The organism is Rhizobium sp. NPDC092011 (assembly GCF_044756305.1).
GTDB lineage: Bacteria > Pseudomonadota > Alphaproteobacteria > Rhizobiales > Rhizobiaceae > Rhizobium.
Genome location: NZ_JBIVSO010000015.1, coordinates 57672 through 115035, shown reverse-complemented (window position 1 = coordinate 115035; position 57364 = coordinate 57672). Strand labels below are relative to the sequence as shown.

The following is a 57364-nucleotide window of genomic DNA, read 5'->3' as shown; positions in this document are numbered from 1 at the left end:
CGTGACCAACGATCTGCTTGTCGGCAACGTTGACCACTACGGTCTCTGGATTGAACGAGGAACATATGTATCCGTATTTGCCGTCCGGAGAGAAGATCTGCATGCCGGGACCCGCAGAAACCTTGATCTGCGTCTTTTCCTCGAAGGTGCTGGCGTCGATGACGGAAATATGGTCCTCGCCTCGAACGGTAACCCAGACCTCCTTGCCGTCGGGCGTATAGAAGGCCTCATGCGGCGAGCGGCCGACATAGGTCGTATGCTTGACGGCGTTCGTCGCAGTATCGATGAAGGTGACAGAGTTCGAGCCGATCGAGACGACGGCGATATTCTTTTTGTCCGGCGAGAAGCCCATGCCGTGAACCAGTACCTGTCCCTTGTAAAGCGGGCTAAGATTGGCAGGTTGGGGATCGCCGAGCTTGATGACGCCGAGGAGCTTGTTGGTCGCCGGATCCGTGACCGAGACGGTGTTGGAGAATTGCTCGGCCGCATAGACGCGGTCCTTGCTGCTGACAGGGATCTCTGGATCCGAGGAGGCAAAGGGGACCTGACCGGCAAAGGCGGAAAATGGCAACAGCATACTGCCCGCCAGCATGCTGACGGCAAAAGATGTTCGGATGTTCATAGGGATGACCTTTTCGTTACATCTTCATGTCTGGATCGATGGTCTGCATGGATCCGGTAGGGGTATTCTCCGGCCCAACCTGAGTAGGGGCCGCGCCGGATGGTGGAAGAGGATCTCCGATCGCAAGCTTCATCGCCGCGATCTCCTGCTGCTGATCCACGATAATTTCCTGCGCGATGCGCTTGAGCTGCTCGTTCTTGCCGTATCTGAGGACGGCAAGTGCCATGTCGATCGCGCCCTGATGGTGAGGGGTCATCATTGCGACGAAATCACGGTCGACGTCGCCGGTCGGCCGGATTTCCATATCCGACATCATCTTGTGCATCGCGGCGTCATTCTCGACAAGATAGGCCGCCTCCTGGTTAGGCCGGTCTGTCCCCGCGACTTCATGAGCGCTGTGCGTCGGATCATGGGCGTATGCGGCGCAGGTTCCGGCCAGAGCCAGGAGGGCGGCCACGAGGACCGCCGGTGTTGCGAAAGACGAAATTTTCATCGACATCATCTCCGATTTGAAAGGTCACATAGTGGCGAACGCCTTGCGGAGTTCGTCGGTGAAGATGACGGGCTGTTCGAATGCGGCGAAGTGACCGCCATGTGCGGCTTCGCCCCAATACGTCAGCTTGGAGTACATGCGATCGCCCCAGATTTTCAGCGGCCGGAAGAGCTCGCCGGGAAAAACGCTGACAGCCACCGGGATATCCAGCTTCTGGGGCGAGAAGGTCGTCTCGAAGCTTTCCGCGTAGAGGCGGGCGGACGAGGTTGCTGTCTCGGTTAACCAATAGAGCGTTATATCGTCCAGCATCTGGTCATATCCAAGCGCCTTCTCCGGATGGTGGTCGGAGTCGGTCCAGTTGCCGAATTTCTCGTAGATCCATGCGGCCTGCCCAACCGGAGAATCCGTCAGTGCGTAGCCGATGGTCTGGGGCCGCGTGGTCTGGATCTTGGCGTAGCCGGACTCATGCGCGCCATAGGCGACCAGTTGGGCGATCGATGCCTGTTCCTCGGCGGTGGGCGAACCTTCGAGCGGCGGCGGAAACAGGATCGGGAGATTGAGGTGGATGCCCTTAAGGCCAGCAACATGCTGTTTTGCCATCCAGGTCGTGACACCGGCGCCGTAGTCGCCGCCTTGGGCATAGTACCCGTCGTAGCCAAGTCGCTGCATCAGTACAGACCATGCCGCAGCGATGCGCGGCAGTCCCCAGCCGGTTTCCGTTGGCTTGTCTGAAAATCCGAAGCCTGGAAGCGATGGGATGACAACGTGGAAGGCATCTTTGGCGTTGCCGCCGTGTGCCGTAGGGTCCGTCAGCGGTTCGATGACCTCGAAGAATTCGATCGCCGAGCCGGGCCATCCATGGGTGAGGATCAGCGGGCGAGCGTTCTCGTGCTTCGACTTTACATGAATGAAGTGGATGCCAAGACCATCGATCTTGGTGCGGAACTGCGGGTAGGCGTTGAAACGCTTCTCCAGTCGGCGCATGTCGTAGCGATCACGCCAGTACTTCAGCAGCGCTTCTACCGATTGCAGGGGCGCGCCTTGCGACCAGTCGGAGACGGTTTCCTTTTCCGGGAGGCGCGCCGCACGAAGTCGGGCGCGTAGGTCCTCGATCGCAGCGGCCTCGATCTTCACCTTGAATGGAGTGATCGCGTCCGTCGCGGGGCTCAACGGGATGCCGCCGGTCGCCGGCGTGGCCGCGGCCACGGAACCGACGGCTGCAATGGCGGAGATTGCTGCTGCACCCCCAAGAAACAGCCGGCGGCTCGGATCGGCGTCGCGGGAGGTGCCGGAGATGTTTTTGTTCATGTTCGTTTCCAATCTTGAGATTAAGGACACGCATTGATGTATGTGGCGAACGGCTGCGGCAGAAGCGGCCACGTCTGGAGATACAATCCATGGGGATGGATGGCCGGAATACGCTGCGCGGAGCGTATTCCGGCCTAAGGTATCTCGTTGCCTCGCTGCGATCCTCAGGCCGCCTCGAATGCCGCGCTGAGATTGCCGAGCACGCCGAGCTGTCCGAGGATGACCGTGGCGGCTGTGTAGCAATGGAAAGAGGTCACCTTGCCGTCCTTCAGATGGAAAACGTCGCAGCAGGGCGCATGCATTTCCTTGCCCGTGGGCGGGATGGTTCCTGCCGGGAGTGCGAGAGGGCCGGTCTGCGTGCCGTTGAGCGTCAGTTCGACGATCACGACGTCGTCCGCTGCGTAGACGTTTCCAAGCTCGCGGTGCATGTCGTGGAAGGCAGTCGCATAGATTTCGACCGTCTTGCCGATGTCGACGCCGTAGTATTTCGCGCCCGCCGAGACGTCCCAGAAATAGCCGTTTTCAGCGAAGAGCGCGACAAACGCATTCACGTCCTTCACTTCTGCGGTCCGGTAAAGTTCGCGGATGATTTCTTCGTTCGTGCACACATGGAATCCTTTCGTTTGCTAGGTGTCTGGATCAGCGGATCGCTTTGAAAGCCTTGCGCATCTCTTGCGCGAATAGCTCGGGTTGTTCGAAGGCGGCAAAGTGACCGCCCTTGTCGACCTCGTTCCAGTAGAAGAGGTTCGGCCAGTGCGTCTGCGCCCACGCCTTCGGCGCTCGATAAATTTCCTTCGGAAAGATCGTGGCTGCCATCGGCAATTCGATACGGCCGGCGTCGAAGCCGCCGCCATTGCGCGCGTTTTCCCAATAGATGCGAGCGGAGGAGGCGGCCGTATCGGTGAACCAGTAGAGCGATATGTCGTCGAGCATCTCGTCGGTGGTCAGCGCGTCTTCCGGTTCGCCTCGATTGTCCGTCCAGGCTTGAAACTTCTCGTAGATCCACATGGCCTGGCCTACCGGCGAATCCGCGAGCGGATAACCCATCGTCTGCGGCCGCGTCGCCTGTTCCTTGAAATAGCCGAACTGGTCGCTGGCGAACTTTGTCGCGGCGTCCATGGCGGCCTTCTCCTCGGGCGTGGGGCTGTCGGGAAACTTCTCAGGGAAGACGAGCGGCCAATTCACATGAGCTGCAACCAGTCCTTCCGGACGGACATGGCCGAGCGCATGCGTGACCCCCGAACCCCAGTCGCCACCTTGAGCAACCCACTTGTCGTAGCCGAGACGCTTCATCAGAACGCCCCAGGCTCTGGCAGTTCGCTCGACCGTCCAGCCTTCCGACGACGGCTTGTCGGAGAAGCCGAAACCGGGCTGGGACGGGATGACCACGTGGAAGGCTTCGTCGGCCTTACCGCCATGCGCGGTCGGATCGGTGAGGGGACCGATGACCTTCAAGAATTCGACCACTGACCCCGGCCATCCATGTGTCAGGATGATCGGCAAGGCATTCTGATGCTTCGATTTTACATGGATGAAATGGATCCCGAGCCCGTCGATCTCGGTGCGGAATTGTGGTAACGCGTTCATTCGTCTTTCGAATTTCCGCCAATCGTATTCGCGCTCCCAATACGCGACCAAGGTCTTCGCTTTCTTCAGGGGAACGCCCTGAGACCAGTCTGAGACAGTCTCCCGGTCCGGCCACCGCGTATGTTTGAGACGGCGCTTCAGATCATCGATGGCTCCCTGCGGTACGGAGACCTTGAAAGGGGTGACGTCGTTAGTCGCCGGCGGAAGTTCGAAGTCGGTCGATGCCGCAACGGCTTGGGAGGCAAGTGTAGCTGCCGCCGCTGGCAGCGCAACGGCGAACTGGAGAATGCGCCGGCGCGTCGCGACGGTCGTTTTGTCGGTCATGTCTGAATCCTTGGTTGGATTGCTTGATAAGGAAATCGGAGGACGCTTATCCGCCCTGTACAAAATTCGGTGGCGGGTCGGTTATGTCGCAACGGGTGCGCTGAAATCTCACGTCAATTCTCCATCATCGTGTCGATCGTCTTAACGGAGACGAAACCGGCAAGAAGCGCGCAAAGGGTAGCGATCGCTGCGGCGGCGACGAAGGCGGACGAGATTCCCCAGGCGTCGGCGACAAGCCCTCCACCGAAGGAGCCCGCCGCAAGCGCGATTTGAAATATCGTCACCGTGAGTGCAGAACTCGCTTCGAAACGGTCGGGGCCGGCTGCATAGGTCCACAGTTGCACGCAAACGGGGATCGCTCCGAAGGCCGCGCCCCAGACTGCGACCGCGGCGGCCTCTAACAGCAGACTTGGCGAAAAATAGACGGACGCCAGGATCGAGGCTGCCATCGTAAACGCTACGATTGCCGTTCCTCCAGGCGGGTTGCGACTGGCGACGCGTTCGCCGAGGAATGTGCCGGCGATGCCAGCAGCGCCGAAGATCGCGAGCATACACGCCAGCGCCTTCGGGCCTGCGCCGACCTCATGCACGAGGTGTGGCTCGAGGTAGGTGTAGGCGGCGAAGTGTCCGGCGGCTGCCAACGCGATAGCGCCGAGCGCGGCGACGAGAGGTCTGTCGTAGAAGGTGCCGGCAAGTCCTTTGAAGGACTGGGACGTCGGCATCACGATCTTTGGCAGGACCGCAGCCTGGACAAGCAGGACGAAGAAGCACAGGACCGCAACCGCGATGAAGGCAAGGCGCCATCCAAGGAAGCCGCCGAGCGCGGAACCTAAGGGCACGCCGACCACGGTCCCGACCGAGATGCCGGTCATGACCAGCGACGTCGCCCGATTGCCATATTGAGCTTCGACCAGCTTGCGACCGACAACCGCCGCAAAGGTCCAGAAGCCGCCGACGCTGACGCCGAGCAGAGCCCGCCCAGCGACGGCGATCTCAAACGTGGTCGACGTTGCGACAATAAGATTCGACAGCACGAGAAGCAGAGTGAAGCCGACGAGGAGAAGCCGCCTGTCGATAGATCCGGCTGCCACCGTGCAGATGGGCGCTGCGATTGCAGCAACGATGCCTGGCGTCGTCACCAGGATGCCGGCGGCGCCCGGCGATGTTGCGAAGTCGTTGGCGATAAGGGAAAGCAGACCGATCGGGAGGAATTCTGTCGTCACCAACGCAAAAGTGCCGAAGGCGAGCGAAACAACGGGCAACCAAGAAGAGCGTAAAGAACTTCCGACGGTCATAACGAAACATTCCTGTCCAAGTTGGAGGCCCGAGCTGCACTGAGAACTAGTCGTTCATGATTTCTGGGAGAAGCGCGCCCGCATGGATATTCAATCCACACCGATGGACGCGCCTCTTGGCTTCCACTCTGTTACGCCTTGACGAACGCGAGGAGGTCGGGATTGACGACATCGGCGTTGACGGTCAGCATGCCGTGCGAATAGCCCTTGTACACCTTGAGGGTGCCGTTCTGCAGAAGCTTGACCGAGAGCTCGCCAGCGTCGGCGATGGGGACCACCTGGTCGTCGTCACCGTGAAGCACAAGCGTCGGGACGGTGATCGCCTTGAGATCTTCGGTCTGGTCAGTTTCGGAAAACGCCTTGATGCCTTCGTAGTGTGCCTTGGCACTGCCCATCATCCCCTGACGCCACCAGTTTTGGATCACGCCCTGGGAGGCCTTCGCGCTGTCACGGTTGAAGCCGTAGAACGGCCCGGTAGGCACGTCGAGGAAGAACTGGGCGCGATTGGCGGCCAGTGCGGAACGGAAGCCATCGAAAACGTCGATTGGGGTCCCTCCCGGATTGCCGGCGGTCTTGACCATCAATGGCGGCACGGCGGAAACGAGGACTGCCTTCGCGACACGACCGTGCGGCTGGCCGAACTTGGCGACGTAGCGTGCGACTTCGCCGCCGCCGGTTGAATGGCCGATGTGTACTGCGTTCTTCAGGTTCAGGTGTTCGACCACAGCGAAGGCGTCTGCCGCGTAATGATCCATGTCGTGGCCTTCGCTCACCTGCTGCGAGCGACCGTGGCCACGGCGATCATGCGCCACGACGCGGTAGCCGTGCTCAAGAAAGAACAGCATCTGTGCGTCCCAGTCGTCGGACGACAACGGCCAGCCGTGGTGGAAGACGATGGGTTGGGCGTCCTTCGGACCCCAGTCCTTGAAGAAGATGTCGACGCCGTCCTTGGTTTTGATGAAGCTTTCGGTCATGGGATGATTTCCGTTGTGAGAATGGTTCGACGGTTTCGTCGCGGCGAAGCTGGGAACTGCTGGCAGCGAAAATGTTGCGGCGAATGCGGCGCCCGTCAGCAGCGCATCGCGCCGGGTGAGGGGTAGGGTTTTGTCGGTCGACGTCACTGTCGGGGTTTCCGTTCGAAGTTTTGAGGAACGAATGGAGGCTATTCCGTAGTGATCGGGCGAACGATGCGCGTTCTTGCGAAAGCTGCACGTTCTTGCTCCAATCTTCCGTCGGATTGAATTCGCCCGTTTACCCCACCGCTCTACCGTCTAGGTTGCTTTCGGCCGGCAGCACGCAGTCTGAGGAGATCGGGAAGCATATGAGCGGTGAAAGCGCGAGCGATCTTCATGAGAACGTCGTCAAGATCGACAGAAAGGCCCAGTCCTGGAACGGGGTGACTATCGTTGACGTTCACGAATACACCAGAGGCGAGGTTCTGCACGCTCTCTTGAACGAGGACGAGACCGGGATCGCCATGGCGCTCGAAGAGGTCGGCGGCGTCACCGAGCCACGTCTGAAGCCCCAACAGGCCTGCACGCTCGATCACAGACCGAACCACATGACGCTTGTCCCTCGCGGAATGCGTTTATGGGGATACGCCACCAGCGAGCTCCATTACAGTCGGTATGCCCTGCTGCTCTTCGACCTGGAAAAGTTGGAGAAGAAGTTTCAGGAGGATTTCGACCCGCGGATGTTTGCAACGCCACGCATGCGGTTCACCGACGACCGGATCCACGCGCTCGTCCGAATGCTTGTCGATATACCGAAAGAAGACCCTTCGATGACGCTTCTCGGCGACAGCCTAACCGCGGCTGTGTTCGCGTTGCTGTCGTCCGAGGATCAGATGCCAACGACCCGGACACGACTTTCGGACCAAGCTTTTTCGCTCATTGTCAGCTACATTCAGGATCAGCTTCCGAGACAGATCGAGCTACGGGAATTGTCGGAGCTTGCCGGGATGTCTCAATGGCATTTCTGTCGTGCGTTCAAAGCGTCGACGGGCCTTTCTCCATACGAGTGGCAGCTCGACAAGAGAATAGAGGCGGTTCAGGGCTTTCTTCTCCACAGCGACGCTCCGCTCGACGCTATTGCAAAGACTGTCGGCTTCTGCGATCCCACGCAGTTGAGCCGGGCGTTCAAGAAGCGAACGGGTGAAACTCCGGGCGCATGGAGACGCAACCGTCGATGAACACGCGTGAAGCCGAGCTACTCGGTCTGCCTTTCAACATTCGCAGCATTGCAACTCGAACGCAGTCCTGGAACGGCGTTCGGGTCGACATAACGAAGGCGCACTACGCGGAGGGCGAAATCCTTCATCCTCTGGGCTACGAGAACATGACCCGCCTCTCGATCAATCTTGACGAAGTCGGCGGCGTGACGGAGCCGCGTCTGAGCAGGAATGTTCCATGCCCGGTCGAACACAAGCCGAGGTACATGGCATTCGCTCCTGCGGGAACGCCGCTGTGGGGATACGCGTCAAAGCTGGGTTACTGCTACGACGCCACGGTCATGTTCGATCTCGATGTCTTGTCCGAACGGCTTCAGCATCAGGTGGGACGAAGTGAGGGCGAAGCTCCAAGGCTGAGGTTCGCTGAACCTCGGATATGGACGCTTACTAACATGCTGGTCGCCATTCCCTCCGAGGACCCTTCGTATCGGCTATATGGGGACAGCCTGACGGCCGCGATTTTCGCGATCGCATTCGAGTCGCGCGAGACCCATGCCCGCTCCGGAACGCTCGCGTCCTGGCAGCTCAACCGGGTGACCGAGTACATGAGGCTGCGTCTTCCCGAACAGGTCGAACTGCAGGAACTTGCGAGCTTGGTTGGGCTGTCGCAGTGGCACTTCGCGCGCGCGTTCCGTGCTTCTACGGGGATGTCGCCCTACCAGTGGCAGTTGGACATCCGCTTGAAACAGGCACGACACCTTCTTCTTTCGACCGATCACACGATCGACGAGATCGCCGTCGCGACGGGTTTCTCCGACTATACGCATCTAATCCGGCAGTTCAAGAAGAAGGTCGGCGTGCCGCCGGCGGCGTGGCGTCGGATGCATCGGGAGTAGTGCTGGCTGTCATTGCCAGACATGGACGTTCTTGCTGAATTCGGCGTTGCGCATTGGAACCGGTATTGTCGAACGTCCCGCCTCGGCTAGGATGCTCGCGATATCATTCTCGCTGCTAGCGTCGCATCACACCTTCGGACGAAGCCACCATGCCCATCATCTTCGAGAATGACCTCCCGGAAAACGTCGTCAGCATCGAACGTCGGACACAGACTTGGAATGGCGTGACGGTCGAAGACGTGCACGAGCATGCCAAGGGCGGCGTCCTTCACTCCTTGATGTACGAGAACGACACGCGGCTGACCATTAATCTGGAAGAGGTCGGAGGGTTGACCGAGCCGCGATTGAAGCGGAACCAGGCCTGTGCCCGTGAACACACCGCCAACCATATGGCACTCATTCCTCGCGGCATGCACCTCTGGGGGTTCGCACAGGACCTTCGATACTGCCGATACGGTATTCTCATCTTCGATATCTCCAAGTTGAGAGACCGGCTCGAGGACGATTTCACGGTGCAGCCTTTCGAGGAACCGAGACTTCGCTTCATGGATCCCCGGATTCTGACGCTCGTGCGCATGCTGATCGACATTCCGTTGGGAGATGGCGCATCGACCCTTCTCGGCGACAGCCTGACCGCCGGCGTGTTCGCGTTGCTGTCGTCGCCGCAAAAGGACGTTCAGGCGGGAAAACGACTTGCGCCATGGCAGGTTCGCAGGGTCACGGAGTATATGCGCGAACAGCTCCCGCGCCAGATCGAGCTGCGTGAACTCGCCAACCTCGTCGGACAGTCTCAATGGCATTTTGCGAGGGCCTTCAAGGCGTCGACGGGACTTTCGCCCTACCAGTATCAACTCGACGCCCGTGTCCAGGAAGCCAAGCAGCTACTGGCGACGACGGACGGGACGGTGCAACTTGTAGCCGAAGCGACAGGCTTCGTGGACGCCATGCATTTCATCAGAGTGTTCAAGAAGAGGGTGGGCACGACGCCGGCCGCCTGGCGTCGCGAGCACTATAAGGGCAGCCGAGCTTTCCTGTCTTCGTAAGATTTCTCTCCCTCGCGGCCCTTGCATCGTATGGAGAGCTCTTCAACGCGATGAAAGGAGCACGGTGCCTGTCTTGCCGGGCTTCTCGACGAGTGCTGCCGCCTGCGCTACCTCCGCGAGATCAAAAGTCTTCTCGATCGGGAACAGTTCCTGTTTCTCTGCAGCAAGCTTCAGCGCTAGCTTGAGGTCGGCCCTCCGGATTTCGACAGGAAGGCTGGCCCATCGCCCCACGGTTACGCCTGAAATACGGAGGTCTCGCGTCGAAAAGTAAAGTGCCGGAACCGAGATCGGCTGCCCGGAAAGATCGCCATACGAGACGAGGCTGCCGCCTTGGGAAAGCAAACCGGCCGCAGCGCTTGCCGTCCCGCCGCCGACCGGATCGAGGACAACGCCGATTGGGTGACCGTCCGCTGCGGAAACGACCTTGTCCTCCCATCCGGGCTTGTCAGTAGAGACGACAGGTAGATCTGGGAACAGGATGTTGAGTTCGTTGACACCCCCCTCCCGCCTGACGACGCCGACGACATCGAAGCCACGGTCGAGAAGAAGCCCTATCGTCAGCCTGGCTACGGCGGATCCAGCGGCGGTAACGACGACGGCGTCGCGACCGGGTTTTGCGCCGGATGACTCGACGGCCCGCAGGAGCAGTGCCGTAGTTAGCGGGTTGACGTGAAGCTGGGCGGCAGCTTCGTCCGATACGTCGTCGGGAATCTCGGTGACGTATTCGGTCGAGACGATGGCCTTCTCACTCCACGCACCCTTGCCTGGAAAGAAGGCGACACGAGCACCTGGCTCTAGGGCGACCCCGTCGCCTGCTTGCTCAACGACGCCATAGCCCTCGAAGCCGACGTGAACTCCGCCTTCTGGTATCACCGATCCCGAGTGGTAGCGTCCGGCAACGCCGAGAAGGTCGCCGTGATGAACTGGCCGGAGCAGTACCCGGATCAGAACTTCGTCGCGTCCCGGAATTTTCGGGTCGTCGACGTAGACTGCCTGAAGGACGTCCTCCGGCTTTCCGTGCTTGAAATAGACTGCAGCGCGCATCGCTGGCTCTCCTTGAGGGACGGAGCGACGTTCGGCCGCTCCGGTTGAAGGATTAGACCTGTGCCTTGCCACCGTCGGCGAAGATTTCGGCGCCATTAACGAAGCTCGATTCGTCCGTCGCGAGGAACAGGGCAACTTTTGCGATCTCTTCGGGCTCGCCGACGCGACCAAGCGGAACGGTCGAGGCAAGGTAGTCAAGAAGGCCCTGCTGCTGCGTCTTGTCGTCGCCGGCAAGCTCGACCAGTCCGGCAGTGTGGATCGGTCCCGGCGATACGACGTTGACACGGATGCCTTTACCCTTGAGGTCGAGGATCCAGGAGCGGGCGAGATTGCGTACTGCAGCCTTGGACGCTGAATAGATGCTGAAATTGGCGTTGCCCTCTATACCGACGATCGAACCCGTGAGGATAACGGACGAGCCTTCTTTCAAAAGTGGAAGGGCCTTCTGGACAGTGAATACGACCCCCTTCACATTCCTACCGAAGGTGTCGTCATAGTGCTCTTCAGTGATCTGGCCGAGCGGAAGCATGCTGCCGCCGCCTGCATTGGCGAAGAGCACGTCGATGCGCCCGTGCGTCGCCTTGATCTGGTCGTACAGACGATCCAGATCCTCCATATTTCCAGAGTCTGCTTGGACGCCCGTCGCGTTGCCGCCGATTTCGGCGACTGCGGCGTCGAGAACGTCCTTGCGGCGCCCGGTGATATAGACCTGCGCGCCCTCCGAAGCAAAAAGCTTTGCCGTGGCAAGGCCGATGCCGCTCGTGCCGCCGGTCACGACGGCTATTTTGTTTGCGAGTCTGTTGGTCATCTTACTCTCCTGATGCTGAGCGCACGAAAGGGCTCAGCCCGAATGTGCGGTCTGTTGAAGCGTTGGATCTTTCGGGGATGGGCGTTGGCTCCCTGCCTGTCGTCGCCGTCCGATGTGAAGAAGTTAGTGGGTTACTCCATCAGCGGGAAGGCGCTCGTCATGGAGACATTATCCATGGGAGTGGATGGTCCGCCCGCCCTAACCCTGGCGTCGAAGCGTTCGAAGACCTTCCCTGCCCAATCGGCGAAGGCTCGCAGCCGAGGGTTCGGAAACCGATCGGCGGGATACAAGAGATGCAGGGTGTGGTTTTCTGGCTTCCAGTCGGGCAGCAGCTCGACCAGGGAACCATTCTCGATATGCGGTCTTGCAAGGAACCCGAAGCTTTGTCCGATTCCTAATCCGGCGAGCAGCGCATTGAGATGCGCCGTACTTTCGTTGACGGATATCCCGCTGGATGCCGGGACATGTTCGGCTCGTTCATCTCTGTGCTTGAAGCGAAGCGAAAATCGCTTGCCGGATGACGCCGAGAAATAACTGACGACTCGATGCCCCTGGAGGTCGTCTGGATGTAGCGGCCGATCTCTTCCTTCCATGTAGGCTGGCGCCGCACAAAGCACGTAGTCCAGTTCGCAAAGCTTTCGCGCCTTCATCGTGGAATCTGCGAGGGAACCGCCGCGTATCACGCAATCGATGCCTTCGCCGATCAGGTCGACGGATCGGTCGCTGACTCCCAGCATGAGATTGATGTCGGGATATTGACGTTGAAAATCCGAAAGGGAGGGAATGAGAATCTCGTTTGCCAGTACGGAGCCTATATCTACCCGCAGCCTTCCTTTTGGCATGCTGCGGGAGCCGCCGACGGTGCCGTCCATGTCATCGAGATCGGCAAGAAGCCGGAGGGCGCGCTCGTGATAGGCAAGGCCCTCCGTGGTCATCGTCACCGATCTTGTCGTGCGCTCAACGAGCTTGGTTCCAAGATGAGCCTCCAGGTCCTGCACCAGTTTGCTTACGGACGACCGCGGTAGGTTCATTCCGTCTGCTGCCTTCGCGAAGGATCCGGCTTCGGCGACGCGCACGAAAGTTCGTATGGCGAGTATCTGATCCATTTAGGCCCTGCAATCCGGTCTTTGGGTCAATTATAGCCGATCCCCTTCGACAAACCATGCGCGTTCTTGCGCGGACCTGCATATTCTTGCGGAAATCGACCTCGGCCGACACAGGCGCATAGCGCCGGGCACCTTGTATTCCACGGCGATCTCACCATCTCAAATGAGACCTCGAACCTGGAGCACTCGAGATGGAAGACGACGCCCTCAAACAGATCGCCGCCGCCGAAATCGAAATCCTGCCGCCGGAGCGGGACGACCTATTCGACGAGAGTTCGCGGACCTGCCTTTGTTGTGGTCGCTCGCGGTCCTTTATCGACGAAGATGGCTGCGGCATCTGCGAGGAATGCCTCGCGCCATAGTTCGCAGAACGTCGTTAATCGGAGTCCGTTTTCCGATGATCGAAATCACCAAGAGACATGCAGATTGCAGCTGCTTCCCGAGGCGGAGCGAAGGACGGGGCAAAAGTCGCTGGTGGCCGGGATCACGAAGTTCGATGTAGTTCAATACTAAACGGTCGCCTTGATACCGGCTCAGGCGGAATTCTTGTGATTTATGTGCTTGCCGATGAGTAAGGAAGTTAGGCCGTTCACACTTATACTTAGGTGTTGCATCGATGATATCGGAGCGGCGCCTCTTTTTCTCCCCCGCTGGAAATAGATTTCTTTGATAGCATTGTCGCCTCCTTCTGTGGCTACAGCGCTGATTCATCTCTGCAATTTTGAATCCCCTAAAACTAAGGGAATAAATTCCTGTTTTGACCCATCTTGACTTGGTCCTGGATTAAGAACAGAACGGGAACATAGTCATTTGTGACGACATCAGGTCGCGCTTTTTCACCCCACGAACCGAAAGGATTGCGTGAATAATGGCGGCTGCCCGCGAGCACGTCATATCGGATCTTCGTACCAGCATCGCCGCGCTCGAGCGGCCTGTCGGACGTAAAGCAGATTATTTGCCCTTCGGAGTTCCTGAGATCGACGCCGTTCTTCCCGGCGGCGGCCTTGCCTATGGCGCTCTGCACGAGTTCGCCGGCGGCGGGGCCGGCGTCGTCGATGGTGCCGCTGCAGCGCTGTTTGTTGCCGGAATTGCAGCACGGACGAAGGGAAAGATCGTCTGGTGCCTTACCCGGCCGGACCTGTTCTTTCCGGCGCTGGCCCAAGCAGGCCTCCATCCGGACCGGGTCGTCTTCGTCGAGGCCGACAAGGAGGAGGATGTCCTGGCCTCGATGGAAGAAGCCTTGGCCTTTGGCGGGCTTGGAGCCGTCGTCGGCGAGATCGTCCGGCTGCCGATGGTGGCGTCGCGCCGCCTGCAATTGGCAGCCGAGAAGACGGGAACGATAGGCTTGGCCGTCAGGCGCTGGCGCAGGCAGACGGAAGCTAGTGATTTCGGGCAGCCGACGGCATCGACGACACGCTGGCGGGTCAGCCTGCTGCCGTCGGAAGAATTGCCAGTTCCAGGTGTCGGCCGCGCCAGGTGGTTCCTGGAATTGATGAGAGTGAAAGCAGGCGAATGCGCCGAGTTTATCGTTGGAGCGTGTGATGCCTCGGGTCGTATCCATCTATCTATCGGACCTTCCGACCGACAGGATCAGGCGGGCGGATCCCGCCATATCGCCTGAACAGCCTGTTGTCGTCATTTCAAGGAGCGGCTCCAAACGCTGGGTGTCGGCGGCTGACGCCATGGCACGGAAGGTGGGCGTTCGCGTCGGCATGAAAGCGGCCGAGGCACAGGCCCTGTTCGGCGGCCTTCTCATGATCGACGCTGATCCCGCAGCCGATGCCACCGCACTCGAGCGGATCACGCTGTGGGCGCTTACGCAATATTCTCCGATTGTCGCCATGGACGGTATCGACGGGATCGTCATGGATACGGAAGGTGCGGATCATCTGCAGGGTGGCGAGTTGCCGATGCTGACCGGGATTGCCAACCGGTTCCGGGCGAGGGGGCTTGCGACCCATGTGGCGATCGCCGACACTTGGGGTGCGGCTCACGCTTGCGCCCGTGCCATCAACCGCGAGATCGTCATCATCCCGCCTGGAGAGACCTTTCGCGCGGTCGAACATCTACCGATTTCCCGGCTGCGGTTGGCGGACAAGATCGTCGGGGATCTGCGAACGCTGGGTTTCAAGACGATCGGCGAGCTGTCGGCAACGCCGCGCGCACCATTGGCTCTTCGCTTCGGTCCTGAGATCGGCAGGCGGCTCGACCAGATGTTCGGTCGGCTATCGGAACCGATTGATCCGATCCGAACGCCGGACCTGATCGAGGTCAGTCGCTCCTTTGCCGAACCGATCGGCGCAGCGGAGACCATCAACAAATATGTCGGACGTCTGATCGTGCAGCTTGTCGCCGAGCTGCAGCGCAAGGGGCTCGGGGTACGACGGACCGACCTCATCGTCGAGAAGGTCGATGGTATCAGGCAGGCCATTCGGGCGGGGACAGCGAAGCCAGCCCGTGATGTTGCCTGGCTGACGAAGCTGTTTCGGGATCGCACCGAAAAGATCGAACCGGGTTTCGGCATCGAGAAGCTGACGCTCGTTGCCGTCATGACGGAACCGCTTGCCGACGAGCAGCGGTCGTCCTCATTGGTCGATGACAGCGCCGGAGACATCACGCCGCTGATCGACATCTTCGGCAATCGTGGGCAGCGCGTCTACCGGATGGCGCCGGTCGCATCCGATGTTCCCGAACGCAGCATCCGGCGTATCCCGGCCGCGGTTGAACACGTCGTGGAGTCTTGGGTGCATCATTGGCCTCGGCCCGTGCGGCTTCTGGCACAACCGGATCGGATCGAAGCCATCGCACTTTTGCCGGACCATCCACCCGCCAGCATCACCTGGCGCGGCAAGCGGCGTCGTGTGAAGCGTGCCGATGGCCCGGAGCGCATATTTGGGGAATGGTGGAAGCGTGACAGCGAACTCTCGGCAGTGCGCGATTACTTCGTGATCGAGGACGAAGGCGGTGAGCGCTTCTGGATCTATCGCAACGGTGACGGCATCGATCCGGAGACGGGATCGCATCGCTGGTTTCTGCACGGGATCTTCGCATGAGATATGCCGAGCTGCAGGTCACCACCCATTTCTCTTTCCTGCGCGGAGCATCCTCTGCCGACGAACTGTTTGCGACGGCGAAGATGCTGGGGATCGAGGCACTCGGGGTCGTCGATCGCAACAGCCTTGCCGGGATCGTCCGGGCGCTGGAAGCATCGCGGACGACAGGGCTGCGTCTGGTCGTCGGTTGCCGCCTCGATCTGCAGGATGGCATGTCGATCCTCGTCTACCCCACCGACCGCGCCGCATACTCCCGTCTGACCCGGCTGCTGACACTGGGGAAATCCAGAGGTGGCAAGGACAACTGCATTCTCCACATCGAGGATGTGGCTCTCTATGCCGAAGGTCTGATCGGAATCCTTGTGCCCGATCTTGCCGACGAGACCTGTGCCGTCCAGCTTAGGAAGCTCGCCGACATCTTTGGCGATCGTGCCTATCTGTCGCTCTGTCTTCGCAGACGGCCGAACGACCAGATGCGGCTATACGAACTGTCCAATCTGGCGGCGCATTTCCAGGTGAAGACGGTCGTCACCAACGACGTGCTGTTCCATGAGCCCGGCCGCCGGCAGCTTCAGGATGTCGTTACCTGCATCCGCAACAACACGACGATCGATGAGGTCGGTTTCGAGCGTGAGAGGCATGCAGACCGTTTCCTAAAAACCCCGGACGAGATGGAGCGTCTCTTTCCGCGATATCCGGAGGCGCTGCGGCGAACGATGGAGATCGTCGAGCGCTGCAGGTTCTCGCTGGAGGAGCTGACCTATCAGTATCCGGAGGAAGCGATCGTGCCGGGCAAGTCTGCCCAGGAATCCCTGGAGCACTATGTCCGGGAATGCATCCCGAACCGCTATCCGGAGGGATTGCCGCCATCGGTGCTGAAGGTGATCCGGCACGAGCTTGATCTCATCCGCACCATGAAATATGCACCGTATTTCCTGACGGTGTTTTCCATTGTCCGCTATGCCCGCAGCCAGGGCATCCTCTGTCAGGGACGGGGCTCGGCCGCCAACAGTGCCGTCTGCTATATCCTTGGCATCACCTCGATTGACCCCGAAACCAATAACCTTCTGTTCGAGCGTTTCGTGTCCCAGGAGCGAGACGAGCCGCCCGATATCGACGTCGACTTCGAGCACGAACGGCGGGAAGAGGTCATCCAGTGGATCTACAGGACCTACGGGCATGACAAGGCAGCGCTCTGCGCCACCGTCACCCGGTATCGGGCGAAAGGGGCGATCCGCGATGTCGGCAAGGCGCTGGGACTGCCGGAGGATGTCATCAAGGCCTTGTCGTCGGGCATGTGGTCCTGGTCGGACGAGATCAGTGACAAGAATGTCCGGGAGTTGAACCTCAATCCGGACGATCGCCGTCTGGTCCTGACGCTGAAACTTGCTCAGCAGCTCATGGGTGCTCCGAGACACCTTGGCCAGCATCCGGGCGGCTTCGTGCTCACCCATGACAGATTGGATGATCTGGTTCCCATCGAGCCTGCGACCATGAAGGACCGGCAGGTCATCGAATGGGACAAGGACGATGTCGAAGCGCTGAAGATGATGAAGGTCGACGTCCTGGCGCTCGGCATGCTCACCTGCATGTCGAAGGCCTTCGCTCTCATCCGGGAGCACAAGAACATCGACCTGGACCTCGCAAACATCGAGCAGGAGGATCCGGCGACCTATGCGATGATCCGCAAGGCCGACACGCTTGGCACCTTCCAGATCGAAAGCCGGGCTCAGATGTCGATGTTGCCGCGGATGAAACCCCGGACCTTCTACGATCTCGTTATCCAGGTCGCCATCGTCCGGCCCGGTCCGATCCAGGGCGACATGGTCCATCCTTATCTTCGCAGGCGCGAGGGTAAGGAAACAGTCGAGTATCCGAGGCCCGAACTTGAAGCCGTGCTTGGCAAGACGCTCGGGGTGCCGCTGTTCCAGGAAAGCGCAATGAAGGTCGCGATGGTCTGTGCGGGATTTACCGGTGGCGAGGCCGACCAACTCCGCAAATCGATGGCGACTTTCAAGTTCACGGGCGGTGTCTCCAAGTTCAAGGACAAGCTCGTCTCCGGCATGGTCGGAAATGGCTATACGCCGGAATTCGCCGAGAAGACCTTCAGTCAGCTCGAAGGGTTTGGCAGCTACGGCTTCCCGGAAAGCCATGCTGCGTCCTTCGCCCTGATTGCCTATGCATCAAGCTATGTGAAGTGGCATCACCCGGACGCATTCTGTGCAGCCTTGTTGAATTCGCAGCCGATGGGGTTCTATGCGCCGGCACAGATTGTTCAGGATGCCCAGCGGCATGGGGTGGAGGTCCGGCCTGTCTGCATCAACCGGTCCCGGTGGGACTGCACACTCGAATCCGTCGAAGGCAGCGAGCGCCATGCCGTTCGTTTGGGTATGCGCATGGTACGCGGATTGGCAGAAGCCGATGTCGCGCGGATCACCGCCTCTCGCATGGATCTCCCCTTCGAGAGTGTCGACGACATGTGGCGGCGATCCGGTGTGCCTGCCGCATCTTTGGTAGAACTTGCCGATGCCGATGCCTTCCTGCCGTCCCTTAAGCTCCAGCGTCGGGATGCGCTCTGGGCGATCAAGGCGCTCCGGGACGAGCCGCTACCGCTCTTTGCTGCCGCATCTGAACGGGAGGCTCGAGCCATCGCCGAGCAGCAAGAGCCGGAAGTCGCCCTTCGGCAGATGACCGAAGGGCACAACGTTGTGGAGGATTACGGCCATACCGGGCTGACACTGCGCGAGCATCCGATCGCCTTTCTGCGTCACGATCTGACTGAACGGAGTATCGTCACCTGTGCCGAGGCCATGGGTGCCCGCGACGGGCGTTGGCTGATGGCGGCTGGTCTCGTTCTTGTGCGACAGCGACCCGGCAGTGCCAAAGGCGTGATGTTCCTCACCATCGAAGACGAGACAGGTCCGGCAAATGTCGTCGTCTGGCCGACATTGTTCGAACGCCGCCGGCGGGTTCTTCTCGGGGCTTCGTTGATGGCAATCAATGGCCGCATTCAGCGGGAAGGGGAGGTCGTCCATCTCGTCGCGCAGCAGCTCTTCGACCTGTCTTCCGATCTGTCAGGGCTTGCCGATCGCGATCAGTCATTCACGCTGCCCCTGACCAGGGCGGATTACTTTACCCATGGAGGTGGGCCAGATCCGCGGGAAAGTCCGAAGCGTGCCGTCAGGCCGAGGGATATCTATGTTCTCGACCTGCATATCGATAGGCTGAAGGTGAAGAGCCGGAATTTTCATTAAACTCGTCCGCTGTCGAACCCAGCCGATGGTTCGGGACAAGCAGAACCTCGTCAGTCAAGGCAATCCAAGCCACGACAGCGCCGGGTGCCGATCCACATAGTAAGCCATAGAAGGTGCATTTGCGCGTGGGGTCACATCGCGATGCGGGTCAACGGCTCCAGCAATTGTCGGTGCGGTAGCGGGGACCCCATCCTCTCACTCCAAGCCCTTGGTTAGACTATCCAGCCGATTTTGCGTCCGCTGCAGTCGGTTGAGGTCTTTGGCTCTTTCAATATCGAGCTGCGGCTGAACCTTGCGGGCAGGCGACGAAGGCATGATTAGCTGACCCTCTGGAAGGACCTTGTTGAAATCCTCAAGTGAGTGCTTGCCGTCTTTGCCGACAGGCGACACCAAGAGATACGGTCGCTTCGGGAAATTGGTGACATAGACATCCGCAGGAACTTTGTCCGGAATCTCTGCGAAATTGAACTCCACCGTTTGGGTGGTTTGTCGCGTACCGTCTACCCCTGGTGAGCCAGAGAAATGACCGTCGGCAATATCTGCGCCAAAGGAGGCGCTTTTTGTGACGACAACATCAATGGTATAGCTAAACGTGTCGGGCCGAGCGCTTGAGGCCAGCAGCTGGTTTGTCCATTCACGGAGTTTGAAGTCGGCTGGTGCAACAGTGATGCGAGACTTTGCTTTCTCATCACAAGCCGTTGAATCTTTCTTATTAAGGCGAAGATTATACTCAACGCTCCCGGTTCTGGTTGCATCCCGTTTGATCGACGCCCGTCCGTTTAAGACGAGTTTGTCGATATGTGCAGGAACAATCCACCCGAGTGGATCAGCGCCAACATTGGCCGTTTCTTCAGCTTTTGACGTGATCGTGTAGGTCAAGAGCCAGCGATCACGACTGATGACGGCTTTCTTGTCGAGATTCCTGAAAATATTGAGAGACTCACACTCAACTATATTTGAGAGCTGGGAAATTACCTTAACGTTGTCTACATCCAAATTCGGAACTGACGTACATCCTGAAGTCAGGGTCAAGCCAGTAATGAAAATCATCTGTCGCTTCAATGGATTTCCCTCCCCCTGGAAATAGTTAACAAATAATTATGGAATTGCTCGCTCGTTAATACTGTAAAAATGCAACAGTACTAAAATAAAGTGCTGTGGTTCACTTGGCCTTGTGGTGAGTTTGAATACTCGCCGATGTAGACGAGATACATGTGCCGCTGCGCTATACCGACGGCAATAAGATCGGGGGTGCGGTCGGGCCGACACTGTCGCGGACGCCAACTGAGACAGGTGTTCCCAGCGTGCAAGCCTTTACGTCTCGTGATTGGCAAGTTTAGTCTAGGCGCTCAGACTTTTTCGATAGCGACGGGTGGAGACGACAAACTTCTGGCTGACTGCCGCTGGTGCCCAGAGAGCATCGTCGAACGTATCAAGAAGGCTCCAACCTTGTCGTAGGTAAAAACGTTCAGCTCGAGCGTTACCCGTAGTGCAGAGAAGTTCTGCCTCCAGAATCCCACCCTGCCGCAATGTCTGCTCCGCGAAATTCAACAGGGTAGACGCCACACCTGTGCCTCGGGCGCCCACGTCGACGTAGAGCTTAACGACCTCTGGCCCCTTCAAGGAAACAAAACCTACTAGGTTCTCGCCTGATTGCGCAACATAAAACGTATCCTGCGCTTCCCTGTACCAGATGATGAAATGGCTCTTCGTTCGGTAAGACAGGACTTCCGGAGGAACCAAATCGGCATGGGCGTCGTGCCAGCCGCGATGCCAAAGGTGAACTATCGCCTCTTCATCTCGGGAGATTGTCGGTCGAATGTACATATAGTCTCGCTGCTATTTCTGGGACGGAGGACAGGATTGTCGATTTCGATGGTGGGGTGACGCGATCGTCAAAATACCCATTCTCAAATAAGCGACCGAGTATTGGCCTGAAGTCGTCGAGTCGGGAATCTCAGAATTAAATGGAAGTGCAGGGATCTATGGTTCTGACGACTTCGTCAATCAAACAGCGTTGTTTAGTCGCCGCCAGGCGCGGGAGCATCTGAGAGGGCAGAGGTTAGGTGAACGGTGTGCGGACATCAACCTGATCGAATCGTGCTTGCCAAACTCGAGGGGCGGCGAAAGTGAACATTAGCCACGCGATGGCTTTCTCCCGCTCTTGAGCGGCTTCATTGTGACGAGATCGTCCGCCAGCGGAACGAAGAACTCCGAAATATCGCAAGACAGCGCTTCTGCAATCTTTTCAAGCGTTGTGACCGTCGGGTTTTTACTGCCGCGTTCGAGATAGCCGACATAGGCGCGTTCGACATTGGCTTCAAGCGCGAGATTGTCCTGCGAGATTCCCCGCAAGACCCGCAATCGTCTCAGATTCAGTGCCACTCGCTGCCGCGCATCCATTTCGGAAACACAACATTTGACAGTTCATAAAACCACGTATTATAAGACCATGAAAGGCGACGATGAAGGAACCGCAGGTAGTAGCCTTAGTTTTGCGGACCTGGGGCGGCACTCGTCTCGCGTTCCAGGGGCCTCGGATCAGCATTGAATCGGAATTTCTTTACTTCGGGAGATTGGCGGGCAGGTGAGGTCGCAGGAGGTGAATGACGATGTCCCCAGTGAAACGGCAGAGTTTCTGATGGCCTTGCTCGTTGCCGTCAGAAGAATCGTGGGGAGCGGAGCGCAAGCTAAGCTGAGGATAGCGAATGCCTGCGTCGGAGCTTGTTCACCCATAGCGACGATAGATCATGACTGCGGTTCGGCTCGCCCGCGTATCGAGGCATGCCGGATGCAATTCGACGTCCGTAAGAACGCAGAAGATCCCGTCGCAGCCGGCCGGCTGCGGGTTGCGATCCAGAAGCGGGTGAGCGAGCGTGAACTCGATGGTTGGCGGGTCTCCGCCAAAGACCTGAAAACGGCCGGAGATATGGCCACTGCGCTGATCCTTGCCGTCGTGCTGATCTGTCTGGCTCTCGCGTCACAGGTCGCGAGTTTCCCTCCGCCGATGGCCATTACTGTGTCCGCACCTAACCACAATCAAGCTGTTCGGAGCTCGAATCATGGGTGATTCTGGGAATAGCAGAACTTTATCAAAAATCATGCAACGCCACATACTTGCAACCGGCGCAGAACCGCACGGGGATGCCGCACTGACGCTATGGAGCGAGTGGTTTATGCTGCATGAGAGGCGCGAAGCTCTGTCTGTCAAACAGCAGGCGATGGAAACGCGTCTCCTTGCGATGGTCGGCAGCGCCCCAATCATAGATCTAGCCACTACCGGCGATGAGGCTTCCGCGTTCGCGTCAACCGACGATGAAATCGACGCTCTTCTTCCTGGGGAGCATATGATGGACGCGAGAAAGCGCGCCAAAGCCCGGCTCGACAAGTTGCGTGTGGAATGGCAGGCGGCAGATGACCAGCTCGGCTACAGTCGGGCGCATCAGGAGGAACTGGATGTCATGCATGCGGAGCTCGAGGCCGCACAGCGCCTATGGGAGGTCCCGGCTCGCACCATCGCCGGTGTCGCGGCAAAACTGCACTCCCTCGTGGAATGGGAAGACCCCGGCACCACCCCAGGCGAAAGCCCCTGGCCGGAACTGCGCTCCATCCTTGGCGATCTGGTCGATATCGGCGAGCTCGATGGGATCTCGGAAGCAGCTGACGGGGTTAGTGCTCGCATCGCAGCTTCTGCCTCTCAAGAGCAGCCAGTCTACTATGGACCCCAAACCGGTCAATCAATACGAGCGATACAAAAGTCTGCCGCTGAGGGAGCCTAGGATAGCCTTCACCACGCGGGGCGAGCAGCCGTCGTCGTCAAGGAGCGTTTCATCACCATTAGCAAATGCGTTATGGGCACGATGCGGGTTAGCGTTCGGCAGCAAGGTTAGCCGGGTCGTAAAAACGAAGACAAAGGAGATTGCGCCGGGGTGCAACCGCTAGCCGAAGTCTGTGGGCAGCAGCGGCCGATCGTTCGACTGTGGGAAAAGATAGCGGTCACGCTGCCCTCGTTCGGCCTATCGCCATGCGGATCAATTCGTAGCATCCATTGACCCCGACGCTTTCTCGGACGTGGAGAGCTGTGCGAGACCGCCAAGGGTGAAGCGAAACAGCCGCTCCGCCAGCTCTTCATCCGTCGTCATTTCCCTGCCGAGTGCTGGAATGATTTCGGATACGCGTTTTTCGGCCACCAGCATCATGAAGCAAGGCGCCATTGTGGAAAGTGCGGCTTGTGCGACTAACGGGTGATCCGGGGTGACGCCGATGATCTCGGCGATGACACCGAACAGCAATGCTTTCTTCGGCTCTATCTCTTCACGACGAAGCTTGTCGATATGGGGTGTTGGCGCGATGAGCTCGCGGACGATTACCTTCGCCGGCCAGGAATTCTCGCTGTTGGCCCGCACGACCTTGACCAGCAGGCCAATGAGCCGGCGCAATTTTTCCTCGGCGGCAATATCCGCTGCCACTGCGTGCGCAAGCACTTCGTAGCTCATGAGTCGACGATGGCCTTCGGCGAGAACATCTTCATATAGGGCCTCGATGCCACCGAAGTGGTAGTTGACCGCTGCGGCATTCGTGCCCGCCCTGAGAGCAATTTCCTTTGCCGTCGCACGGTCGAATCCGAGCTCGGCGAAGACCGCGCCTCCTGCCTCGAGCAGGCTCATCCGCGTTGCCGCGCCGTCCTGCCGATCTTTGGAGCGCGATGATCGTCTGTTGCTCTCGACCATTCTCTCTGCCTTTCCATTCATTCAAAGATTAAATTGAAATTTTAATTTCACAAGTGCTATAATCGGGCACGCATCGATTTTAGATCGTCGTTCGCCTCACTAGAGCCGGCATCTCGTTTGGAGTTCAAATAAACCATGCAGCGCGTCTCAGTCATCTTGATCCTCGTGATCGCCGCAGCCGGCGGTACCTGGTGGTATCTCCATCGGGACGACGGTTCCAACGCACTCGTTCTCTATGGAAACGTCGACTTCCGGCAGCTTACCCTAGCCTTCAACGGCAGCGAACGCGTTGCCGAAGTCCTTGTCGAAGAAGGCGCACAAGTCAAGAAAGGCCAGATAGTTGCCAGGCTGGATACCAGCCGTCTCCAGCCGCAGGTTGCTCAGGCCGAGGCGCAGGCAGCAAGCCAGCGCGCCAATCTGGCGCGTCTGAAGAACGGCAGCCGTCCCGAAGAGATCGCCCAGGGGCGCGCCAATCTCGAATCCGCCAAGGCTGAGGCGGTCAATGCCCGTGCCCAGTTCGAACGCCAGAACGCGCTCGCACCGAAGGCCGTTGTCAGCCAGCAGGCTCTGGACGAGGCCCGCTCGGCGGCGGCCGTCGCCGACGCGAAGGTCGTCTCGAACCAGAAGGCGCTGGACCTGCTCGTCGTCGGCTCGCGCATGGAAGATATCGACGAGGCGGAAGCGCAGCTTCATGCGGCCGAAGCCAATGTCTCGCTGCTGCATCAGCAACTCGCCGATGCCGAGCTCAAGGCGCCTGTCGATGCGATCGTGCAATCAAGGCTGATCGAACCCGGCGAGATGGCCTCGCCGACCCGCGCTGCCTTCTCGCTTGCAACCCTCAGCCCGAAATGGGTGCGCACCTATGCCTCCGAAACCCAGCTCGGCATGCTCCGCCCCGGCATGAAAGCCTCTGTGACTGTCGATTCGCTTCCGGGGCAAACGATCCCCGGATGGGTCGGTTTCATTTCCTCGGTTGCCGAGTTCACGCCGAAATCGGTGCAGACGGAGGAGCTGCGCACCAGCCTTGTGTATGAGGTGAGGGTCTTCGTCGACGATCCCAACAATATGTTGCGCCTGGGAATGCCGGCAACCGTGACACCGCTTCCGGGCGAGCAGGCGAAACTTGCAACCGCGCAGCAATAGACGAGGATGCCATGAGTGACATCGATCTGTCGCTGATAGCACGCAATCTCCGCAAGACGTTTCGCCGGAACACTGGAGAAACGGTGGAAGCGCTCGCCGATGTCTCGCTCGACGTTCGCAGGGGAGCGCTGACGGCGCTCGTCGGTCCGGATGGCGCCGGCAAGACGACATTGCTGCGTCTGGCATGCGGCCTTATCGCTCCGGATGAGGGCAATCTGCAGGTGATCGGCGTCGATGTCGCGAGGGAGCCGCAGCAGGTCCAGGATCGCATAGGCTACATGCCGCAGAGGTTCGGCCTCTATGAAGATCTGAGTGTTCAGGAGAACCTCGATCTCTACGCCGATCTGCATGGCGTGACGCAATCCCAGCGCGACGAAACCTATCCACGCCTATTCGAGATGACGCAGCTTGGGCGGTTCAAGCAAAGGCCGGCGGGAAAATTGTCCGGCGGCATGAAGCAGAAGCTTGGTCTTGCCTGCACTCTGGTGCGCGCGCCTGAACTGCTGCTTCTCGACGAACCGACAGTCGGTGTCGATCCGCTGTCGCGGCGTGAGCTCTGGGACATCGCCTTCAGGCTCATAAAGGAGGACGGGCTGTCGGTGATCGTGGCAACCTCCTATCTCGACGAAGCCGAGCGCTGCGAGCATGCCGTGCTCATGCATGCGGGAAAAATCCTCGATCAGGGGCCACCGGCCGAGATCACGGCGAAGGCAGAGGGATGCTGCTTTATGGTCGATACCCCCGAGGGCATGACCGCAAGATCGCTGCAGGCCCGCCTCTTCGCACTGCCTGGCATTGTCGATGCCGTTCCCGAAGCCGGGCGCGTTCGGATCGTGCGTAAGCCGGACCAGAAGGACGAGCCGCTGCAGCTGGATGAGACGAAGCACGACACCGAAAGCGTCGCGCCGCGGTTCGAAGATGCCTTCATGATGCTGTTTGCCGCTGTTGCCGGCGATGGAGAGCGCCAGACGCACGTCGTTCAGCCCGCAGAGAAGCGCAACGGCGACGAAACGATCGTGCAGGTTCGCGACCTCGTCCGCAAATTCGGAGATTTCACCGCCGTTGACCGTGTCAGCTTCAGTGTCCGCAAGGGCGAGGTCTATGGTCTCCTCGGTCCGAACGGTGCCGGCAAAAGCACCACATTCCGGATGCTCTGCGGCCTGCTGCCGGCCAGCGACGGAACCTTGATGGTCGCCGGCGCCGATCTGCTGACGGCGGGCGCGAAGGCGCGGGAGCGGCTGGGCTATGTCGCGCAGAAATTTTCGCTCTATGGGCAGCTCAGCGTCGACGAAAACCTGGAGTTCTTCGCAAGCGCCTATGGGCTGCGCGGCAAGCACAGGAAGGAGAGGATCGACTCCCTGAAGAACCAGTTCGAACTGGGCCAGTTTTCAAAACTGCCGAGCGGGCAATTGCCAGGCGGGTTCAAGCAGCGGCTGGCGCTTGCCGCCGCCCTGCTGCACGAGCCGGATATTCTCTTTCTCGACGAGGCGACAAGCGGCGCCGATCCACTCGCCAGGCGGCAATTCTGGGGGCGGATCACCGCTCTGTCGGAGCAGGGGGTCACCATCATCGTCACGACGCACTTCATGGAAGAAGCCGAGTATTGCGACCGGATTATCATCCTCGACGCCGGCCGCAATCTGGCGGAGGGAACTCCAGTCGAAATCCGCTCCCATGCGGGTGCGCAAGGCGAGACGGCAGCGACCATGGAGGAGGCGTTCATCGCGATCGTCGAGAAGGAACGCCACAGACAAGCGGAGAAGGCTGCATGAGCGAACCCGTCAAACATCCCGGCCAAGGATTGCGCGCGGCCTTGCGCCGCATCCGCGCGCTCATCCGCAAGGAGACCTGGCAGCTCTTACGCGACCCGAGCAGCATCGCGATCGGCATTGTTATGCCGGTGGCGCTGCTGATCCTGTTCGGATATGGCATCAATCTCGACGTCAAGAATGTTCCCGTTGCCATCGTCATGGAGGAGAACTCGGCCGAGGCACGTGGGCTCGCGTCCACCTTCGAGCTCTCCAGCTATTTTTCTCCGAAGCCCGTCAAGACGATGGCCGAGGCCGAAGCGATGCTTCTATCATCGCAGGCAAGAGCGATCGTGCGGATCCCTTCCGGCTTTGCCCGCAAGGCCGCCGTGGGCAATGGTGAGGTCCAGGTCGTCGTCAACGGCAGTGATGCCAACACCGCCCGTATCTCGCTCAGCTATGCGGAAGCAGCGGTCGGCGTCTGGGCTGCGAAGGAAGCATCGCGCCAGGGCGCATCCACCGGCAGCGGCGTGGCGATCCAATCCCGGCTCTGGTTCAACGAAGCCAATGACAGCAGCTATTTTCTCGTGCCGGGTCTCGTCGTTCTCGTCATGACGCTGATCGGCGCGCTTCTCACCGCCCTCGTCATGGCGCGGGAGTGGGAGCGCGGCACCTTCGAGGCGCTGTTCGTGACGCCCGTCCGCTCGACCGAAATCCTGCTTGGCAAGACGGTTCCTTATTTTGTGCTCGGGCTGGCGGGCCTGGCACTCTGCGTCGTCGGAAGCCGGCTGCTTTTCGGCGTGCCGCTTCGCGGATCGCTGCTGGTGCTCACCATCGTATCCATGCTCTATCTTCTAGTAGCGCTGGGACTTGGGCTTGCGATATCCTCGATCACCAAGAGCCAGTTCATCGCCAGCCAGATCACGGTTCTCGCCACCTTCCTGCCGGCCATGATGCTCTCTGGCTTCATGTTCGATCCGAGGAGCATGCCCTTGGCGGTGCAGATCATCACCTACATCTTTCCCGGTCGGTACTTCGTCACCCTGCTGCAGACCCTGTTTCTCGCCGGCAATATCTGGAGCGTCATCCTGCCCAATGCGGCGGTGCTCGCCGGCATGGCGACGGGGCTCCTGGCGCTCGCCGTCCGCATGACCCGCAAGAGGATCGCATAAAGATGTTCATCGCGTCGCTTCTGCGCCTCCTCACCCTCATCCGAAAGGAACTTCTCGTGATCCTGAAGGATCCGAGAAGCCGGGCGAGCCTTGTGGTGCCGCCGATCCTGCAATGCCTGATCTTCGGCTATGCCGCCACCTACGATCTCAACAACGTCCCCTATGCGCTCGTGGACCAGGACAGGACGGCGACGTCGAGAAACCTCGTCGCGAAGCTCGAAGGGTCCGGCATCTTCGAAAGAGTGGCGACGCTGACGCAGACGGGCCAAGCCGTGAGGCTGCTCGACACCAAGCAGGCCGTCCTGATTATCGTCATCGAGCATGATTTCGAGCGGCAGCTGGAAGCGGGCGTCCCCGGTACTGTGCAGGTCGTCGCGGATGGCAGGAATTCCAACACCAGCGGCATTGCGCAAGGCTACGTCAATACCATCGTCGGCGACTTCACATCCGATTGGCTTGCACAGAAGGGAGGTTCTGGGAGTGCCGTCAGGGTCACGACCCGCGCTTGGTATAATCCGCAGCTGGAAACGCGATGGAGCATGGTCCCCTCGCTCATCGGAACGATCACCATGCTGATGACGATGATGCTGACTGCCATGTCCGTCGCGCGCGAACGCGAGGAAGGAACCTTCGACCAGCTGCTTGTGGCGCCCTTCACCCCGACCGAGATCATGGTCGGCAAGGCTGTGCCCTCGATGGTCGTCGGCATCACCCAGGCATCCACTATCCTGCTGGTGGCCCTGTTCTGGTTTCGGATCCCCTTTGCCGGCTCGTTCCTGACGCTTTATCTCGGGCTCAGCCTCTTCCTTGCCGCCGCCATCGGCTTCGGATTGTTCCTGTCATCCATTGCATCGAACATGCAGCAGGCGATGATCCTCTGCTTCGTCTTCCTGATGCCGTTCATGCTGCTGTCCGGGTTGATGTCATCGACCGACAACATGCCGGAGGTTTTGCAATACGCCACGATGATCAATCCGTTGAAATATGCGATTCACATTACCCGTGGAGTCTATCTTGAAGGGGCGGGCCTAAATGCGCTGCTTCCGGACATGCTGGCGCTGGTTGCCATTGCGGCGGTGACGATGCCTATCGCCGCATGGATGTTCCGGCACCGCTTGAACTAGGTGTTGGTGGCAAGCGCCGAGCCGCGTCGTAGGAAATGAGACCCCGATCGACACGTGATCCGACCGGGGCGAGGATCGCATTCTGCAACTTCGCGCAGCAGCTCGATTTTGATCGGCTTGCTCTCGTCGCCGACGAACGGGATCGGCGGGGCAGCAGCATCGCTGTGCTGGCCTGCGACTCTGGTACCAAGTACCTACTCATAACTTGTGAGGATGAGTGGATTTCAATAAGGGGGCCCGAGCCTGTTGTATTTGGACCGAAAGATCGAGGGGATGCTCGCGCCTCGGAACGCTCCCCGAGCTGCTGTAGCGGAGGTCTCCCTATGTGCGACGAACTGAGCGGATGGTTGAGATTGGAACTGAAATAGCGCCAGATCGCGCGCTAATCCCGATTGGCATGAGGCCCGACCGTGCGGCGTTGAAATCGAGATTTCCGTCATGAAGGCTTTTGAATGAAGCCACACACAGATGTCTCATCCTTCGAGGCCTGACTAGCCTCAGCGGATCGAGACGGGCAACCGAGATCCAGCGGGCTTTGACGCCGCATCAAGGACAGGTCTCGCCTTTCCAGCCTCTGCCGCGCTGCTGCGGTGGCAGAGCCACCAGTCTCATGCGGCTGGCAACACGCTGATCGGGATGCCGTCGCTCTCGTCGTCGTTCTCGAAGGCCATTTGTTCGGCGAGTTGGCGGAGTTGGTTGAAGTCGGCCGGGCCGTCGAAGGAGATGCCGCCGAGACGGATTGCGACGGAAAGCGGCGCGCAGTTGGCGCTGAAGGTGGCCTCAGAGAGGCGCGTGCGGATGCGGGTGCCAATGTCACGGGCGTCCTCGATCGTCGCGCTAGCCAGGAATATGCCAAGTTCGTTGGTCGCCAGCCGCGCCACGAGATCGTCACGACGAACCGAGGACTGGACGATCGAGGCAAGCGACTGCATCACGATATCGGCCCATTGCGGTCCGTAGCGGCGGCCGATGTCGTCGAGCGTATCGACGATGACGGCGATGACGATGCCGCCAGCATCGGCGGCGACACGCTTGCGCCGGTCGATAAAGTGATCGACGGCCGCGGCAAAGGCGGTGCCGTTCAGGGTCTTCGTCACGCTGTCGTAGCGCGTCGCCTCTATGACGTCTTCCTGCATCTTGCGGACGACGTCGTTGTTCAGCTGCAAGGTAAAAAACAGCGGAAAGGCCACAAATGCGGAAAAAAGTACTGCACCGACAAATCCGACCAAAAATGGGCGATCCGGCATCAATAGGTTCAATAGAAATAAAAGACCAACAGAACCGACTACGGCGCACAGCGTGCCGAGCGTGGCCCTCCGCAGGGCTTTGAAAGTAGTGGCGGAGGGATGTCTCTGGTGTAGAATCATATCCGAGATATGCCCCTTTTTGATGCTGCGTGAGCTAAACATCGGCCAGAAAAAAACAGCTTAAGAAATCCGGTGAAATCTGTTGCTTTGCGCAGTTGTCTTTACGAGTTAGCTGTCTGCGAACGAATATTCGGAACCGTTGTTTGCGCTTTGTGCCCGGTTTGCGAGAGAACCTCAGCGCCTCATCGGGCCTAAGTCTTCATCTGATCGGACTTTGGTCCGTGTTCAGAAGCAGCGCTCATGACGTATTAATATCCGCAGGACGCTACTTTGCAAAGGTGTGCGTGCAAATCGGAATGGAAAAAGACATGAGAAAAATCGCAATCGCTTCGTTGGCGCTCGCAGCTATGTTGGCCGCATCGCCGGCATTCTCCCAGGTCTACTTTGAGTACGGGGTTGGACCTCGCTACGAGTATGATCGGCCGTTGCCACGATATCGCTATCCGCCAGCTTACGCATACGATGGCTATGACGGCCCGAGATATCGTTATGGCCAGCGGTGCTGGACAGAGAGGCACTACGGGTACCGTCATCACCACCGCGTTGTGGTACGTCAGACCGTTTGCGACTAGTCGCTCCCAAAGCTCAGCCCGGTTGTGAGATCGGGCCATCTTTGCATCTTCCTCGCCGCTCTTGGTCCGACTTTCGCCAAGCCGAAGCCGAACGCATCACCCGAACCTGTAAGCCACTCATAAGGTGACTCGCCCTCGGGACCTACAATTCGCATCGATTTTCATGCCAGCGGAGGGTGCCAATCCAAGGTACTTCTACCGCGCATCAGGCTCTTCTGGTCTTCGGCTGCAAATCGGGTTCTGCTTTGTGCATGGCGACCCATGCCGGGAGGTCTTGCTCAGAGCCAACCAGCGTCGCTTTTTCTACACATGAACCTCTCCAGGCTCGGGCCATCGAGCACGGGTGATGTCACGTTGTTTGACTGAAGCCGGGCGAAGGGCTTGCCGTTGAACTCAGGCAACTGTGTCAGTCACGGCCTTCCACTGTGCCATCGCGCGGATCCGATGAATGTGGGTGGCGAGGGCGGTGTGCTTCTGGTGCGGCGGGACGAAAAGATTTCGGATCGCTGAGAAGACCGAGATAAATCGTTGCAAGCCGCCGGCGGATCGAAAACCCTGCATCGCCCGCTCCCGTTTTCGTAGTGGCAAATGTGAATTTTCCGCGCGATTGTTCAGACCTTTATGCGACCGATGTTCAACGGTCGGCATCACATCCTGCTTTGCAGCTGCATAAGAGCGCAGCTTGTCGGTGATGATCCGCTTCGGTGTCTTGCCTTGCCTCTTCAGCAACCTGACTAGCAAACGCTTGGCGGCCTTCGTGTCGCGACGAGACTGGACGATTTCATCGAGAACATAGCCGTCCTGGTCGACGGCTCGCCAGAGCCGGTATTTCCGACCACCAATGGAAATCGCAACCTCGTCCAGATGCCAGATGTCCTTTCGGGACGGCTTCTTTCTGCGCAGTTGCCTGGCATATGCCGCACCGAATTTGCAAGCCCATCGGCGGATGGTTTCGTAAGATACGACAATGCCACGTTCCAGAAGCATTTCCTCCACCAAGCGCAGGCTCAGCGGGAAACGGAAATACAGCCACACCGCATGGGCAATGACCTGTGGTGGAAAACGGTGGTTCTTGTAGCTGACGATGGATGGGCTCATCGACACGGCTTAGCCATCAAGCGTTAAGCCACAAACAATGTGACATCACCGCGCAGCTTGGCGCCACTGATCGCAGTGCAACATTCACCGAGCGCAGAAAGCTGGCGGCACGCTTCCAATCGTTATCGCGCCATTATCCCTTCGCCGTAGTCGACGACCTGACTTTCGCAAACTCTTCTTATCATGCCTGCCGCGGCCATTGACGCAACGTTGTTGTCGATTGGCTTATATGCCTCTGGGAGCCCCTCGATGACGACCTATGACCATTCCGGAAGGTGTGGGGCCGACCTATTCAGAAGCTTGGCCTACCACGGTCGCTCTCAAATTCGCATGCCATCAGCGGTTCTGGTGACGAAGGCATTGTACTGCTGGCGCTCCTTCACCATAAACTGACCACGCAATCATGACGAGATTCGGTCGGGAGGATACAATTCGATCATGACGACGTGCAATATCGAAAAGCCTGACGAGGCCAGCTCAAACATATGACAGTGCGTCGCCCTTCTTCGACCAAAGTCGAGCGTGCCAAATGGATTGCATTGCGCCTAAATCAGGCGATCCCGGACGGCGTGCTCGGCAACGACAAGGAGTTGTCGGCCTGGATCAAGGTCCATGAACCTGCTTCGGATAACCAGATCAAGCAAATGAAGCGCTGGATTACGTCGGGCAAGATTGAGATGCCACCGCGTTACCCGCACGCCATGACCGCGGCGGAGGCCAGGCGCATTATCGCGGCGAATAGGCCGGTGAGAACACGTGGCGAGCAGCGTTCGTCACGACGGCAGCTTCCTTGGCTCGCGCGCAAATTGCTTTGGCTGTGGCTATTGGTCGGTGTCGCGGTGCCAATGGTCGTCGGCGTGTTCCTTCCATTATTTCTGCCGTCGACGGAGTGGGCGGCACTGATGAGTACACCGAGTCTTGCTATCGGCCTTGTATCGGCTGCGGTCTATGTTCTGGCACTGCGCACATATCAGGAGCTTCGGGGCGATTACCCAATTATCATTTGCGGCGCGGCATTGCTTGCTTTTGCGGCCGGTAGGAATATCGCCATTCTCATCGTTCCAATGATTTTCCCACTGTTCGCCGGCGGCCATGTCGAGCTGCCTTACACGGTGGTGCAAATCGACGGCTTTGAGAGCAAGGGCTGCCGCCGACCGATCAAGCTTGAGGGATTGCCCTTGATGTTCAGAGAACTGTGCGGCTTCCCCGATAGCTTTAGACAGGGCCTTGCACCCGGTATGCGCTTGAGCGTTGCAGGCTACGGAACGAGCTATGGTCTCTATGTCGAGAGTGCCCGTCCCGCAGATCCCGCATCGACTGGCGGTGCAAGCCAGCCGCGTGGAGCTCGGGATACGGATGGGCACGGCTCGAGCCTCAGATAGCCATTTTTCCTCTCCGGCAACGTGCGGGGTCAGCGAAGATTTTCTTCGATCGTCTTGTAACAGGTGTCGTTATTTCCGATGTCGGCCTTCGTCAGCGGCTTCCATTCGTCTCGATCAAAATCGAAATACTCAAGGAAGCAGCGACCGGAATCGTAGCTGAACCATTGAGCCGCAAGCAGGCGGCTTTCGAGACGATAATCCAACGCAAGATACATGTTCGCTTCGCCGCCGCGTGGAAAACTCGCGGGGCGGCCAGTCTTGTTATCGGCGACGATCACGAAGGAACATCCCGTTCCGCAACCGATCTGAATAAGGGTGTAGTGCCCTGCAAAGTTGGGTCCTTGGCGTATGCCATCACGGATGCGAGTTCTGAAGGAATTGAACTGGCGGTCTCGACCCTTGAAGTCTGGCAGCATCGTCTTCCCGGCAAATCGACCTGAGATCGGAAAGTCGGCTGGGTTTTTCCGCGCCGCACCACTCGATACGGCCGATGCGTTGGCGCCTGCAGCTATTTGCTGAGACGATGGAACGTCGCAATCATGCCAGTCCATCTGATAACCATACTCGCCTTCCCGACTGAAGCACCAGCCGACAGTCTGAAGCTTCGCTGTGATGCGCTCGCGCCTGCCACAGGCTGCCAGGGTTTCAGCCGAATCTCCGCTACCTCCGCGGCATGCTCCGTTTTGTTCTTGCCACTGCGATATCAGCCGAACCGGCGCCGAGGCTCCCTTATCCGTCTCGCTAACCTTGCCGCTCTCCGATACGATCGTACCCGTCTTCTGGTCCCAGACGAAGAAGAACTCCGCAGTTCCCGATGATATGCGATCGCCGGCGCGCTTTGCGTACCAATCGACATTTCCTTCGATACTACAAGTATTCGAACAGTTGATCCTCAGAGACTGTGGTCTTTCGCTGTAGGCCCTGATGGGCCATCGTGTCGCAAAGTCGCGCTTTGCTGTGACCACCTCAGCTTTGGGTGTCGCTTTCCCGTAGAAATCCACAGTATCGCCATACGCTTTTTCCATGAACGCGACCGCGTCGGCATTGCCATGAGACCAGGCGTCATAGTAGGCAGATATGAAGGTCCGGGCCTTCTGCTCGTCTGTCTGTGCCGGAGGTGCCTGCGTTGCGGAAGAGGGAACCGCCGGCACAACCGCTCCTGCTGTGGCAAACCGACCAGCTATATCATTGAGGTTGCCGAATGTTACCCCATAGCTTTGCATCTCACTGGCGGTGAGATACCGCATATCGTCGCTGGGTACGGAGAGACTGAGCTGAAGCAGCTTGGGATCTACGCCCATCTCCGTAAAATATGACATGATCTGTGCGGTCATCGTCTGTACCGCAGCCACGGCGGTCGGGCCATCGAGCCCGGTCCCCGCAGCAAACGAAGACTGATGAACACCGATAGCGCCCGGCTCTGCTTGGCGGATCACCCCGCCGACGAATGCCAGCGTGCAGGCGGATGCGCATTGGCTGGCACGCAGCTGGAACGTCGCTAGGCCAAGCGACCGGATCATCCTGCCGTAGGCCATGGCTGCAAGGATGTTGCCGCCGTTGCTGTCAAAGGTGACGGCTTTGGCGCCGCTTGCTGTGACCTCCCGGGAGAGCTGCTGCGGATCGTCGGATTGGCTGAATTCACCCTTCAGTAGAAGAACGGGAGCAGCGTTTTCGATTGGTATCCTCTGTATCGTCATGTCTGCATGCGCCGCTCCGAACAAGGTTGCGGATGCCACGATGGCCAGAACGGATTGACGCAGGAACACCGGTACTCACCCCAAAAAATAGCCAGATGCATGTTATCGCATCAACTGCAACGCGCAATACTGAATGCGATATCTCGACTCTTAGACAGTATTTTGAACGTCAAACGTCCAATTGGAGCATAGTGCGTCGCCCTCCATGTTGCAGCCCGTCCGCAGATGTCTGCATGACCATCTTGTTAAGGCTTGTTTTAACGGCTTTCTTGGTGGCGTTTACACGGAGATGCAGGCTGGTACGGCGACCGATCCGATACAGCAACATTGCTTGCTCGGCATGGAATTGCTGCAGTTTCGCTGACCTATCCGGGAGACAATCACCAGGATACCAGCGACCGCATGAAGCGTTGGTTGACAAGCCGTCCCGCGGTCACGTGCTCAATTATGTTCTAAGTGTATGGAGCGTCCACGATCATCTCGATAAGTCCGAAGTCGGCTTCTATGGCATTTCAGCAGGCACCTACGAGCGCACCCACGCCAGCAGAGACGATGAAATGACATCCTTGCGGGATTCTGCCGGAATTTTTGTATTTCAATCGTTTAGCTCTCACGCTTGATGATGCGCAAGTTCGATTCTTTTCAAGAGCTACGCGACGAATGTGCCGTTGGGATTGTCCTCAGTCTTGGCTATTGGCTGCAGACTGGGCGACGATAGTCGCATCGTTGATCCATTTTCCAAGACAGCTCAAGCCTTATTATTTCAGCACTAGATAGCCGGGTACGAATTAATTCGCCGGAGGGAAGGCTGGAATCGTAGTCACACGACATGCCGGCTGGTCAGGCTTCTGGCAGCACGATCTGATCTGATCCACAGAGGACTTATAGATCGCATTCCAACTGGTCTGCGTGATGCCGATATCCGGTGGCATTGCATGTGAGCCCGGAAAGCGGCGCGCCCAATCATCGGCGCCTTCGGGAAATCGTCCGGTCATTTCATCCGTCAACTGTCGGCACGTTTGCGCAATGCCGATCCGGTGACAGCCAAGGCATGAGTTGTCAGTCGGATTGAGGGCCTGGGTTGGCCAACTCCCGAAACCGATGCGATGCGGTGGATGGAGATCGACATGATAGTATGGGCCGAATGGAATGGCCGGCATTTGGCTCCAGACCTGGCCAACAAACGGCGAGAACATGAAGGGATCATTGTCGTGACAGGTTCCACAGCCGTCTTTGAACGTGACCTCCGGTGCGTTCCAAAATTCACTCGAGGCCTGGGACGTCGGCGATGGCACTTTCTCGCCGCTGACGGGTTGATTGGGTTTGCCCTCCGCCTGAAACCAGCAGGTAGCCCCGGTTCCGGGGTTATGGGCCACAATATCGATTTCATCGAACTCCATCTTGTCCGCCGGCCGGATGATCTTTTGCCGACACATAACAGCGATCTGCATGGAGCTCGTCGACAGCGAGAGGATGCGGGAGTGCGGCACGCATTGCCCGTCCGAATCCGCTCCATTCGGGAGCAAAGCAGGTCGGTCGCATGTCATGTTCTTTGTCGCTGGCACGCTTTTCCCATCGACGGTAACCGGCACGGGGACTCCAGCGCTGCAGGAGAATTCGGGGATGTCGCCCACCTGTTTGCGGCATTCAGCGCCATATAATTCCCTTGTCGCACCTATGTCGACCTGCTCTGCTTGCGATTGACCTGCAATTATATGTTGTGCTGAATACAGCAACAAGAGGAACAGACATTTGCGTGTGGAGAGACACCTAGCCATTCTGCGATCCTCCCTTCGCAAACATCGCTTCGGCCGTCTTGCGGATGGCATCGTAGTACCGAACATAGCCAGTACAGCGACAGATGTGGGAGCCAACCGCTTGTTCGATTGCCGCGTCAAGATCGCTTGGCAGGCTCCCCAATTGTCGCAGCCCGTCCAGGAATATCTGCGATGCCATTACGAAACCGGGAACGCAGTAACCGCATTGAAACGAGAACTCCTGCAGAAATGCCTCCTGAATGGGAAGCAATCCTTCCTTTGGCGTGACGCCTTCGATCGTCATGATCTCCGTGCCATCGACCATCGCCAGTGCCGTTGAACAGCTGACGACAGGCGTGGCCGTTTCGTTGGGCGTGCGAACGGAGGCGACGGTACAAGCGCGACAGATGCCTATCCCGCAGCAGAACTTTGTTCCAGATAGACCGAGATCGTCATGCAGAAAGTCGATCAATCGATCGTTTGCGCGGTCAGAATCCACCTCATGGTTGATGCCGTTGACTTTGAAGGAAATCGTCATGTCCGCAACCCCTCCAGAATTTTTGCCGGTGTTATCGGCAGCGACGTATAGCGGCGTCCCAATGCGTCATGCAGTGCGTTCGAGATCGCTGGCGCAACGGAGCACATTACTGCCTCGGCAATACCGCGGCCCGCCCCACGGTCGCCTGCGCTTTCCGGCAGTGTCACCAGTTCCTGCGCGCGCTTGCCTGGTGCGTAGGCCGTGTTCAGCGGCACATCACTCCAGCGGGGTACATGATAGCGGTTCAGGTTCCAGGTTCCGTCGGCAGGGCCGGCCATGCCATCCGGCATGTCTTCCATCAACGCGTAGCCGATTGCCATTGCGATCCCGCCCTGACTTTGTCCGGAAACAAGCTGCGGCACGAGCAGCCTGCCGGCATTCAGGATGGAAAGGACGTTCTCGATCTTTACCGAGCCGCTGCTTTTATCGACAGTTAGGCCAATGACGTTTGCGCAGGGTGCCCAGACATAACGAGAGTAACGCTGTGCGATCGCGGGCGGCGGCTTGGTGTTGGTTCGACCGACAAATGTCGGATCCTTTACATTCGGCAGATAGAAGGACAAACCGTCGAGCTGCAGATGCATGCTTCCGCCTGGCCCTGCAAAATCTGCCTCGACCCAGCTTCCTTGAATGAAAGCATGACCGAGCGCCCCTTTGGGCAATCGTTTGTCGTAGATAAGCTTTGCGAGATCCGCCCACACGATCGGGCCGGCCCCGCCTTTGACCAAAGTCAGCCGCCCATCATCCCATTTGACGTCGCCAAGACCAAGATCCTCTCTTCCCCAGATTGCCGCGGCGGCAGGTAGGACACTAGCCTGCATCAGGGCAAGCGCTGTCTGCTGTACAGTATGGACTTGATGGAGACCCGTCAGACAGGCGGAAGAAGAACCAACGCCTTTGGCTGTCCAGTGTGGATTGTTCCAATCGCTTCCATTGCCTTTGGTGGTCAGTCCGGTTTGACCGAACAGAAGATATCCGCCCATGTCGACAGCGGATGCGTTGGCACCGAGAATTGGGCCGATAACCACGCCCAAAGTCGTTGCCGATCCATTTCCCATGTCCACGGCGTCGGACTGTACCGTCAAATTGCCGTCAGGATTGATCAGGATCGCGGCGACCATTCCGTCGCCGGAGGTCCCATAGGCCTGCATCGACAACGCTATGCCCGTGCCGTAAGTCAAGCCGCGAGCGGCATAATCGGACTTGATCTTCTCCCGATCAGCCCAGAGTGGATGGGCCTCTGCTCGATCAAGTATCTCGCCGAGGCGCAGTTCCTGATCGATCGGACCACCGACGATGGTTCGACCTCCTGTGCTCGCAATATTGGCGCGTCGCAGTGCAATCGGGTCCCAGCCCTTGGATGCGGCGATATCGTCGAGCGCTGTTTCGATTGCAAGAAAGGCTTCCGGGCCACCGAACCCGCGCTGAGAGCCGCCGGTGATATCCTGAGTGTGTTTTGACTGTGCAAACACATTCGCCATCGGCAATTCATAAGACCCGCCTACGCAGAGTGCTGCCAGATTGGCAACATAGGGAGACAGGTTGCGCAGCCCGCCTCCGTTGAAATTCATCGTCGCCTCGACCAGGCGCAATTTCATGTCGGATCCGGCAACCAACTCACCTTTGATCGCGGCACCGGGACGCTTCAGACCATAACGAAATTGCTCGAATCTATCATGGGCAAGCTTGACGGGAACTCCATCGGAAAATGCGGCGGTCAAAGCCAGCAATTGGGAGAAAGGCGAGCTGTCGCGGCCACCAAAGCCGCCGCCCGGGTAGCAGCTGTGAAGGATCACTTCCTTGACGATGATGGGCGAATCTGCACCGCTGAACATGGATGCGGCGCTTGAGACATCGCCATCCGGCGACTGCGTGCCGAGCACGAGGGACAGGCTTTGAGCCTTGCTGTCATAATAGGCAAGCCCGCTCTCCGGCTCCATGAACATCGGATCCATGGCTTGCGTATCCACGGTGAACGGCTGACGAATCAGGTCCGGTGTCTGTGCCAAATACTGATCGATCTTGGCGCGGTAGGATGGGACGTTCTGCTGATATGTCGCTGGATCGGCTGTAGCATAGCTGAAGGTTTCGCCTTGTTCGAAATACTTCACATAGGTCGTTTGAGGCGACCAAGGTGCGCCCATGCCCTGCGAAGAAGCATCATCCAACGCATAAACCTGAAAACTGGCATCGTTGAATTGCATCAAGCGCTTTGCCGCCCGATAAGCCTCACGCCTGTCGAAGAGGAGCAAAGCAACCGCTTGCCCCAGGAAGTTCGGAACATTGCCGGGCTTAACGATGATATCGAATTCTACGGACGAGGACCCCTTTGCAGCGAAGGCTGTGGCCGACGCTGCGAGTGGCGTCCTGAATAGCTCGGCTACCCCCTTCTCGTGTTGGTCAATAGCCTCAGATTCAACCTGCAGATCGCGGTATCGGGCCAGTGGCGCAGCCCTGACAGCGGATTTTAGCTGATTGCCGAGGATAACACGCTTTGGCTTTGAGCCGTCCGGCAAGTAACTCAAGTCTACATTCAGGAACTTGTGGTCTGTTGTCAAAGCCGGCAGATAAAGCGCGTACCATTGATCGCGGCCCCAACCCATATCGGCGGAATTGAAGTCTCGAGCAAAGACCTTTTGACCGGTCACCTTTGCGCGGCCGTCGATCCGCTCATTCGCCACGCCGGGAGGCGAGGCTTGCATCTCTGTCGAATTACCCCGCGACTGGTTCGCATTTGTCCTTTCTGGAGGCCCCAGGACGGTGACTGCGATAAGTCCTACAGTGCCTTGCAGGAAGCTGCGCCGCTTGATGGGTAAATCCGCGAGCTTGTTGTGGAAGGTCATATCGTTCATTGCGCATCCCTCGCCAATAAAGTGAAGAGACTTTAAGCAACTCGACCGATTGGGATGCACGAAGACGAGGCGTCAAACAGGGCATATGCTGACGGAATTCACTCGCATATGCTCTTGTGAAAGCACTTTAAACTATAGGAATTATCACCCGGAAAGCGTGCAGTCGCAATCGTCTGCACATAGTATTTGCACCCATAGGTAAGTCAAGACGAATTGCGACATCGGGTGCCCAAGGCGATCTTTAACTTTTGAGAAGGTTACGCAAATCGCGCCGGCCATCGACAACACGCACAATATATATGGTGTGAACGGGCTCCTGATCAGTGTCAGGAATCGTCTCATAGAGAATCACATACGGCGCTTGCACCAACATCCGTGCCGTGGGTGCGATTTCGGGATGACGCTGCCCTAACCGCGGTTGAGCGGCCAAAAGGCCGACTTTCTGTCTAAACTGCTTATAATAGCGTTCAGCCGCTTGTGGTTGGTGAAGACCGATCTCGACATAGATACTGATAACGTCGTCCTCGGCCTGAGGCGACCAAACGAGCTTAACCCCCATGATTACGAGCGGCGTTCAGTTTCTGGCGAGCCTTTTCGTGGGCTGCGTCGAAATCAACCGCTTTCGGTGCGCCGCTGGCTAGACCTTGCGCCCACAATTCGCGCAAATGCTGAATATCGTTCTTCCGGCTAGCCCATTTCGCGGACCAGTCACGCATGGCTTCGCGCACAATTTCGCTGCTGCTGGCATAAGCACCGCTTTCGACCGCGTCGCGCAGAAGCTCAGCTTGCTGTGCTGTAACTGCAATGCTGACCTTTGAGACATTAGACATGATTGCCCTCTTCAGCCATTTGGTAGGAAAGCTTACCACCAAATCGATGGTCGGGCCAAGAAAATTGCGAGAAGAACGCTTGATCCCTCGCGGCTCATTTGAAACGGCAACGGTCTTCCGTTCCTTTCCCAGCCAGGAAAACGCACCGGAAGACTCTAACCAAAGCTGGTCCAGTTTGAAGAGTCCAGATCATTTGCGAGGTCCTTTGCGCCCATAACGCGGGCCTGCCGGCGTTTTCGACGTTACCAACGATTGTAGGGGAGAAATTTCCCGCTCATTCTGATTTCGATTCGGTCTCCTTTGGGATTGGGAACTTTCTCAACGCTCATTTCGAAGTCGATGGCACTCATGATGCCGTCGCCACCCTTTTCCTGAATCAGCGCCTTGAGCGTCTCGCCGTAAACACCGATGATTTCATAAAACCGATAAATGCAGGGATCGGTGGGTATTGGCTGACTGAATATCTTTGTCGGAAATTCGGAAAGCACAATGGCTGCTTCCTGGGGCAGCCCCAGTGTTTCCACCAGTCGATCTGCCTTGTCGCGCGGCAATGAATTCATACCAAGGCACGCCGATGTGGTGAAAACATCCGACAGATCGATGGCTTCAGCGATCTGCGCCCAAGTCAGGCCGCTGGATCGCTTTCGTTCAATAATCATTTCAGCTACGTCGACTTTGTTCATGACTTGCCTCGTTATTCTACGCTTGGGTGTGCGGTTCGAAATGATACGTGACTTCCGGCCGCCGGGTTACTCGGCTGCGGCTAGGGTCGCCGTCTCGTCCTGTGGCTTACGCTTTGCGGCCGTGCGGGCATGTGTTGCGTAAAGCGTCAGGCCAACAAACGTTATGCCGCCAACCAGATTTCCGACCACTGTGGGAATCTCGTTCCAAACGAAGTAATCCCGAATGGAGAAGTTTCCGCCCAGCATGAGACCAGAGGGAAAGAGGAACATGTTCACGACGGAATGCTCAAATCCCATATAGAAGAAGAGCATGATCGGCATCCACATCCCGATCACCTTGCCGGACACCGAGGTCGACATCATCGCGGCCACGACGCCAGTCGAGACCATCCAGTTGCAGAGTACGCCACGAATGAACAGCGTCAGCATACCGCCGGCGCCATGTGCTGCGTAGCCCACTGTACGGCCTTCTCCGATATGACCGATCGCCTGTCCGACCGCATTTGGCTCTGTGGTGAAGCCAAAGGTAAACACGATAGCCATCATCACCGCCACTGTCAGTGCACCAGCAAAATTGCCCAGGAAAACAAGTCCCCAGTTACGCAGTACCCCGCCAACCGTGACGCCAGGCCGCTTGTCAATTAGTGCAAGCGGCGCAAGCGTGAATACCCCCGTCAGGAGGTCAAATCCCATCAGATAAAGTAGGCAAAAGCCGACCGGGAAAAGAACTGCACCGGCCAACGGCTGTCCTGTCTGGACATTGATGGTGACCGCGAAGACGGCAGCCAATGCAAGGATTGCCCCGGCCATATAGCCACGGATCAAGGTGTCTCGCGTTGACATAAATACCTTGGATTCGCCGGCGTCGATCATTTTTGCGACGAAGTCAGTTGGTGCAACATAGGCCATTTGGGTTCCCCTTGCTGTTGTTGCTCGTGACCCGAGGGAGCGTTGCCGTCGGCAATTTGAGCACAAAAAAACGCCGCATGGAGCTTGCATCCGAGGAAAGAGATTTCCGGACTGCAACAACCTTGCGACGTCGGTGTCTTTGTAGGCGCCTATCACGCGCCTATTCGTCCAGATCTCCATTGATCCGGACATTCTTAAACAAGCAAACTGCGTGCCAGTTTAAAGGATAGGCTCTAGAGGATTGTTTTTAAGCATGAATGACGTGCTTTTGATTTCGGCCGATTTTGATCTGTGCGGATAACAGCTCAAAAAATAAGCTCCCATTGTCGTCATGACACGCGGCCCCGGTGATGTCAGATTACACATATCTGAAAAAGCTCGAACGATTAACGCTGTCATTTGCCGGATGCGGGGTCACGACGATTACGATAAATTCCGGCGGTGGGAAACGAGCGCGGCAAATGGCAGATAAGATAGGCGCCAAGCGTCTCCGCATCGGCTACGGACCGCCTTTGAGTGCGGCGAAGCTACAGTCTCTCTTGTTTCGAGACCGCGTGGGATCACGCTGTTAAGAATGGCCTGTTCAACTCTCACCCAACGGGCCAATTCGATGTGATTGCAGTCGACAACTCAAAAAAGATGCCCCGCATCAAGACGGGGCAAAACTAGGAGCGGAACCCTTCGAAAAACGGGGGAAGAGCCTAAGTTCATTACACCACAGAGTGTCTATTTCCACAAGAGTCGGTGAGTTCCGCCTGTCCTGCGGCTTCGTGCCGGACCCCACAATCGCACCATCGCGGATCTTCGCGCATGCAGGCAGAGCGACACAGTTGCCGGGACCGAGCGAACATCTGCATGATCAGGCCTGGCTGAACACTACCGTAGATGAGAATTCCAGGTTTCGATGGAAGCATTTTGCAATCGACAGGCGGGGTTGGCCGTTGTGCCAATCCTACGTCGTTTCGAGCCTTCTACGACTTTGCTCCGTGACCATGACGGTCGGGTCCAGCATACCCCTTGGACGATGCTCTTGATGCGATCTGAGAAATGCCAAAGCGAGATCAGAAGGCGGGGCAAGCCATGGCTGGCTTGCTTTGCGGGTAACCGAGCAGTGACGGTGGGTGTTACAACGGCCCGTTCGATTTTTTCGCATGCGCCCTTGCCGTTTGCGCGCTTGCAAGCGAAAAACCTGAGTCAAAGATGTTCGTGACTTTCGCAAGATTATTATACCAGGGCGGTAACAAAATCGTGTGCCCATCCGTAGAGGACTATGTTGGGTGAAACATTCGGCGCGTGAGGAAGAATGGGCAGGCTGGATGCGCAGCGCCGTGGAAGGCGACAAGCGGGCCTATCATCGCTTTCTTTCCACCGTGACGCCCCATCTGCGCGCCATCGCACGGCGGCGTTGCGATCAGTTCGGCGCACCGGTGAGTGAGGTGGAAGATGTGGTTCAGGAAGTTCTGCTCGCCGTCCACTTGAAGCGCAGTACGTGGGATCCGGTGCGTCCAATCGGACCATGGCTGTCAATGATCGTCCGCAATAAGCTGATCGACAGCCTGCGCCGCCGGGGCCGTCATGTCGATGTGCCGATCGACGACGTGATGACAACGTTGGAGGCCAGCGAGCAGGCCGGCAGTTTGGATCGGCTTGAGGCTGAGCATATGCTGCAGCGTCTGAGGGATCCGCAACGCGATATCGTCCGTTCCATTTCTATCGAAGGGGCGGAGATACGTGAAACAGCCGTGCGGCTGAAGATGACCGAAGGTGCGGTTCGCGTCGCATTGCATCGCGCGCTGAAGTCGCTGGCAGCCTCATACCGGAGTGAGATGAGTGAAGACCAATGACCTGATCAGTTTGCTTGCGGAAGACGCGCCTGTCCGGTCCCTTCTTGGGCCGATGCTCCTGCGCGCGCTTCTTGCCGGGATCGTCATCTCCGCCCTTTTGCTGCTTGTGACCGTCGGCGTCCGCCGCGACATGGCAAGCGCCATCGAAACAGCGCGGGTCCTCTTCAAGATATTCACGACGCTGACGCTCGCTGTCACGAGCTGTGGCTTGGTCTTTCGTATTGGCCGGCCCGGCGTACCACTCAAACTCTCGGCGCTCTGCCTGCTCATCCCGCTCCTACTGCTGATTGGGGGCGTCGCAACCGAATTGACCGTCATCCCGGAAGGTGCCTGGCGCGCAGCGCTGCTTGGTCGCAATGCGGGCTTCTGCCTGTTCTTCGTCCCAGTGTTGTCGCTGGCTCCACTTTCAGGTTTTCTCTGGGCGCTCAAAAACGGCGCGCCAGCGCATCCCGCGCTCGGCGGTGCCATTGCCGGCCTTGCCTCCGCGGGGCTGGCAACCGCGCTTTACGCCTGGCATTGCCCGGACGACAGCCCGCTCTTCTTGGCGACCTGGTATACGATGGCAACAGCCGCAGTCACCGCTCTTGGCGCAATCCTGGGATCGCGATATCTGAGGTGGTAGAGGAACGTAACGCGTGTCGAGTTGCCGCTTTTATCGGCTCGGACGCCGCCATCCATGCACGATATCGACGTTTGATTTCCTGCTCATCGAGTTTGCTCACGAAGAGGTAGCAAAGATCGCTTCATTGCTTATAGTGCGCGCTTAAACGGTCGTGTGCTGCGTGCGACAGGGTTCAATCAGCCATCAACGGAGACTAAGGAAACCTCTTTCGAGAAATGAACAGCCATGTCCAAAATCCTGCCTGTCGGACGTATAAACTCTACGCTCAGGCAGTTTCTCGATAGCGAGGCATCCGGCGGACTTGTCTTGATGTTCGTGGCAGCATTGGCAATCGTGACGGCGAATTCATCGCTGGCCTCCAGCTACTTCTCCACCCTTCATGCCCATATCGGCCCGCTCAGCATCCTGCACTGGATCAACGATGCTCTGATGGCGATCTTCTTTCTGCTGGTTGGCCTTGAGATTAAGCGAGAAATGCTCGACGGGCAGCTCTCCTCGTGGAGCAGGCGTATCCTCCCTGGCGTCGCTGCGGCCGGCGGAATGCTGGTGCCGGCCGGGATATATGTCGCGGTCAACAGCGGCACCCCTGATACTCTTCGAGGCTGGGCAATACCGACGGCGACCGATATTGCTTTTGCCCTCGGCGTCTTATCACTTCTGGGGTCTCGCGTCCCTGCATCGCTTAAGGTCTTCCTGGCCGCACTCGCCATCATCGACGATCTTGGCGCGGTCATTGTTATCGCCTTGTTCTATAATACCGGCATCTCAATACCCGATTTAATCGGCGCTATGCTCGTCCTTCTCATCCTGTTCGTGCTCAACCGCCGGCAGACCAATTCGCTCGTGCCCTATCTGCTGTTGGGGGCTGTGCTTTGGGTCTTTGTCCTGCGGTCCGGGATCCACGCAACATTGGCCGGCGTATTGCTCGCGCTTTTCATCCCCATCACCCTCACGCGCGGGAAACCAGAAGCAACTGATGACGCATCGCCCTTGCATCGCCTCGAGCACCTTCTCGCGAAGCCAGTGGCATTCGTGATCGTGCCAATATTCGGTTTTGCGAATGCCGGCGTATCGTTTCAGGGAATTTCGCCCACAGTGATGGTTGAGCCGGTCACGCTTGGCGTTGGACTGGGCCTGATTTTGGGAAAGGTGACGGGTGTGTTTGGCGCTGTGCTTTTGATGGTCAAGCTCAAGCTTGCCGATCGTCCGGCTGGTGCCAGTTGGGGACAGGTCCTCGGTGTTTCCTTGCTTTGCGGGATCGGCTTCACGATGAGCCTGTTCATCGGCCTGCTTGCTTTTAATGATCCCCTGTTCCAGGATCGCGTCAAGATTGGCATTCTTGCGGGTTCACTTACCGCCGGCGTGCTTGGTTACATAGGACTTCGCTGGGCGGCGCGCCGCGAATAACACTTCGGCTCGGAAGACCGAGGAGGAGAGGCGCAGCCAGGTCGAGCAATGAGCACCTTTCTCTCAGGGGACCAAGCTTGATGGCGATTTTCTCCAGTTGCCACATGGCCGCAACCCTCCATCACTTGGCAACTGAAATAATGGCGCAGATATTGCCCTTCATCAACAATCACGCCTATAAGGGCGCACTCGACTGGACCCGGTGAGAATCCGGGTGGCTATTCCGGCCGCCGATCCGCCGGACCACGCAAAACCTGTATGCCGACTTGAGGCCTCGCCCCCGAGGTCAGGCTTCCTTTGCGAGAATTCACCAGATGTCACTATCTTCCATCCGCCGGGAGTGGCTTGCCAATCCTACCCGTGAGATGCTCGCCGGAGCTGTCGCGACCTTCGCCCTCATTCCCGAAGTCATCGCCTTCTCGTTCGCGGCCGGCGTCGATCCACAGGTTGGATTGTTTGCGTCTTTCGTGATCGGGATTGTCATCGCCTTCAGCGGCGGGCGTCCCGCTATGATCTCGGCCGCGGCCGGATCCGTCGCTCTTGTCGCGGCACCTTTGGTTCATGCCCACGGCTTGCCCTATCTGCTCGCCGCCGGGCTTCTGGCAGGTATCATGCAGATCGTCTTTGGCCTGCTGCGTCTCGGCGTGCTGATGCGCTTCGTGTCGAAGTCGGTCCGGACCGGGTTTGTCAACGCGCTTGCGATCCTCATCTTCGGGGCTCAGGTGCCCCATATCATCGGCGGGGGCGTCGTCGGCTATGCCTTTCTGGCCGCAGGGCTGATGTTGATCTATCTGGTGCCGCGGATCACGACGGCACTGCCATCGCCTCTGATCTGTGTTGTCGTCCTGACGGTTGCCTCAATGATGCTGAAGCTTCCGGTGGTTACCGTCGCCGATCTTGGGCGTCTTCCCGATTCTCTCCCTTTCTTAACATGGCCGGATGTTCCGCTAAACGTCGAGACTCTCCGCATCATCGCCGGTCCGGCCTTGGCAATCGCCATGGTCGGCCTGCTTGAATCGATGATGACGGCCAGCGTCGTTGATGACTTGACCGACACCCCAAGCTCCAAGAACCGAGAATGCGCGGGTCTTGGCTTAGCCAATGCCGCGTCGAGCCTGTTCGGTGGCATTGCCGGGTGCGGCATGATTGGCCAGACGATCAGCAACGTGAAGTACGGCGGTCGGGGTCGTCTGTCGACGCTGTTTGCGGGTGCTTTCCTGTTAGTCCTGATGGTTCTGCTCAAGCCCTGGGTGTCGCAGGTTCCGGTAGCCGCGCTGGTGGCCATCATGATCATGGTCTCGATAGACACCTTCGATTGGTCGTCGGTGCGCAAGCTGGTTGTCCATCCGAAGATATCGAGTGCCGTAATGCTTGCAACCGTCGTCGTTACGGTCGCGACCTCCAATTTGGCGCTCGGCGTCACGGTCGGGGTACTCTTGAGCGGCGTGTTCTTCACCTTCAAGGTTGCCGGTCTGTTGCATGTCGAGAGGGAGCTGGATGCCCAAGCCAGGCAAATTCTCTACCGCGTCTCAGGCCAGGTATTTTTCGCGTCAGCCGACCTATTCGTCGAGGCATTCGACATGCGTGACGCTGCCGACATGGGCGTTACCATCGATGTCTCCCGGGCACATTTCTGGGACATCACTGCGGTGACTGCCCTGGAGAAGGTCGTCCAGCGCTTTAAAGCGCACGGCACCAAAGTTGACGTGATCGGGGTAAACGAAGCCAGTTCGACGTTGATAGAACGGCTCGACTCATCGGTTGCCATCGGCGAGGCATAACACTAGTGGCTATGGCCGAGGGAACCAGCCAACTGTGGAGAGATGCGTGAATGCGAAGGCTCGCCTTTGCGAAGTGCTACACACGAACTGAAACGACGGCCCGGGAATGTGGATGTGGCGACCGGATACTACCGGCCGCCACGGATCATTGCTACATCTTGCCCATGCTCTTCATGGCCTTGTCCATGTGCATCTTGCAGTCGTCCATCTTCTTCGCTTTCATCGCCTCCTTGGCCATCATCATTTCCTTGGAGGCCATTTCCTTCTTGCCCTTCATCATCGGATCCTTCATGGCATCCACTTCGCTCTGCGCCTTCATCATGGAAGCATCGTCGCACTTCATCATTGTGTTCGCCGCGTAAACTGGCAGTGTGAACGCCGAGATCAACAAGGCGGCTGCAATCGTAACTCTGAACATTTTCTTCTCCTTTTGATGGGCATCATTGCCCGCAGTGAGGCGTTTTCCAGACGGCTATATTCCCGCGTACCATTCGTAGCCGCGGTCCTCCCAGAAACCGCCCTTGCCACCCCAAAGGCTGGCGAAGCTGTCCTTGATTTCGATGCGCATGAGGTATTTTGCGTGCTTGTAGCCAAGATGGCGTTCCACTCGCAGTCTGAGCGGTGCGCCATGAGACACTTCGAGGTCTTTGCCGTTGAGCTGATAGGCAAGAATTGTCTGAGGATGAAAGGCATCAATCAGATCGATGCTTTCGTAGTACGTGCCGCTGCCGTCGATGGTCTGCTCGAGCTGGTCCGCGCAATAGAACACGGCATAGCGGGCTCCCGGCTTCAGGCCCGTATTCTGCAGGATGGGTCCAAGCGGTACGCCCGTCCATTTCCCGATGGCGCTCCAACCCTCCACGCAATCATGTCGGGTAATTTGCGTGCGCGATGGCAATTTTTTCAAATCCGCCAGTGAGAGCTCGACCGGATGCTCGACCAAACCGTCGATCTTCAATCGCCAGTCCGCAAAGCCCGTCTCCATCATCCGGGCATAGTCCTCGCTGTCGGGCTGGCTTGTGCCGTTCGGCCTGAAGGTCGGTGAAATGTCCGCCTCGGAGAATTCACGAGCCAGCTTGTCCTTGGGGACGAGAAGCCGCTGGCTTTTCATCGTCAGTTTTTCAGCCATCGCCAGTACGTTTTGAACCTTGGCGTTCTGGGCGACGTCGTCGCAGCCAGTCAGGCCGATTGCACCCAGCCCAGCGGCTGATCCGATCAACAGGCGGCGGCGTGTGATGAAGAACGTCATTTCCGGACCCCTTCGCTTTCGATCCTGTAGCGGCCGGTGATCATCGAACGCATGTTGTTCCAAAGGCCGGAGAGGATGACCATGGTGACATGCACCAGAACGAAGAGCACGATCGACCAGGCGCAAATGAAGTGGATGGAGCGTGCCGACTGTCGTCCGCCGAAGACATCGAGCAGGAAGGGGAAACCGGCATCGATGCCCGGCGACATGGTCAGCCCCGTCGCGAGCATCAGCGGCAGCAGAATAAAGATGACGATCAGATAGGTGAGTTTCTGGAGAGCATTGTAATGCCGCGCCTTTTCCCCTTTAGGGAAGCGCAGCCGCGCGTGATCGGCAATCTCCTGCTTCAGGTGGCCCGGTGAGAGCTCTTCAGCGGTCGGCGCGAGATCGCGCCGGAAATGGCCGCCGATAAAACCATACAGCGCATAGATCAATCCATTGATCACGAAGAGCCACGCAAAGAATAGATGCCACCGGCGGCCAGTCGCGAGATCCTGATAGCTCGGAATGGTCGCCCAGGTTGGAAAACCGCGCTCCGTCAGCTCGCCGCCTTCCCGCGAGACGCCGAGAATGCCTGTTGTCACGATGGACAGGCGGCCGATGCGGAGGATGCCACGGCTGCTGTCTCCATCCTGGACGGACCCGATCGAGAGCCAGGATGGATCGGCATCGGCACCATACTGTCCCCAATAGAGCGAGGGATGGGCATTGAATATCTGCAAGCCACTCATCAGAAGCAGGCTGAGACAGACAACGTTGAGCCAATGGGTAATCCGGGTGACGAGGGAATGCCGTCGAATGAATACTCTCGCCGGTCCGGTCGGCGGTGATGTGTCCAGGTGGTCCACGGTGGCCATGGTCGCTCCTCGCGCGCCAGCCAAACGACTGTGCTGCTAGGGAATACGAGCGGCGAAGCGTGGTTGTTACAGGCGTGGCGAAATAATTTTAGGGGGGTGAACCCCGCCACTCCGCTTGAACGCTCGGGTGCTATCCGGCCAGAGACTCCCGATGCAGACGATCACAAAACTGTGAACCTGTAACAAACGGCGATTTCTTCGCGAAGCCGATGATGAAGCCATTGGGAGAGAAGCGATGAAGCAACTGACGAGACTATTGATCACCGTAGCAGCCGTGTGCGTCACGGCGAGTGTTTCGTATGGCGCATCGAGCGATAACCGCTCCCCTACGGTTGTCGAACTCTTTACGAGCCAGGGATGCTCGTCCTGTCCTCCGGCGAACGCCAACCTCATAAAGCTCAGCAAGCGTAATGACGTCCTCGTCTTGAGCTTCGCCGTTACATACTGGGACTATCTCGGCTGGAAGGACATTTTCGACAAGCCGGAATTTACAGACAGGCAGGTTGCTTATGAGGCCCCGCTCCGTCAGTCAGGGCCCTATACTCCTCAGATGGTCATCAACGGTACGAGGACCGTGGTTGGAAACAACCTCGCCGAATTGACTCAGCTTCTGGCAACCGTCTCTGCCTTGAAGGGACCGTCCATTGCTTTTCGCCAGGACGGCGCTCGGATAGGGGGCGGTGAAGCCCCGAGATCGGCAGCGGACGTCTGGTTGATCCGATATGATCCGAACGTCGTCAATGTGCCGATCGATCGTGGCGAAAACGCCGGCAATACTTTGCCCCACACTCACGTCGTCCACGCGCTGAAGCATCTCGGGCAATGGGATGGAAGGCCTGTCACCTTCGATTTCCCTAAAGCACCGGATCAGCTTCGCACCGCAATTCTGGTTCAGGAGCAACATGGTGGCCCCATACTTGCGGCAGTGACGGACTGAACAACATCGTGCTAAAAAATGTGCCTTCTGACACGTTCGCTGTCGTTGGCGTGGAGGCGTCCACATCATCACCCCGTAGGGTCAGTTCTTGGTGGAGATCAGCAGATCGGCGCCAGGCTCTCGAAATCCGTCCGCTACAAAGCGATGATGAAAGCATTGAGATAGCCTAAAACGTCAAAGACTGAAAACCCAATTTTACCCCGATCTGTGCACCAGCGTTCCGGAACGGTTTTCACACCGTTCCGGAGTCCCTGAGCCAGCAGATCACAGAGGGTTATTGTGCCTCTGCTATCACAGTCTCGGGTTTGTAGGTCGCCGTCATGTAGACGACAATCAGAGCTATCCCGAGCAGGAAGCTGATGCTTGTATTGATCGTGCCGAAACCCATGCCGCCATACTCCTTTGGTTGAGAAAGAAGGTCGCCAAACGACGCACCAAGCGGACGGGTGAGGATGTAGACAAGCCAGAAGCTCAGAATCGCATCAAGTTTCAGGAAGAAATAGCCGAAACTCAGCGAAACGATCACCATGCCAAATAGAATGCCTGCGCTGCCGTAACCGAGTGCGAAGCGTTCGGAGACTAGGTCGCCGGCTGCGGTACCAAGCGCAAAGGTAAAGAGAATGGCAAGCCAGTAAAACGCTTCACGCCTGTTGGTGTAGATGGAGTGGATCGAAAGCGTCCTTTCCGAACTGTACCAAAGCGCGAATGTGGCGATAAGCGCGACGCTGAACACAGCGGTCGTGACTTCGAGGGGAACCCCGAAATTGTCGACGAGGTTATCAGTGACCAGGGTTCCGACCACGCTGATCAGGATGACGGAAAGCCAATAGACCCATGGGACGTATCGCTTTTGCCGGAACTGTGCGATCAATGCGACGATCAGCACGCCGGTCATGATAAATGAGGTCGCAGTCAGTCCGAGGCCGAGATTGACGTTGAGATAGTCTGCTGCGGTTTCGCCCATGGTCACGGCGAGCAACTTGATGATCCAAAATTCCGCCGTCACTTGCGGCACACGGTTGTTGAGAATTGCGGGTTCCATCTTCATCGATCCTTATTCGTTGGTGGCGCGGCGCGCTTATTGGGTCAGTAGGGCAATGCCCTGAGCGGAAAAGGCGTCGGCGCGTTGATCATCGTCAGCGTTGCAGCGTTCGAGCGCTTTTGACAGCAAGTCGCCAGCTTTTGTCTGCTTTTCGGCAGCGACTGCGGGCTTGGCCGACGCGGCTTTGAGTTGATTGATCAACTCTTCGCAAGGGACGGGATGACCCGTCGCATCGGTAACGGCAATTCCTGCGACAAAGGACTGCTTGCCGACATTGCCATCGACGGCTCCTGATTTGTCGAGGGCCATTTGAAGACCCGCAAGAGCGGTGTTTACCTTGTCTGCGGTCGGGGTCGCGCTGCGAAGCGACTTGAAGACCGCATCCGCTGCGGTATCGATGTTGCCCCAGGCCTCCGGATCGAGCGGTCGCAGGCTCGCCTGCTTGTCGTCCCATTCGGTCTCGAAGTCCGTCGCCCGCTTTTCGGCCGCTTTGAAGTCGCCTGTCGCAGCGATCTTCTGGACGTCTTTTGTGATAGTCTTGAAATCGGCTAGATCGCCGAGGTGCCTGGTTTGGCTTTGAGCCTGGCTCGCCTCTGCGAGCGGAGCCAGATAGAGTTCATAGGCGGAAAAAAGCGCGACCGGCACGGCAATAAGCGCTGTCGCAAGAAGGAATTGTTTCATATTGGTTGCTCCGGCTTGGCGCCCGTGGCTGATCCTAGCCACGAACGCTCCGTCATCAGGAAACGAACGATGTCGTGGTATTGCTGCGGCCAATTCCGCAGGATGACGCCGTTCTAAGATGACTGGGATACGGGCACCTTTCTCGAAACATACGATTTTGTAAGAAAGCGAGCGCGTTGATGAGTTCGATCAGATGAAGGGTGGAACACGCCTGGCGCAGATGCGGCAATATCCGGCCAACAGGGCAGATGCCTCCAGTGAGTCAGATACAAGCAAATTAGACATATCGCTATCGCACTCAATTGCAGCTGCTCTGCCGCTAGACGATCCGCTTTAGCCTTGATGCCGTAGCCCTGTTGGCATGAGCCGAACGCACAGGGCAATCGGTGGGCGTACGATGATAGTATTATTGAGATACCAAAAATGGGAATAAAGTCGCCAATGAATTCGACGGCCCAGGCGACAGTCAGAACTGCAACGACTTTGGGCAACATCGGAACGTGTTCATCAAGAGGCGCCAAATGAAGTGCACTGCACTCTGCGTCTGAACATGTTCGCCGATGTTGTGAGCCTATTGGACATTCATCACACTGCTTCAAAGTGAGTAGAGAACTGGGCCACCACGTTGAATGCAATCAAAAAGCTAGCGCTTTCGTACCGGAAGCCTAGTTTTGGAAAGAATTGAGAAATTCGTCTACCTTAAATGGAACTTTAAACTTGCGGAAAATACGAGAGAAGGTCAGGCCCAATGCCAGAGCTGTGGGCTGCAATTTCACGCCTCAGTCGAGGATTCGAATTCTTTACAAAAAAGTATATTTCCGGGAAGGTTCAGGAAATGGAGATACGGCACCCTAAAGCCCAAGGATAATCAAAAGACAGAGAGAAATGCGTATATTGGTCATCGAAGACGACGAGAAAGTGTCCGCCTTCATCGCAAAGGGAGTTGCTGAGGCAGGTCATGTCTGCGATGTTTGTCATGACGGCCGGGACGGCTTGTATCAGGCGACGCAGGATCCCGATAAATATGACGTCATAGTCGTCGACAGGATGCTACCCGGTCTCGATGGGCTTTCCGTAGTCAGGGCGGCGAGAGCGGCGCAGACGCGCACGCCTGTCCTGTTTCTGACGGCAATGGGTGGGGTTGATGATCGGGTTGAAGGCCTTGAGGCCGGCGCTGACGACTATCTGGTCAAGCCATTCGCGTTTTCTGAACTGCTCGCCCGGCTTAATGCCTTGGCGCGTCGTCCTCCGGTACAAGAGCAGCGAACGGTTTTGACGATCGCTGATCTGGAACTTGATCTCGTGAGGCGCCAGGTTCACCGCGCCGGCCAGGCTATCGAGCTTCAGCCCCGCGAGTTTCTACTTCTCGAAACCTTAATGCGCGCGGAAGGCCGAGTCCTGACACGCACGATGCTTCTCGAAAAAGTATGGGATCTGCATTTCGATCCACAAACCAGCGTCGTCGAGACGCATATCAGTCGGCTACGGGCAAAGGTCGATAAGCCTTTCGAAGTGCCGCTTCTGCATACAATCCGCAGCACGGGATATAGCATTCATGCGCCTCGCTAGACTTTGGCGCAGCACACCATTTCGACTGGCGATTGCTTATGGGCTTCTGTTTGCAACTTCATCGCTGCTCGTCAATCTTGCGACATATCTGCTTTTGCGGGCCGAGATTTATTCGACGCTCGACAGTTCTGTCACGGAGACCTATGCCGTCATCCAATCCAGCTACACGCCGGGCGATATTGAAGACGTGGTCCAAAGCATGAATTCGTTCAGCCGCCTTCAGAACGGAGATCGGCGAATCTTTTATCTGGGCTCAGCCGACGGTAAGAGACTGGCGGGGGATATCATGAAGTACCGTCCATCAGGCGATCTTCAAACGGTTTCCGCGGAAGCGCTTGGTTTGCCGGGAACCGAGCGCTTCAGGATCAAAACGGGCAATATCGACGGAAACAATCTGCTGGTCGGTGAAAGCCTGGAAGCAACCGATGATCTCGCTCAGATCATCTTCGCCAATTTCGCATGGATGTCAGCTTTCACAACGCTATTGGCCGTTTTCGCCGGTCTTTATCTTGCCCGACGCGCGCAGGCCCGAATCGACGCCATCGCCGACACTATGAAAGAGATCTCGGAAGGTAATCTTTCCCGGCGTGTCCCGCTGACGGGTTCCGGCGATGACATCGATCTTATCTCCGCACAAGTCAACACAACATTGGACAGGTTATCGGATCTCATGGAGAGCATGCGTCAGGTAAGCGCCGATATTGCGCATGACCTGAAAACACCGTTGAACCGGCTGAAACTCATACTGGAAGATGCCTCGCTCCGTGAGGAGAACAACGAGGCTGTCGGCGAGCAACTGAGGGAAGCGTTGGACGAGAGTGACCAAATCAACGCGACGTTTCAAGCGTTGTTGCGGATTTCCCAGATAGAAGCTGGTGCCCGCAAAACGCGATTTGCGAGCGTTGATCTCAAACAGGTTTTCCGAAACATCGCAGAAATCTTTGCAGAAGTCGCTGAGGACAACGGCCAAACGCTTTCCTTTGACGAGGAGAGCGCACCTGAATGTCTGATCGACGGGGACAAGGAATTGCTGACGCAATTGTTCGTCAACCTCGTTGAAAACGGCATCAACCATTGCGCCCCCGGGACGGCGATCGCTTTATCGCTGGAGCGAAAGGGTGATGAGTATGCGGCAGTGGTTTTCGATAACGGCCCCGGGATTCCGGAGGAAGAAAAAGACAAGGTCTTCCGCCGCCTCTACCGCCTCGACAAAAGCAGAAATTCCCCCGGCCACGGTCTTGGTCTCAGCATGGTCAAGGCGATCGCTGATCTGCACGGTATGTCGACCGAAATACGGGACAATCATCCTGGTGCGCGGTTTGTTCTTTCATGGAAACGCCACGTCGAACAAAATTGAACTTGGATTCTAGATGTTTGGGAAATTGAAGAGGCGCACGTTGTTATTCGGTCTGCGGATGGGTATCTCGCCAAAGACATCGAACCTCATGCCTTGGGCATATGCGCAGCGGATCAGCGCGTCACAATGAACTGATCCGGGACTCCCGGTCATGCTCACGCTTCGTCCGAAGACACCATGTCACTGCGCTGTAACTGACAAATCAATGGGGTGGAGACGCCGCAAACCAATACGCTGCAAGATTCCATAATCGAAATCATTAAGGCGTAACGCTTAATTCAAGTATACAAATTTGTATATTCGCAAACACCTATTTGCCTCCGTTTGCATTGAATATTTCTTCACCCAGAATGGTCTGGGGTTTAGGGAGAAAAAAATGAAACGGTATCTCACGGCTTTGGCCGTCATCGCAATGAGTTTGGCGGCGTTTGGTGCGAATGCCGCGACAATCAACGGCGTTGTCCGAAGCGTCGATCCCAAACATGATGCTATCACGTTGCAGGATGGCAGCGTGTTTGCGCTGGCAGAAGGCAGCGAGGCTGAAAACTTCAAGCCCGGCACAAAGGTCACCATCACCTACGCCAAGCAGGGCGGGAAAAACGTCGCCTCGACCGTCAATATCACGAAATAGCCATTACAGGTTTCCCCCGGGCCTGACGCTGCGGGGGAGTCCATCGCAGACCAAGATCTTTACAAATTTGTAAAGTCGCGGAAAGCGGTATGTAATCATTTGCGCTTAGCAATAGCAGCCGAGTGGCTGCGGCGTTTCGCTCATAAGACTTTGCCCGAAATGATTACTCGTTTTGTCCGACGTGATGTCTGTCGCCAATGCACGTCCGGGCGGCACGTCCACATTGACTCAAGATCGCACATGACAAAAGGAAGTGTCCGCCCTAACCTCCGGATAAAGCGGTTAAATAAATGGAAATGGATAGTGCATGCTCGTTGAAGATGCCGCCGCCGAAAAAGCAACTGGTCCATGACTACATTGCGCGACAATTCGCGATGCCAGTGGGCAAGGGCGGTATCGCCGTCGCCGCGGCCATGCGGGTTATCAATTGGCTTCCCTATAAAGGTGCGATCGACCTTCTTGATCCGAGACCGGCCAGTGACCTCTTGGAAGTCGGACATGGTCCCGGAGTCGGTCTTCGTCAGCTCGCCAAGATGGCCACGCTTGGTTCGGTGACTGGGATCGACCCGTCTTCAACCATGCGGAGACTGGCTCGAGCCAATAACGCCTCCGCCATAACTGAAGGCAGAATGTCATTAAAGCAGGGGACTTTCGAGCACTTGCCTCTCCCGGATATGTCTGTGGACGGAATCCTCGCTGTCAACGTCTTTTATTTTGTCGACCCATTATCCTTTGCGCTCACCGAGGCTCGACGCGTTCTACGGCCCGGTGGGTCGCTGGCC

52 protein-coding genes and 1 other annotated feature (2 of these 53 only partly in view) are annotated in these 57364 nt (G+C 57.8%); of the genes, 23 read left to right on the top strand and 29 right to left on the bottom strand.

The window, feature by feature from the left end:
- From ACIQJ2_RS32810 to ACIQJ2_RS32780, 7 genes are all read right to left on the bottom strand, one after another.
- Positions 1 to 622: the 5' portion of a YncE family protein gene (locus tag ACIQJ2_RS32810; protein ID WP_400675211.1), read on the bottom strand. The gene continues 839 nt to the left of window position 1, outside the view; only the first 622 of its 1461 coding nucleotides appear in the window; its start codon is at positions 620 to 622; the stop codon falls past the left edge of the window.
- A gap of 16 nt (positions 623 to 638) precedes the next feature.
- Entirely contained in the window at positions 639 to 1115 is a 477-nt protein-coding gene (locus ACIQJ2_RS32805) for a DUF305 domain-containing protein (RefSeq protein WP_400675214.1), read from the bottom strand.
- Between the two features lie 24 nt (positions 1116 to 1139).
- The gene (locus ACIQJ2_RS32800) at positions 1140 to 2423 is read right to left on the bottom strand and encodes an epoxide hydrolase family protein (protein WP_400675216.1); all 1284 of its coding nucleotides are present in this window, start codon (positions 2421 to 2423) and stop codon (positions 1140 to 1142) included.
- 164 nt (positions 2424 to 2587) lie between these two features.
- On the bottom strand, positions 2588 to 3031 hold the full coding sequence (locus tag ACIQJ2_RS32795; RefSeq protein WP_400675218.1) for a nuclear transport factor 2 family protein: 444 nt from the start codon (positions 3029 to 3031) through the stop codon (positions 2588 to 2590).
- Positions 3032 to 3062: 31 nt separating this feature from the next.
- Complete coding sequence (locus ACIQJ2_RS32790; protein WP_400675221.1) at positions 3063 to 4334, bottom strand: epoxide hydrolase family protein; 1272 nt, start codon at positions 4332 to 4334, stop codon at positions 3063 to 3065.
- A gap of 113 nt (positions 4335 to 4447) precedes the next feature.
- Positions 4448 to 5629: an MFS transporter gene (locus ACIQJ2_RS32785; protein WP_400675224.1), complete on the bottom strand. Its 1182-nt coding sequence runs from the start codon at positions 5627 to 5629 to the stop codon at positions 4448 to 4450.
- 131 nt (positions 5630 to 5760) lie between these two features.
- Positions 5761 to 6750 carry an alpha/beta fold hydrolase gene (locus ACIQJ2_RS32780; protein WP_400675227.1) on the bottom strand — a complete coding sequence of 330 codons (990 nt, stop codon included), beginning with the start codon at positions 6748 to 6750 and terminating at the stop codon, positions 5761 to 5763.
- A 200-nt stretch (positions 6751 to 6950) separates the two neighbouring features.
- On the opposite strand from ACIQJ2_RS32780, the gene ACIQJ2_RS32775 reads away from it, so the two are divergent.
- The 3 genes from ACIQJ2_RS32775 to ACIQJ2_RS32765 all read left to right on the top strand — a co-directional run bounded on the left by ACIQJ2_RS32775 (position 6951) and on the right by ACIQJ2_RS32765 (position 9738).
- Positions 6951 to 7820 (top strand): helix-turn-helix domain-containing protein, encoded by an 870-nt coding sequence (locus ACIQJ2_RS32775; RefSeq protein WP_400675229.1) that lies wholly within the window; start codon positions 6951 to 6953, stop codon positions 7818 to 7820.
- Positions 7817 to 8695 carry a helix-turn-helix domain-containing protein gene (locus tag ACIQJ2_RS32770; protein WP_400675232.1) on the top strand — a complete coding sequence of 293 codons (879 nt, stop codon included), beginning with the start codon at positions 7817 to 7819 and terminating at the stop codon, positions 8693 to 8695. Before ACIQJ2_RS32775 ends, ACIQJ2_RS32770 begins: the two co-directional genes overlap by 4 nt.
- Positions 8696 to 8844: 149 nt before the next feature.
- Positions 8845 to 9738, top strand: coding sequence for a helix-turn-helix domain-containing protein (locus ACIQJ2_RS32765; RefSeq protein WP_400675234.1), 894 nt, complete (start codon positions 8845 to 8847; stop codon positions 9736 to 9738).
- Positions 9739 to 9780: 42 nt separating this feature from the next.
- On the opposite strand, the gene ACIQJ2_RS32760 is transcribed toward ACIQJ2_RS32765, so the two are convergent.
- The 3 genes from ACIQJ2_RS32760 to ACIQJ2_RS32750 all read right to left on the bottom strand — a co-directional run bounded on the left by ACIQJ2_RS32760 (position 9781) and on the right by ACIQJ2_RS32750 (position 12696).
- Positions 9781 to 10782 (bottom strand): zinc-binding dehydrogenase, encoded by a 1002-nt coding sequence (locus ACIQJ2_RS32760; RefSeq protein WP_400675236.1) that lies wholly within the window; start codon positions 10780 to 10782, stop codon positions 9781 to 9783.
- A 52-nt stretch (positions 10783 to 10834) separates the two neighbouring features.
- A complete protein-coding gene (locus ACIQJ2_RS32755; RefSeq protein ID WP_400675239.1) occupies positions 10835 to 11590 on the bottom strand; it encodes an SDR family NAD(P)-dependent oxidoreductase in 756 nt (251 codons plus the stop codon).
- Positions 11591 to 11721: 131 nt separating this feature from the next.
- Complete coding sequence (locus ACIQJ2_RS32750) at positions 11722 to 12696, bottom strand: LysR family transcriptional regulator (protein ID WP_400675241.1); 975 nt, start codon at positions 12694 to 12696, stop codon at positions 11722 to 11724.
- 191 nt (positions 12697 to 12887) lie between these two features.
- On the opposite strand from ACIQJ2_RS32750, the gene ACIQJ2_RS32745 reads away from it, so the two are divergent.
- From ACIQJ2_RS32745 to ACIQJ2_RS32730, 4 genes are all read left to right on the top strand, one after another.
- Complete coding sequence (locus tag ACIQJ2_RS32745; RefSeq protein WP_400675244.1) at positions 12888 to 13058, top strand: hypothetical protein; 171 nt, start codon at positions 12888 to 12890, stop codon at positions 13056 to 13058.
- Between the two features lie 506 nt (positions 13059 to 13564).
- Positions 13565 to 14317 (top strand): ImuA family protein, encoded by a 753-nt coding sequence (locus tag ACIQJ2_RS32740; RefSeq protein WP_400675246.1) that lies wholly within the window; start codon positions 13565 to 13567, stop codon positions 14315 to 14317.
- The gene (locus ACIQJ2_RS32735) at positions 14238 to 15749 is read left to right on the top strand and encodes a Y-family DNA polymerase (protein WP_400675248.1); all 1512 of its coding nucleotides are present in this window, start codon (positions 14238 to 14240) and stop codon (positions 15747 to 15749) included. Before ACIQJ2_RS32740 ends, ACIQJ2_RS32735 begins: the two co-directional genes overlap by 80 nt.
- Positions 15746 to 19003, top strand: coding sequence for an error-prone DNA polymerase (locus ACIQJ2_RS32730; RefSeq protein ID WP_400675250.1), 3258 nt, complete (start codon positions 15746 to 15748; stop codon positions 19001 to 19003). The genes ACIQJ2_RS32735 and ACIQJ2_RS32730 overlap by 4 nt, the downstream gene beginning before the upstream one ends.
- 195 nt (positions 19004 to 19198) lie before the next feature.
- Here the strand turns inward: ACIQJ2_RS32730 and ACIQJ2_RS32725 are convergent, their stop codons facing one another.
- The 3 genes from ACIQJ2_RS32725 to ACIQJ2_RS32715 all read right to left on the bottom strand — a co-directional run bounded on the left by ACIQJ2_RS32725 (position 19199) and on the right by ACIQJ2_RS32715 (position 21388).
- The gene (locus tag ACIQJ2_RS32725) at positions 19199 to 20053 is read right to left on the bottom strand and encodes a hypothetical protein (protein WP_400675252.1); all 855 of its coding nucleotides are present in this window, start codon (positions 20051 to 20053) and stop codon (positions 19199 to 19201) included.
- A gap of 291 nt (positions 20054 to 20344) precedes the next feature.
- Positions 20345 to 20830 carry a GNAT family N-acetyltransferase gene (locus ACIQJ2_RS32720; protein WP_400675254.1) on the bottom strand — a complete coding sequence of 162 codons (486 nt, stop codon included), beginning with the start codon at positions 20828 to 20830 and terminating at the stop codon, positions 20345 to 20347.
- Positions 20831 to 21139: 309 nt separating this feature from the next.
- Positions 21140 to 21388 carry a helix-turn-helix domain-containing protein gene (locus ACIQJ2_RS32715; protein WP_400675256.1) on the bottom strand — a complete coding sequence of 83 codons (249 nt, stop codon included), beginning with the start codon at positions 21386 to 21388 and terminating at the stop codon, positions 21140 to 21142.
- A 406-nt stretch (positions 21389 to 21794) separates the two neighbouring features.
- Between ACIQJ2_RS32715 and ACIQJ2_RS32710 the strand changes: the two genes are divergently transcribed.
- Complete coding sequence (locus ACIQJ2_RS32710; protein ID WP_400675259.1) at positions 21795 to 22073, top strand: hypothetical protein; 279 nt, start codon at positions 21795 to 21797, stop codon at positions 22071 to 22073.
- 280 nt (positions 22074 to 22353) lie between these two features.
- Positions 22354 to 22782, top strand: coding sequence for a hypothetical protein (locus ACIQJ2_RS32705; RefSeq protein WP_400746699.1), 429 nt, complete (start codon positions 22354 to 22356; stop codon positions 22780 to 22782).
- A 252-nt stretch (positions 22783 to 23034) separates the two neighbouring features.
- Here ACIQJ2_RS32705 and ACIQJ2_RS32700 read toward each other — a convergent pair whose 3' ends face one another.
- Positions 23035 to 23733 (bottom strand): TetR/AcrR family transcriptional regulator, encoded by a 699-nt coding sequence (locus ACIQJ2_RS32700; protein WP_400675264.1) that lies wholly within the window; start codon positions 23731 to 23733, stop codon positions 23035 to 23037.
- Between the two features lie 135 nt (positions 23734 to 23868).
- Here ACIQJ2_RS32700 and ACIQJ2_RS32695 point away from each other — a divergent pair, with 135 nt between their 5' ends.
- From ACIQJ2_RS32695 to ACIQJ2_RS32680, 4 genes are read left to right on the top strand one after another with little or no spacing between them, the layout of a single operon-like run.
- The gene (locus tag ACIQJ2_RS32695) at positions 23869 to 24876 is read left to right on the top strand and encodes an efflux RND transporter periplasmic adaptor subunit (RefSeq protein ID WP_400675267.1); all 1008 of its coding nucleotides are present in this window, start codon (positions 23869 to 23871) and stop codon (positions 24874 to 24876) included.
- Between the two features lie 11 nt (positions 24877 to 24887).
- Positions 24888 to 26648, top strand: a complete 1761-nt coding sequence (locus ACIQJ2_RS32690; RefSeq protein WP_400675269.1) for an ATP-binding cassette domain-containing protein — start codon at positions 24888 to 24890, stop codon at positions 26646 to 26648.
- Complete coding sequence (locus ACIQJ2_RS32685; RefSeq protein WP_400675271.1) at positions 26645 to 27796, top strand: ABC transporter permease; 1152 nt, start codon at positions 26645 to 26647, stop codon at positions 27794 to 27796. Before ACIQJ2_RS32690 ends, ACIQJ2_RS32685 begins: the two co-directional genes overlap by 4 nt.
- 2 nt (positions 27797 to 27798) lie before the next feature.
- Entirely contained in the window at positions 27799 to 28920 is a 1122-nt protein-coding gene (locus ACIQJ2_RS32680; protein ID WP_400675274.1) for an ABC transporter permease, read from the top strand.
- A 608-nt stretch (positions 28921 to 29528) separates the two neighbouring features.
- Here ACIQJ2_RS32680 and ACIQJ2_RS32675 read toward each other — a convergent pair.
- Together ACIQJ2_RS32675 and ACIQJ2_RS32670 are read right to left on the bottom strand one after the other, a co-directional pair.
- Positions 29529 to 30167: a GGDEF domain-containing protein gene (locus ACIQJ2_RS32675; protein ID WP_400675276.1), complete on the bottom strand. Its 639-nt coding sequence runs from the start codon at positions 30165 to 30167 to the stop codon at positions 29529 to 29531.
- A 1085-nt stretch (positions 30168 to 31252) separates the two neighbouring features.
- Positions 31253 to 31957 carry an IS6 family transposase gene (locus tag ACIQJ2_RS32670; RefSeq protein WP_400675278.1) on the bottom strand — a complete coding sequence of 235 codons (705 nt, stop codon included), beginning with the start codon at positions 31955 to 31957 and terminating at the stop codon, positions 31253 to 31255.
- Positions 31958 to 32526: 569 nt separating this feature from the next.
- On the opposite strand from ACIQJ2_RS32670, the gene ACIQJ2_RS32665 reads away from it, so the two are divergent.
- A complete protein-coding gene (locus ACIQJ2_RS32665; protein ID WP_400675281.1) occupies positions 32527 to 33339 on the top strand; it encodes a hypothetical protein in 813 nt (270 codons plus the stop codon).
- Positions 33340 to 33368: 29 nt separating this feature from the next.
- Here ACIQJ2_RS32665 and ACIQJ2_RS32660 read toward each other — a convergent pair whose 3' ends face one another.
- From ACIQJ2_RS32660 to ACIQJ2_RS32625, 8 genes are all read right to left on the bottom strand, one after another.
- Complete coding sequence (locus tag ACIQJ2_RS32660; RefSeq protein WP_400675283.1) at positions 33369 to 35105, bottom strand: hypothetical protein; 1737 nt, start codon at positions 35103 to 35105, stop codon at positions 33369 to 33371.
- Positions 35106 to 35824: 719 nt separating this feature from the next.
- Complete coding sequence (locus ACIQJ2_RS32655) at positions 35825 to 36628, bottom strand: hypothetical protein (RefSeq protein WP_400675285.1); 804 nt, start codon at positions 36626 to 36628, stop codon at positions 35825 to 35827.
- A 178-nt stretch (positions 36629 to 36806) separates the two neighbouring features.
- A complete protein-coding gene (locus tag ACIQJ2_RS32650) occupies positions 36807 to 37331 on the bottom strand; it encodes a (2Fe-2S)-binding protein (RefSeq protein WP_400675287.1) in 525 nt (174 codons plus the stop codon).
- Positions 37328 to 40183: a xanthine dehydrogenase family protein molybdopterin-binding subunit gene (locus ACIQJ2_RS32645; protein WP_400675290.1), complete on the bottom strand. Its 2856-nt coding sequence runs from the start codon at positions 40181 to 40183 to the stop codon at positions 37328 to 37330. Before ACIQJ2_RS32645 ends, ACIQJ2_RS32650 begins: the two co-directional genes overlap by 4 nt.
- Before the next feature lie 241 nt (positions 40184 to 40424).
- Positions 40425 to 40742, bottom strand: coding sequence for a type II toxin-antitoxin system RelE/ParE family toxin (locus ACIQJ2_RS32640; RefSeq protein WP_400675292.1), 318 nt, complete (start codon positions 40740 to 40742; stop codon positions 40425 to 40427).
- Positions 40732 to 41013 (bottom strand): type II toxin-antitoxin system ParD family antitoxin, encoded by a 282-nt coding sequence (locus tag ACIQJ2_RS32635; protein WP_400675295.1) that lies wholly within the window; start codon positions 41011 to 41013, stop codon positions 40732 to 40734. Before ACIQJ2_RS32635 ends, ACIQJ2_RS32640 begins: the two co-directional genes overlap by 11 nt.
- Positions 41014 to 41255: 242 nt before the next feature.
- Positions 41256 to 41696: a cyanase gene (cynS, locus tag ACIQJ2_RS32630; protein ID WP_400675298.1), complete on the bottom strand. Its 441-nt coding sequence runs from the start codon at positions 41694 to 41696 to the stop codon at positions 41256 to 41258.
- A gap of 66 nt (positions 41697 to 41762) precedes the next feature.
- Complete coding sequence (locus tag ACIQJ2_RS32625) at positions 41763 to 42605, bottom strand: formate/nitrite transporter family protein (RefSeq protein WP_400675301.1); 843 nt, start codon at positions 42603 to 42605, stop codon at positions 41763 to 41765.
- Positions 42606 to 43882: 1277 nt separating this feature from the next.
- On the opposite strand from ACIQJ2_RS32625, the gene ACIQJ2_RS32620 reads away from it, so the two are divergent.
- From ACIQJ2_RS32620 to ACIQJ2_RS32605, 4 genes are all read left to right on the top strand, one after another.
- A complete protein-coding gene (locus ACIQJ2_RS32620; RefSeq protein ID WP_400675304.1) occupies positions 43883 to 44449 on the top strand; it encodes a sigma-70 family RNA polymerase sigma factor in 567 nt (188 codons plus the stop codon).
- On the top strand, positions 44436 to 45071 hold the full coding sequence (locus ACIQJ2_RS32615) for an NrsF family protein (RefSeq protein WP_400675306.1): 636 nt from the start codon (positions 44436 to 44438) through the stop codon (positions 45069 to 45071). Before ACIQJ2_RS32620 ends, ACIQJ2_RS32615 begins: the two co-directional genes overlap by 14 nt.
- Before the next feature lie 225 nt (positions 45072 to 45296).
- Positions 45297 to 46478, top strand: a complete 1182-nt coding sequence (gene nhaA / locus ACIQJ2_RS32610) for a Na+/H+ antiporter NhaA (RefSeq protein WP_400675308.1) — start codon at positions 45297 to 45299, stop codon at positions 46476 to 46478.
- Between the two features lie 192 nt (positions 46479 to 46670).
- Positions 46671 to 46726: a sequence feature (sul1 is cis-regulatory element that is thought to sense ions involved in sulfur or methionine metabolism; They are found in Alphaproteobacteria), on the top strand.
- Positions 46727 to 46792: 66 nt separating this feature from the next.
- Positions 46793 to 48259: a SulP family inorganic anion transporter gene (locus ACIQJ2_RS32605; RefSeq protein WP_400675310.1), complete on the top strand. Its 1467-nt coding sequence runs from the start codon at positions 46793 to 46795 to the stop codon at positions 48257 to 48259.
- Positions 48260 to 48410: 151 nt separating this feature from the next.
- Here ACIQJ2_RS32605 and ACIQJ2_RS32600 read toward each other — a convergent pair whose 3' ends face one another.
- From ACIQJ2_RS32600 to ACIQJ2_RS32590, 3 genes are read right to left on the bottom strand one after another with little or no spacing between them, the layout of a single operon-like run.
- Positions 48411 to 48677 carry a hypothetical protein gene (locus ACIQJ2_RS32600; RefSeq protein WP_400675312.1) on the bottom strand — a complete coding sequence of 89 codons (267 nt, stop codon included), beginning with the start codon at positions 48675 to 48677 and terminating at the stop codon, positions 48411 to 48413.
- Positions 48678 to 48731: 54 nt separating this feature from the next.
- Positions 48732 to 49508 (bottom strand): molybdopterin-binding protein, encoded by a 777-nt coding sequence (locus ACIQJ2_RS32595; RefSeq protein ID WP_400675314.1) that lies wholly within the window; start codon positions 49506 to 49508, stop codon positions 48732 to 48734.
- The gene (locus ACIQJ2_RS32590; RefSeq protein WP_400675317.1) at positions 49505 to 50365 is read right to left on the bottom strand and encodes a cytochrome b/b6 domain-containing protein; all 861 of its coding nucleotides are present in this window, start codon (positions 50363 to 50365) and stop codon (positions 49505 to 49507) included. Before ACIQJ2_RS32590 ends, ACIQJ2_RS32595 begins: the two co-directional genes overlap by 4 nt.
- 235 nt (positions 50366 to 50600) lie before the next feature.
- Between ACIQJ2_RS32590 and ACIQJ2_RS32585 the strand changes: the two genes are divergently transcribed.
- Complete coding sequence (locus tag ACIQJ2_RS32585) at positions 50601 to 51302, top strand: DUF1223 domain-containing protein (protein ID WP_400675319.1); 702 nt, start codon at positions 50601 to 50603, stop codon at positions 51300 to 51302.
- A gap of 274 nt (positions 51303 to 51576) precedes the next feature.
- Here ACIQJ2_RS32585 and ACIQJ2_RS32580 read toward each other — a convergent pair whose 3' ends face one another.
- A complete protein-coding gene (locus ACIQJ2_RS32580) occupies positions 51577 to 52344 on the bottom strand; it encodes a hypothetical protein (protein WP_400675322.1) in 768 nt (255 codons plus the stop codon).
- 36 nt (positions 52345 to 52380) lie between these two features.
- On the bottom strand, positions 52381 to 53025 hold the full coding sequence (locus tag ACIQJ2_RS32575) for a hypothetical protein (protein ID WP_400675325.1): 645 nt from the start codon (positions 53023 to 53025) through the stop codon (positions 52381 to 52383).
- A gap of 885 nt (positions 53026 to 53910) precedes the next feature.
- Here ACIQJ2_RS32575 and ACIQJ2_RS32570 point away from each other — a divergent pair.
- From ACIQJ2_RS32570 to ACIQJ2_RS32555, 4 genes are all read left to right on the top strand, one after another.
- Entirely contained in the window at positions 53911 to 54594 is a 684-nt protein-coding gene (locus tag ACIQJ2_RS32570; protein ID WP_113347122.1) for a winged helix-turn-helix domain-containing protein, read from the top strand.
- 94 nt (positions 54595 to 54688) lie between these two features.
- Positions 54689 to 55951, top strand: a complete 1263-nt coding sequence (locus tag ACIQJ2_RS32565; RefSeq protein ID WP_400746696.1) for a sensor histidine kinase — start codon at positions 54689 to 54691, stop codon at positions 55949 to 55951.
- 292 nt (positions 55952 to 56243) lie between these two features.
- Positions 56244 to 56582: a DUF1344 domain-containing protein gene (locus ACIQJ2_RS32560; RefSeq protein WP_162747705.1), complete on the top strand. Its 339-nt coding sequence runs from the start codon at positions 56244 to 56246 to the stop codon at positions 56580 to 56582.
- A 290-nt stretch (positions 56583 to 56872) separates the two neighbouring features.
- Positions 56873 to 57364, top strand: the 5' portion of a protein-coding gene (locus ACIQJ2_RS32555; protein ID WP_113347119.1) for a class I SAM-dependent methyltransferase. Its footprint extends 195 nt past the window's final position; the window shows 492 of its 687 coding nt (coding positions 1–492); the start codon lies at positions 56873 to 56875; its stop codon lies off the right edge, out of view.

Bases quoted from the DNA above. Each gene is read 5' to 3' on its own strand.
- ACIQJ2_RS32805 (WP_400675214.1), bottom strand. From the start codon at position 1,115: ATGAAAATTTCGTCTTTCGCAACACCGGCGGTCCTCGTGGCCGCCCTC.
- ACIQJ2_RS32800 (WP_400675216.1), bottom strand. From the start codon at position 2,423: ATGAACAAAAACATCTCCGGCACCTCCCGCGACGCCGATCCGAGCCGC.
- ACIQJ2_RS32790 (WP_400675221.1), bottom strand. From the start codon at position 4,334: ATGACCGACAAAACGACCGTCGCGACGCGCCGGCGCATTCTCCAGTTC.
- ACIQJ2_RS32785 (WP_400675224.1), bottom strand. From the start codon at position 5,629: ATGACCGTCGGAAGTTCTTTACGCTCTTCTTGGTTGCCCGTTGTTTCG.
- ACIQJ2_RS32775 (WP_400675229.1), top strand. From the start codon at position 6,951: ATGAGCGGTGAAAGCGCGAGCGATCTTCATGAGAACGTCGTCAAGATC.
- ACIQJ2_RS32770 (WP_400675232.1), top strand. From the start codon at position 7,817: ATGAACACGCGTGAAGCCGAGCTACTCGGTCTGCCTTTCAACATTCGC.
- ACIQJ2_RS32765 (WP_400675234.1), top strand. From the start codon at position 8,845: ATGCCCATCATCTTCGAGAATGACCTCCCGGAAAACGTCGTCAGCATC.
- ACIQJ2_RS32760 (WP_400675236.1), bottom strand. From the start codon at position 10,782: ATGCGCGCTGCAGTCTATTTCAAGCACGGAAAGCCGGAGGACGTCCTT.
- ACIQJ2_RS32755 (WP_400675239.1), bottom strand. From the start codon at position 11,590: ATGACCAACAGACTCGCAAACAAAATAGCCGTCGTGACCGGCGGCACG.
- ACIQJ2_RS32750 (WP_400675241.1), bottom strand. From the start codon at position 12,696: ATGGATCAGATACTCGCCATACGAACTTTCGTGCGCGTCGCCGAAGCC.
- ACIQJ2_RS32745 (WP_400675244.1), top strand. From the start codon at position 12,888: ATGGAAGACGACGCCCTCAAACAGATCGCCGCCGCCGAAATCGAAATC.
- ACIQJ2_RS32740 (WP_400675246.1), top strand. From the start codon at position 13,565: ATGGCGGCTGCCCGCGAGCACGTCATATCGGATCTTCGTACCAGCATC.
- ACIQJ2_RS32735 (WP_400675248.1), top strand. From the start codon at position 14,238: ATGCCTCGGGTCGTATCCATCTATCTATCGGACCTTCCGACCGACAGG.
- ACIQJ2_RS32730 (WP_400675250.1), top strand. From the start codon at position 15,746: ATGAGATATGCCGAGCTGCAGGTCACCACCCATTTCTCTTTCCTGCGC.
- ACIQJ2_RS32725 (WP_400675252.1), bottom strand. From the start codon at position 20,053: ATGATTTTCATTACTGGCTTGACCCTGACTTCAGGATGTACGTCAGTT.
- ACIQJ2_RS32720 (WP_400675254.1), bottom strand. From the start codon at position 20,830: ATGTACATTCGACCGACAATCTCCCGAGATGAAGAGGCGATAGTTCAC.
- ACIQJ2_RS32710 (WP_400675259.1), top strand. From the start codon at position 21,795: ATGCAATTCGACGTCCGTAAGAACGCAGAAGATCCCGTCGCAGCCGGC.
- ACIQJ2_RS32705 (WP_400746699.1), top strand. From the start codon at position 22,354: ATGGACGCGAGAAAGCGCGCCAAAGCCCGGCTCGACAAGTTGCGTGTG.
- ACIQJ2_RS32700 (WP_400675264.1), bottom strand. From the start codon at position 23,733: ATGGTCGAGAGCAACAGACGATCATCGCGCTCCAAAGATCGGCAGGAC.
- ACIQJ2_RS32695 (WP_400675267.1), top strand. From the start codon at position 23,869: ATGCAGCGCGTCTCAGTCATCTTGATCCTCGTGATCGCCGCAGCCGGC.
- ACIQJ2_RS32690 (WP_400675269.1), top strand. From the start codon at position 24,888: ATGAGTGACATCGATCTGTCGCTGATAGCACGCAATCTCCGCAAGACG.
- ACIQJ2_RS32685 (WP_400675271.1), top strand. From the start codon at position 26,645: ATGAGCGAACCCGTCAAACATCCCGGCCAAGGATTGCGCGCGGCCTTG.
- ACIQJ2_RS32680 (WP_400675274.1), top strand. From the start codon at position 27,799: ATGTTCATCGCGTCGCTTCTGCGCCTCCTCACCCTCATCCGAAAGGAA.
- ACIQJ2_RS32675 (WP_400675276.1), bottom strand. From the start codon at position 30,167: ATGCCGGATCGCCCATTTTTGGTCGGATTTGTCGGTGCAGTACTTTTT.
- ACIQJ2_RS32670 (WP_400675278.1), bottom strand. From the start codon at position 31,957: ATGAGCCCATCCATCGTCAGCTACAAGAACCACCGTTTTCCACCACAG.
- ACIQJ2_RS32650 (WP_400675287.1), bottom strand. From the start codon at position 37,331: ATGACGATTTCCTTCAAAGTCAACGGCATCAACCATGAGGTGGATTCT.
- ACIQJ2_RS32645 (WP_400675290.1), bottom strand. From the start codon at position 40,183: ATGAACGATATGACCTTCCACAACAAGCTCGCGGATTTACCCATCAAG.
- ACIQJ2_RS32640 (WP_400675292.1), bottom strand. From the start codon at position 40,742: ATGGGGGTTAAGCTCGTTTGGTCGCCTCAGGCCGAGGACGACGTTATC.
- ACIQJ2_RS32635 (WP_400675295.1), bottom strand. From the start codon at position 41,013: ATGTCTAATGTCTCAAAGGTCAGCATTGCAGTTACAGCACAGCAAGCT.
- cynS (WP_400675298.1), bottom strand. From the start codon at position 41,696: ATGAACAAAGTCGACGTAGCTGAAATGATTATTGAACGAAAGCGATCC.
- ACIQJ2_RS32625 (WP_400675301.1), bottom strand. From the start codon at position 42,605: ATGGCCTATGTTGCACCAACTGACTTCGTCGCAAAAATGATCGACGCC.
- nhaA (WP_400675308.1), top strand. From the start codon at position 45,297: ATGTCCAAAATCCTGCCTGTCGGACGTATAAACTCTACGCTCAGGCAG.
- ACIQJ2_RS32605 (WP_400675310.1), top strand. From the start codon at position 46,793: ATGTCACTATCTTCCATCCGCCGGGAGTGGCTTGCCAATCCTACCCGT.
- ACIQJ2_RS32600 (WP_400675312.1), bottom strand. From the start codon at position 48,677: ATGTTCAGAGTTACGATTGCAGCCGCCTTGTTGATCTCGGCGTTCACA.
- ACIQJ2_RS32595 (WP_400675314.1), bottom strand. From the start codon at position 49,508: ATGACGTTCTTCATCACACGCCGCCGCCTGTTGATCGGATCAGCCGCT.
- ACIQJ2_RS32590 (WP_400675317.1), bottom strand. From the start codon at position 50,365: ATGGCCACCGTGGACCACCTGGACACATCACCGCCGACCGGACCGGCG.
- ACIQJ2_RS32585 (WP_400675319.1), top strand. From the start codon at position 50,601: ATGAAGCAACTGACGAGACTATTGATCACCGTAGCAGCCGTGTGCGTC.
- ACIQJ2_RS32580 (WP_400675322.1), bottom strand. From the start codon at position 52,344: ATGGAACCCGCAATTCTCAACAACCGTGTGCCGCAAGTGACGGCGGAA.
- ACIQJ2_RS32575 (WP_400675325.1), bottom strand. From the start codon at position 53,025: ATGAAACAATTCCTTCTTGCGACAGCGCTTATTGCCGTGCCGGTCGCG.
- ACIQJ2_RS32570 (WP_113347122.1), top strand. From the start codon at position 53,911: ATGCGTATATTGGTCATCGAAGACGACGAGAAAGTGTCCGCCTTCATC.